At 63.5% G+C, this 56,668-nt stretch carries 53 protein-coding genes and 1 tRNA gene (1 of these 54 cut by a window edge); 27 read left to right on the top strand and 27 right to left on the bottom strand.

The genetic code is table 11. The annotated features are described in order from the left end of the window. Both aspS and AB6802_RS29455 read right to left on the bottom strand, forming a co-directional pair. Window positions 1–630 carry the 5' end (the start) of an aspartate--tRNA ligase gene (aspS, locus tag AB6802_RS29460; protein WP_371013738.1) on the bottom strand. Its footprint begins 1,161 nt before the window's first position, so only the first 630 of its 1,791 coding nucleotides appear in the window; the start codon lies at window positions 628–630; its stop codon lies off the left edge, out of view. Window positions 631–747: 117 nt separating this feature from the next. After that, window positions 748–1,506 (bottom strand): DeoR/GlpR family DNA-binding transcription regulator, encoded by a 759-nt coding sequence (locus AB6802_RS29455; RefSeq protein ID WP_371013733.1) that lies wholly within the window; start codon window positions 1,504–1,506, stop codon window positions 748–750. A gap of 110 nt (window positions 1,507–1,616) precedes the next feature. Between AB6802_RS29455 and AB6802_RS29450 the strand changes: the two genes are divergently transcribed. Both AB6802_RS29450 and rnd read left to right on the top strand, forming a co-directional pair. After that, entirely contained in the window at window positions 1,617–2,837 is a 1,221-nt protein-coding gene (locus AB6802_RS29450; RefSeq protein WP_371013732.1) for an MFS transporter, read from the top strand. Between the two features lie 123 nt (window positions 2,838–2,960). Beyond that, window positions 2,961–4,112 (top strand): ribonuclease D, encoded by a 1,152-nt coding sequence (gene rnd / locus AB6802_RS29445; RefSeq protein WP_371013731.1) that lies wholly within the window; start codon window positions 2,961–2,963, stop codon window positions 4,110–4,112. 3 nt (window positions 4,113–4,115) lie between these two features. On the opposite strand, the gene AB6802_RS29440 is transcribed toward rnd, so the two are convergent. The 5 genes from AB6802_RS29440 to AB6802_RS29420 form a co-directional block, all read right to left on the bottom strand. After that, window positions 4,116–4,535 (bottom strand): MAPEG family protein, encoded by a 420-nt coding sequence (locus tag AB6802_RS29440; RefSeq protein ID WP_371013730.1) that lies wholly within the window; start codon window positions 4,533–4,535, stop codon window positions 4,116–4,118. A gap of 27 nt (window positions 4,536–4,562) precedes the next feature. Continuing rightward, window positions 4,563–5,201 (bottom strand): hypothetical protein, encoded by a 639-nt coding sequence (locus tag AB6802_RS29435; protein WP_371013729.1) that lies wholly within the window; start codon window positions 5,199–5,201, stop codon window positions 4,563–4,565. Next, the gene (guaB, locus tag AB6802_RS29430; protein WP_371013728.1) at window positions 5,152–6,654 is read right to left on the bottom strand and encodes an IMP dehydrogenase; all 1,503 of its coding nucleotides are present in this window, start codon (window positions 6,652–6,654) and stop codon (window positions 5,152–5,154) included. The genes AB6802_RS29435 and guaB overlap by 50 nt, the downstream gene beginning before the upstream one ends. A 139-nt stretch (window positions 6,655–6,793) precedes the next feature. Then, entirely contained in the window at window positions 6,794–7,243 is a 450-nt protein-coding gene (locus AB6802_RS29425) for a PIN domain-containing protein (RefSeq protein ID WP_371013727.1), read from the bottom strand. After that, window positions 7,240–7,485 carry a type II toxin-antitoxin system Phd/YefM family antitoxin gene (locus AB6802_RS29420; protein ID WP_371013726.1) on the bottom strand — a complete coding sequence of 82 codons (246 nt, stop codon included), beginning with the start codon at window positions 7,483–7,485 and terminating at the stop codon, window positions 7,240–7,242. The genes AB6802_RS29425 and AB6802_RS29420 overlap by 4 nt, the downstream gene beginning before the upstream one ends. A gap of 212 nt (window positions 7,486–7,697) precedes the next feature. Here AB6802_RS29420 and AB6802_RS29415 point away from each other — a divergent pair, with 212 nt between their 5' ends. Further along, window positions 7,698–9,119: an MFS transporter gene (locus AB6802_RS29415; RefSeq protein ID WP_371013725.1), complete on the top strand. Its 1,422-nt coding sequence runs from the start codon at window positions 7,698–7,700 to the stop codon at window positions 9,117–9,119. A gap of 176 nt (window positions 9,120–9,295) precedes the next feature. After that, entirely contained in the window at window positions 9,296–9,715 is a 420-nt protein-coding gene (locus AB6802_RS29410) for a lipocalin-like domain-containing protein (RefSeq protein WP_371013724.1), read from the top strand. 34 nt (window positions 9,716–9,749) lie between these two features. Here the strand turns inward: AB6802_RS29410 and AB6802_RS29405 are convergent, their stop codons facing one another. Together AB6802_RS29405 and AB6802_RS29400 are read right to left on the bottom strand one after the other, a co-directional pair. Further along, window positions 9,750–10,574 carry an RlmE family RNA methyltransferase gene (locus AB6802_RS29405; RefSeq protein ID WP_371013723.1) on the bottom strand — a complete coding sequence of 275 codons (825 nt, stop codon included), beginning with the start codon at window positions 10,572–10,574 and terminating at the stop codon, window positions 9,750–9,752. A gap of 55 nt (window positions 10,575–10,629) precedes the next feature. Continuing rightward, on the bottom strand, window positions 10,630–11,994 hold the full coding sequence (locus AB6802_RS29400) for a Ppx/GppA phosphatase family protein (protein ID WP_371013722.1): 1,365 nt from the start codon (window positions 11,992–11,994) through the stop codon (window positions 10,630–10,632). Between the two features lie 257 nt (window positions 11,995–12,251). On the opposite strand from AB6802_RS29400, the gene AB6802_RS29395 reads away from it, so the two are divergent. The 3 genes from AB6802_RS29395 to AB6802_RS29385 all read left to right on the top strand — a co-directional run bounded on the left by AB6802_RS29395 (window position 12,252) and on the right by AB6802_RS29385 (window position 15,012). Further along, on the top strand, window positions 12,252–13,184 hold the full coding sequence (locus AB6802_RS29395) for a YbhN family protein (RefSeq protein ID WP_371013721.1): 933 nt from the start codon (window positions 12,252–12,254) through the stop codon (window positions 13,182–13,184). Window positions 13,185–13,381: 197 nt separating this feature from the next. Beyond that, a tRNA-Gln gene (locus AB6802_RS29390) sits at window positions 13,382–13,455 on the top strand. Between the two features lie 924 nt (window positions 13,456–14,379). Further along, window positions 14,380–15,012 (top strand): hypothetical protein, encoded by a 633-nt coding sequence (locus AB6802_RS29385; RefSeq protein ID WP_371013737.1) that lies wholly within the window; start codon window positions 14,380–14,382, stop codon window positions 15,010–15,012. Between the two features lie 37 nt (window positions 15,013–15,049). On the opposite strand, the gene maiA is transcribed toward AB6802_RS29385, so the two are convergent. Both maiA and AB6802_RS29375 read right to left on the bottom strand, forming a co-directional pair. Beyond that, on the bottom strand, window positions 15,050–15,688 hold the full coding sequence (gene maiA, locus AB6802_RS29380) for a maleylacetoacetate isomerase (protein ID WP_371013720.1): 639 nt from the start codon (window positions 15,686–15,688) through the stop codon (window positions 15,050–15,052). A gap of 243 nt (window positions 15,689–15,931) precedes the next feature. Next, a complete protein-coding gene (locus AB6802_RS29375) occupies window positions 15,932–16,336 on the bottom strand; it encodes a hypothetical protein (protein ID WP_371013719.1) in 405 nt (134 codons plus the stop codon). Window positions 16,337–16,399: 63 nt separating this feature from the next. Between AB6802_RS29375 and AB6802_RS29370 the strand changes: the two genes are divergently transcribed. Then, window positions 16,400–16,915: a hypothetical protein gene (locus AB6802_RS29370; protein WP_371013718.1), complete on the top strand. Its 516-nt coding sequence runs from the start codon at window positions 16,400–16,402 to the stop codon at window positions 16,913–16,915. 156 nt (window positions 16,916–17,071) lie between these two features. Here the strand turns inward: AB6802_RS29370 and AB6802_RS29365 are convergent, their stop codons facing one another. The 11 genes from AB6802_RS29365 to AB6802_RS29315 all read right to left on the bottom strand — a co-directional run bounded on the left by AB6802_RS29365 (window position 17,072) and on the right by AB6802_RS29315 (window position 29,397). Beyond that, window positions 17,072–17,347: an FCD domain-containing protein gene (locus AB6802_RS29365; RefSeq protein ID WP_371013717.1), complete on the bottom strand. Its 276-nt coding sequence runs from the start codon at window positions 17,345–17,347 to the stop codon at window positions 17,072–17,074. A 148-nt stretch (window positions 17,348–17,495) separates the two neighbouring features. Further along, window positions 17,496–18,998: a hypothetical protein gene (locus tag AB6802_RS29360; protein ID WP_371013716.1), complete on the bottom strand. Its 1,503-nt coding sequence runs from the start codon at window positions 18,996–18,998 to the stop codon at window positions 17,496–17,498. A gap of 251 nt (window positions 18,999–19,249) precedes the next feature. After that, on the bottom strand, window positions 19,250–20,683 hold the full coding sequence (locus AB6802_RS29355; protein ID WP_371013715.1) for an aldehyde dehydrogenase family protein: 1,434 nt from the start codon (window positions 20,681–20,683) through the stop codon (window positions 19,250–19,252). 157 nt (window positions 20,684–20,840) lie between these two features. Continuing rightward, the gene (locus tag AB6802_RS29350; protein WP_371013714.1) at window positions 20,841–21,224 is read right to left on the bottom strand and encodes an ACT domain-containing protein; all 384 of its coding nucleotides are present in this window, start codon (window positions 21,222–21,224) and stop codon (window positions 20,841–20,843) included. Continuing rightward, window positions 21,221–21,712: an N-acetyltransferase family protein gene (locus AB6802_RS29345; RefSeq protein ID WP_371013713.1), complete on the bottom strand. Its 492-nt coding sequence runs from the start codon at window positions 21,710–21,712 to the stop codon at window positions 21,221–21,223. Before AB6802_RS29345 ends, AB6802_RS29350 begins: the two co-directional genes overlap by 4 nt. Window positions 21,713–22,006: 294 nt before the next feature. After that, the gene (locus AB6802_RS29340; RefSeq protein ID WP_371013712.1) at window positions 22,007–22,768 is read right to left on the bottom strand and encodes an ABC transporter ATP-binding protein; all 762 of its coding nucleotides are present in this window, start codon (window positions 22,766–22,768) and stop codon (window positions 22,007–22,009) included. Then, window positions 22,765–23,754, bottom strand: a complete 990-nt coding sequence (locus AB6802_RS29335) for an ABC transporter ATP-binding protein (RefSeq protein WP_371013711.1) — start codon at window positions 23,752–23,754, stop codon at window positions 22,765–22,767. Before AB6802_RS29335 ends, AB6802_RS29340 begins: the two co-directional genes overlap by 4 nt. Beyond that, entirely contained in the window at window positions 23,754–24,596 is an 843-nt protein-coding gene (locus tag AB6802_RS29330; RefSeq protein WP_371013710.1) for an ABC transporter permease, read from the bottom strand. The genes AB6802_RS29335 and AB6802_RS29330 overlap by 1 nt, the downstream gene beginning before the upstream one ends. Beyond that, complete coding sequence (locus tag AB6802_RS29325) at window positions 24,593–25,558, bottom strand: ABC transporter permease (protein WP_371013709.1); 966 nt, start codon at window positions 25,556–25,558, stop codon at window positions 24,593–24,595. The genes AB6802_RS29330 and AB6802_RS29325 overlap by 4 nt, the downstream gene beginning before the upstream one ends. A gap of 242 nt (window positions 25,559–25,800) precedes the next feature. Next, window positions 25,801–27,342 (bottom strand): ABC transporter substrate-binding protein, encoded by a 1,542-nt coding sequence (locus AB6802_RS29320; RefSeq protein ID WP_371013708.1) that lies wholly within the window; start codon window positions 27,340–27,342, stop codon window positions 25,801–25,803. A 30-nt stretch (window positions 27,343–27,372) separates the two neighbouring features. Next, window positions 27,373–29,397: a CocE/NonD family hydrolase gene (locus AB6802_RS29315; RefSeq protein ID WP_371013707.1), complete on the bottom strand. Its 2,025-nt coding sequence runs from the start codon at window positions 29,395–29,397 to the stop codon at window positions 27,373–27,375. Window positions 29,398–29,474: 77 nt separating this feature from the next. Here AB6802_RS29315 and betI point away from each other — a divergent pair, with 77 nt between their 5' ends. The 3 genes from betI to AB6802_RS29300 all read left to right on the top strand — a co-directional run bounded on the left by betI (window position 29,475) and on the right by AB6802_RS29300 (window position 32,445). Continuing rightward, window positions 29,475–30,092 carry a transcriptional regulator BetI gene (betI, locus tag AB6802_RS29310; protein WP_371013706.1) on the top strand — a complete coding sequence of 206 codons (618 nt, stop codon included), beginning with the start codon at window positions 29,475–29,477 and terminating at the stop codon, window positions 30,090–30,092. A 183-nt stretch (window positions 30,093–30,275) separates the two neighbouring features. Continuing rightward, window positions 30,276–31,250, top strand: a complete 975-nt coding sequence (locus tag AB6802_RS29305) for a YeiH family protein (RefSeq protein ID WP_371013705.1) — start codon at window positions 30,276–30,278, stop codon at window positions 31,248–31,250. 145 nt (window positions 31,251–31,395) lie between these two features. After that, window positions 31,396–32,445 (top strand): alpha/beta hydrolase family protein, encoded by a 1,050-nt coding sequence (locus tag AB6802_RS29300; RefSeq protein WP_371013704.1) that lies wholly within the window; start codon window positions 31,396–31,398, stop codon window positions 32,443–32,445. A 12-nt stretch (window positions 32,446–32,457) separates the two neighbouring features. Here the strand turns inward: AB6802_RS29300 and AB6802_RS29295 are convergent, their stop codons facing one another. Next, complete coding sequence (locus AB6802_RS29295) at window positions 32,458–32,955, bottom strand: GAF domain-containing protein (protein WP_371013703.1); 498 nt, start codon at window positions 32,953–32,955, stop codon at window positions 32,458–32,460. Between the two features lie 188 nt (window positions 32,956–33,143). On the opposite strand from AB6802_RS29295, the gene AB6802_RS29290 reads away from it, so the two are divergent. The 5 genes from AB6802_RS29290 to AB6802_RS29270 all read left to right on the top strand — a co-directional run bounded on the left by AB6802_RS29290 (window position 33,144) and on the right by AB6802_RS29270 (window position 39,552). Further along, the gene (locus AB6802_RS29290; protein ID WP_371013736.1) at window positions 33,144–34,040 is read left to right on the top strand and encodes a GlxA family transcriptional regulator; all 897 of its coding nucleotides are present in this window, start codon (window positions 33,144–33,146) and stop codon (window positions 34,038–34,040) included. 301 nt (window positions 34,041–34,341) lie between these two features. Beyond that, a complete protein-coding gene (locus tag AB6802_RS29285; RefSeq protein ID WP_371013702.1) occupies window positions 34,342–35,640 on the top strand; it encodes a M24 family metallopeptidase in 1,299 nt (432 codons plus the stop codon). Between the two features lie 27 nt (window positions 35,641–35,667). Further along, window positions 35,668–36,345 carry an isochorismatase family protein gene (locus AB6802_RS29280; RefSeq protein ID WP_371013701.1) on the top strand — a complete coding sequence of 226 codons (678 nt, stop codon included), beginning with the start codon at window positions 35,668–35,670 and terminating at the stop codon, window positions 36,343–36,345. A gap of 14 nt (window positions 36,346–36,359) precedes the next feature. Further along, complete coding sequence (locus tag AB6802_RS29275; protein ID WP_371013700.1) at window positions 36,360–37,412, top strand: alpha/beta hydrolase; 1,053 nt, start codon at window positions 36,360–36,362, stop codon at window positions 37,410–37,412. A gap of 499 nt (window positions 37,413–37,911) precedes the next feature. Continuing rightward, the gene (locus tag AB6802_RS29270; RefSeq protein ID WP_371013699.1) at window positions 37,912–39,552 is read left to right on the top strand and encodes an ABC transporter substrate-binding protein; all 1,641 of its coding nucleotides are present in this window, start codon (window positions 37,912–37,914) and stop codon (window positions 39,550–39,552) included. Window positions 39,553–39,604: 52 nt separating this feature from the next. Here AB6802_RS29270 and AB6802_RS29265 read toward each other — a convergent pair whose 3' ends face one another. Continuing rightward, window positions 39,605–40,696: a LacI family DNA-binding transcriptional regulator gene (locus tag AB6802_RS29265; RefSeq protein WP_371013698.1), complete on the bottom strand. Its 1,092-nt coding sequence runs from the start codon at window positions 40,694–40,696 to the stop codon at window positions 39,605–39,607. Window positions 40,697–40,898: 202 nt separating this feature from the next. Between AB6802_RS29265 and AB6802_RS29260 the strand changes: the two genes are divergently transcribed. The 4 genes from AB6802_RS29260 to AB6802_RS29245 all read left to right on the top strand — a co-directional run bounded on the left by AB6802_RS29260 (window position 40,899) and on the right by AB6802_RS29245 (window position 46,297). Beyond that, a complete protein-coding gene (locus AB6802_RS29260) occupies window positions 40,899–41,735 on the top strand; it encodes an ABC transporter substrate-binding protein (protein WP_371013697.1) in 837 nt (278 codons plus the stop codon). Window positions 41,736–41,833: 98 nt separating this feature from the next. Beyond that, a complete protein-coding gene (locus tag AB6802_RS29255; protein ID WP_371013696.1) occupies window positions 41,834–43,345 on the top strand; it encodes an amino acid ABC transporter permease/ATP-binding protein in 1,512 nt (503 codons plus the stop codon). A 56-nt stretch (window positions 43,346–43,401) separates the two neighbouring features. Next, entirely contained in the window at window positions 43,402–44,526 is a 1,125-nt protein-coding gene (locus tag AB6802_RS29250) for an NAD(P)/FAD-dependent oxidoreductase (protein ID WP_371013695.1), read from the top strand. Between the two features lie 85 nt (window positions 44,527–44,611). Then, entirely contained in the window at window positions 44,612–46,297 is a 1,686-nt protein-coding gene (locus AB6802_RS29245) for a tetratricopeptide repeat protein (protein ID WP_371013694.1), read from the top strand. A gap of 37 nt (window positions 46,298–46,334) precedes the next feature. On the opposite strand, the gene AB6802_RS29240 is transcribed toward AB6802_RS29245, so the two are convergent. Beyond that, a complete protein-coding gene (locus AB6802_RS29240) occupies window positions 46,335–47,093 on the bottom strand; it encodes a hypothetical protein (protein WP_371013693.1) in 759 nt (252 codons plus the stop codon). A gap of 28 nt (window positions 47,094–47,121) precedes the next feature. Continuing rightward, window positions 47,122–47,985, bottom strand: a complete 864-nt coding sequence (locus AB6802_RS29235) for a hypothetical protein (protein ID WP_371013692.1) — start codon at window positions 47,983–47,985, stop codon at window positions 47,122–47,124. 144 nt (window positions 47,986–48,129) lie between these two features. On the opposite strand from AB6802_RS29235, the gene AB6802_RS29230 reads away from it, so the two are divergent. The 7 genes from AB6802_RS29230 to AB6802_RS29200 all read left to right on the top strand — a co-directional run bounded on the left by AB6802_RS29230 (window position 48,130) and on the right by AB6802_RS29200 (window position 55,529). Then, window positions 48,130–48,756, top strand: coding sequence for a hypothetical protein (locus AB6802_RS29230; protein WP_371013691.1), 627 nt, complete (start codon window positions 48,130–48,132; stop codon window positions 48,754–48,756). Next, entirely contained in the window at window positions 48,753–49,967 is a 1,215-nt protein-coding gene (locus AB6802_RS29225; protein WP_371013690.1) for a DUF4350 domain-containing protein, read from the top strand. Before AB6802_RS29230 ends, AB6802_RS29225 begins: the two co-directional genes overlap by 4 nt. Continuing rightward, window positions 49,954–50,910, top strand: a complete 957-nt coding sequence (locus AB6802_RS29220) for an AAA family ATPase (protein WP_371013689.1) — start codon at window positions 49,954–49,956, stop codon at window positions 50,908–50,910. The genes AB6802_RS29225 and AB6802_RS29220 overlap by 14 nt, the downstream gene beginning before the upstream one ends. 35 nt (window positions 50,911–50,945) lie before the next feature. Continuing rightward, a complete protein-coding gene (locus tag AB6802_RS29215; RefSeq protein ID WP_371013688.1) occupies window positions 50,946–52,211 on the top strand; it encodes a DUF58 domain-containing protein in 1,266 nt (421 codons plus the stop codon). Continuing rightward, window positions 52,208–53,224, top strand: a complete 1,017-nt coding sequence (locus tag AB6802_RS29210) for a stage II sporulation protein M (protein ID WP_371013687.1) — start codon at window positions 52,208–52,210, stop codon at window positions 53,222–53,224. The genes AB6802_RS29215 and AB6802_RS29210 overlap by 4 nt, the downstream gene beginning before the upstream one ends. Continuing rightward, window positions 53,211–54,089: an RDD family protein gene (locus tag AB6802_RS29205; protein WP_371013686.1), complete on the top strand. Its 879-nt coding sequence runs from the start codon at window positions 53,211–53,213 to the stop codon at window positions 54,087–54,089. Before AB6802_RS29210 ends, AB6802_RS29205 begins: the two co-directional genes overlap by 14 nt. 381 nt (window positions 54,090–54,470) lie before the next feature. After that, window positions 54,471–55,529 (top strand): D-TA family PLP-dependent enzyme, encoded by a 1,059-nt coding sequence (locus AB6802_RS29200; RefSeq protein ID WP_371013685.1) that lies wholly within the window; start codon window positions 54,471–54,473, stop codon window positions 55,527–55,529. Between the two features lie 160 nt (window positions 55,530–55,689). Here AB6802_RS29200 and AB6802_RS29195 read toward each other — a convergent pair whose 3' ends face one another. Beyond that, window positions 55,690–56,448, bottom strand: a complete 759-nt coding sequence (locus tag AB6802_RS29195) for a heme ABC transporter permease (protein WP_371013684.1) — start codon at window positions 56,446–56,448, stop codon at window positions 55,690–55,692. Window positions 56,449–56,668: the final 220 nt, after the last annotated feature.

Here is a 56,668-nt window from a genome sequence, read left to right as displayed (position 1 = left end):
GAAGCCCGACACCATGATCAGCTGCTTGTACTGCTGCGGCGCCTGCGGCAGCGCGTAGAAGGTGCCGGGATGGATGCGCGACGGCACCAGGAAGTCGCGCGCGCCTTCCGGCGAGGAGGCCGTCAGGATCGGCGTCGAGAATTCGGTGAAGCCGACATCGGTCATGCGCTTGCGCATTTCGGCGATGATCTTCGTCCGCGCAATGATGTTCTTGTGCAGCGTCTCGCGGCGCAGGTCCAGGAAACGGTATTTCAGCCGGATGTCCTCAGGATAATCCGGCTCGCCGAACACCGGCAACGGCAATTCCTTGGCCGCCGACAGCACCTCGATCTCGCGGGCGAATATCTCGATCTCGCCGGTCGGCAGGTTGGCGTTCGTGGTCTCCGGCAAGCGCGCCTTGACCTCGCCGTCGACACGAATGACCCACTCGCCACGCACGGTCTCGGCAACCTTGAAGGCGGGGGAATCCGGATCGGCGACGATCTGGGTCAGGCCATAATTGTCGCGCAGGTCGATGAAGAGCAGCCCGCCATGATCGCGCACCCGATGCACCCAGCCCGACAAGCGAACGGAATTGCCGACGTCGCTCTTGCGCAACTGGGCACAGGTATGGCTGCGGTAACGATGCATGGTCATGATGGAAGTCCGGAAATTGCGGGCCAAGCCCGGTCGAAAATTGGCGCGAAAAGCGCATGGGAGACCGGCTTTGTCAAGGCAAGCGGACAGGTCGGGGTGTCGTGTCCGCAATCAGGCGAAGCGTATTTCGGCGCCCTGGCGTTCGAAATCGGCGAGGATGGCGGCGGGCGCGGTCTTTTCCACCACCAGATGACGGATTGCCTCGGAACCGGCGATCCGGTACGGCGCCGCCGTCGCGAGCTTGTCGTTGGTAACAGTGATGACGATGCCGGCGCTGTTCCTGGCCATGGCGCGCTTCACTTCGGCTTCGGCCGAATCGAAAGCCGTGATGCCGCGCGCAATATCCAGGCCGCAGGAGCCGAGAAAGAACAGATCGGCGCCAAGCTGCGCCACAGCGGCAAGCGTATCGCCGCCGACACAGGTGCCGAGATCGGGCCTATAGCATCCGCCGAGCACGATCAGCTCGACCCGCGGCAAGCCGGCAAGAGCCGATGCGACGCCCAGCGAATTGGTGGCCACGGTCAGCTCGATATCGCGCGGGATGGCGCGGGCGATCGCCTCGTTGGTCGTGCCGCCATCGATGAACAGCGATTGGCCCTTCTCAAGCAGTCCCACCGACGCCTTTGCCAGGCGCAGCTTCTCCTCGACCGCATACCCGCTGCGCTGATTGAGCGTCGCCGCGGCAAAAGGCGCCGAGGCCACCGCGCCGCCATAGACGCGGCGCAGTTGCCCGGCCTTGGCAAGCTCGCGCAGGTCGCGGCGCACGGTGTCTTCCGAGACGCCGAAGCGGCTGGCCAGATCGCCGGCCAAAACCCTTCCGTCTGCTGCCAGCTGGTCGCGAATAAGTTGCTGCCGTTCTTCCGTTAACATGCATGATCCTATTTCTTTGTGCATGTTCTTGCATGTTTTGCACGTTCATGCAAGAAACGGAATCGTGAACGATCGGCTATGACGCCGTCGGCCTGTTATGGAAATGCGCAATGACCTTTGGCCTCGATCTCGCTCCTCAGCACCGCGTCTATGCCGGCTTCGCGATCTATGCCTTCGCCTTGGGCAACATCTTCCCTCGCCTGCCCGACATCAAACACGCCATGGAGATCGAGGACGGCACGCTTGGGCTGGCGCTGATCGGCACGCCGATCGGGACCTTGATCGCGCTGACGCTGGCGACGCCGATCCTGGAACGCGTCGGCTTCCGCCGCGCGCTGCTATGGCTCGTTCCCTTGCTGGCCTTGGCCTATGCGATCGCGGTGCACGCGACAGGGCCGGCAGCACTTTTCCTGATGCTGCTTCCGGTCGGGCTGATGATCGGCAGCATCGAGATCATCTTGAATGTCGAGGCCGACAGGACCGAGTTCCTGCTGCAGCGCCGCATCATGAACCGCGCGCATTCGTTCTGGAGCATCGGCTTTTTCGGCGCCGGGGTGTTCGGCGGCGCCGTGGCGCATCTCGGCCTGTCGCCACAGCTGCATCTGGCGCTGGTCGCGCCGGTAGTGGCGATCGCGATGGCGCTGTTTCTCGGCGACTTCCAGCCGGCGCCCGCCCGCTTCGCGGCCGCGAGCGAGAAGCAGCCGAAGTTCGCGCGGCCGACGCTGCCGATCCTCATCCTCGTCGCGGTGACGCTTTCAGCCATGCTGATGGAAGGCGCCAGCATGGACTGGTCGGCGATCTACATGCGCACCGTCTTCGAATCCGGCCCGCTCGTCGCCGGCTTCACGGTGGCGCTGTTTGCCTTCTCGCAAGCGGCGATGCGCTTCTTCGCCGACAGCTTTGTCGACCGCCATTCGCCGGCCGGCGTGGCGCGCGTGCTTCTGGTGACGATGGCGGCCGGCGTCTTCATCGTCTTCTTCTCGCCGCTGCCGATCCTATCGATGCTGGGCTTTGCCCTGATGGGCATCGGCTGCAGCGCCATCTTCCCGCTGGCGATCTCGGCCGCGGCGCAGCGGACGGACCGCGCGGCGGCGATCAACGTCGCCGCCCTGTCGCAGATCTCCTTCGTCGCCTTCCTGCTCGGGCCGCCGCTGCTCGGCTTCGTGTCCGACCACTGGGGCATCCGCTCGGCCTTTGGCATCGGCATCCCGTTCATCGTGCTGAGCCTCGCCGCCGCCGGCGCGCTTGGTCGACGCGTGCCGGCTGCGGCGCCTGGCGGCACACCGGCCCCTTTCAAGCCGAAAGCAGCGGCATCGGCCGGTGAAGTCTGAGCGACTTTATCCGAATTGTCGCAATCTTGCGGACGTAGCAGTGCGTGACGGCGCTACGGCGCTTGACGAAAGTGCGCGCGGCTGAAATTGAAAGGGACCTAATAGTGTGCCAAAAGCGATTTGATGCAGGTCATCACCACCCAAGAAGAACTTGAGCGCGTCATCGCGGCGTTCGAAAAGTCGGAATTCGTCACCGTCGACACCGAATTCATTCGTGAGACGACCTTCTGGCCGATCCTTTGCCTGATCCAGATCGCCGCGCCCGGGATCGAGGCGCTCATCGATCCGCTGTCGCCGGGCATCGACCTGAAGCCGTTCTTCCGCCTGATGGCCAATGAAGCGGTGCTGAAGGTCTTCCACGCCGCGCGCCAAGACATCGAAATCATCGTCCATCTCGGCAATCTGGTGCCGCACCCGGTCTTCGACACCCAAGTGGCGGCGATGGTCTGCGGCTTCGGCGACAGCGTGTCCTATGACCAGCTCGTCCAGAAAGTCACCGGTGCCCGGCTCGACAAATCATCACGCTTCACCGACTGGCGGCATCGGCCGCTTTCCGACAAGCAGCTTGAATACGCGCTTGCCGACGTCACCCATCTGATCGAGGTCTACGAGCACCTCAGCGCCGAGTTGAAGCGCGAGGACCGCGCGCATTGGCTGAACGAGGAGATGGATGTCCTCACCTCCCGCGAGACTTACGATCCACATCCCGAGGATGCCTGGAAGCGGTTGAAGATGCGGCTGCGCAAGCCGCAGGAACTGGCGATCGTGCAGGCGGTGGCCGCCTGGCGCGAACGCGAGGCGCGCGAACGCGACGTGCCGCGCGGCCGTGTGCTGAAGGACGACGCGATCTACGAGATCGCCCAGCAGGCGCCGCGCGACACGGCGGCGCTCGGCAAATTGCGCACCACGCCGAAAGGCTGGGAACGCTCGGCGACCGCGACGGCTTTGCTTGGCGCCGTCAACGCAGCCCTTGCCTTGCCGAAGGACGAGATGCCGAAGCTGCCGAAAAGCGTGCAGCCGCCCGAAGGCTCGAGCGCAGCGGCGGAATTGCTCAAGGTGCTGCTCAGGATCGTCGCCGAGAACGAAGGCGTCGCCACAAAGGTGCTCGCCTCCAGCGACGATATCGACCGCATCGCGGCCGAGGGCGAGGAAGCCGACGTGCCGGCGCTGCAAGGCTGGCGGCGCGCCGTGTTCGGCGAAAGGGCGCTGAAGCTCGTGCGCGGTGAAATCGGCATCAAGTTCGACAAGCGCAAGATCGCCGTGTTCGAACTGTAGCGCTCACACCACCGCGAGCAGGTGGAACGCGAACCAGATCCAAGCAATAAGCAATATGCCCGCGCCGAGGAAAAACATGCGGCTGCGATGCAGCACATAGTTTCTGCTGAGGTGCACCCATGCGTGCACATAGCGTGTCACTATGAAGAGCCACATCAGCAGCAGCGTCAGATAGTTGACGCCGTTGGTGACGAACAGCGCCAGGCATAGAATGTGAAACAGAACCGGCAGCTCGAACTGGTTGATCAGATTGTTGGCGACGGTAACGCTGGACGCCGGTTCGGTGGAGCGCACCTTGTAGGCGCTGACCTTGGCCTCGCCCGACTTTATGGCGCCGTAGCGCCGATGAAACATCACCAGATAAACGATATAGACCAGCAGCACATGGGCGAGCATCGGCCAGAAGATTGCGGTCTGATGCATAGCTCCCCCTGCCGCCCGCTGCCCGGTTCAGCGCCGCCGCTGCGCGGCCAGCGCGAACGCGGCGACGACGAAGATCGGGATCGCCAGCAGCGCGAATTTGATCACGATCAGGGTCGAGGCAAAGGCGAGTGAATCGGGATTGGCCGACTGGAAGTCGGACAGCAGCCGCGCCACGGCGAGGTTCTGCGCATAGTCGGCGATCGTATAGGGCAGCACCAGCACCAGCGAAAACAGCGCCTGCACCTCCACCGGCCAGGCGCGGAAGGTGCTGAGCCGGCGACCGAGCGCGAGGATCAAGCTGGCCAAAGTCAGCGACAGCAGCGCCGGAAACAAAAGGTCGAAGGTCAGATAGTGCCAGACGATGATGATCTCGCCGCCGCGCCGGCCGAGCGCGTTGAGCCACTCCATGCCTTCATCCGGCGTGAAACCGGTAATGCGCATGTCGAGCGAAGCCAATCCGCCGCTCAAATGGCGGAAATAGAAGAACTCCAGCGCGTTCATGGCCAGGAAAACGGCGAACGACGCAAAGGAAAGCGCTGCCGCATGCCGCGACAGGCGCAGCACCGCAAAACTCAGGCCGCGCCACAGCCCCTGACGGTCGGGCGCGGTGTCCTGATCAAAGTCCGCCCGGATAGTTCGGGCTTTCGCGGGTGATCGTGACGTCATGGGCGTGGCTTTCACGAAGTCCGGCGTTGGATATGCGCACAAAGGTGGCGCGTTCGCGGAAATCGGCAAGGTCGCGACCACCGACATAACCCATAGCGGCTTTCAGCCCGCCCGCAAGCTGGTGCAGCACTCCAGACACAGGTCCTTTGTAAGGAACCTGCCCCTCAATGCCTTCCGGGACCAGTTTCAGCGTGTCGCGGACCTCGGCCTGGAAGTAACGGTCGGCCGAGCCGCGCGCCATGGCGCCGACCGAGCCCATCCCCCGATAAGCCTTGAAGGAGCGGCCCTGATGCAGATAGACCTCTCCCGGGCTTTCGTCGGTGCCGGCAAGCAGCGAACCGATCATGGCGGCGCTCGCGCCGGCGGCAAGCGCCTTGGCGAGATCGCCCGAATATTTGATGCCGCCGTCGGCGATGACGCTGACGCCGACCTTATGCGCGGTCTCCACTGCCGACATGATAGCCGAAAGCTGCGGCACGCCGACGCCGGCGACGATGCGCGTGGTGCAGATCGAGCCCGGGCCGATGCCAACCTTGACGGCATCCGCGCCGGCATCGATCAGCGCCTTCGTGCCGTCGGCGGTGGCGACGTTGCCAGCCAGGATACGCACCGAATTGGACAGTTTCTTTGCCCGCGCCACGGCATCCAGCACGCGCTGCGAATGGCCGTGCGCGGTGTCGATGACGAGAAGGTCGACGCCGGCGTCGATCAGGCGCTCGGCTCGCTCGAAACCGTCATCGCCGACGCTGGTGGCGGCGGCGGCGCGCAACCGCCCTTGCGCGTCCTTGGTGGCATGCGGGTTGAGCTGCGACTTCTCGATGTCCTTGACGGTGATCAGGCCGACGCAATTGCCCCTCTTGTCGACCACCACCAGCTTCTCGATGCGGTGCTGATGCAGCAGCCGCTTGGCCTCGTCCTGGTCGACATTCTCCTTGACCGTGATCAGGTTCTCACGCGTCATCAGCTCGTAGACTTTTTGAGACGGATCGGAGGCGAAGCGCACGTCGCGGTTGGTGAGGATGCCGACGAGACGGCCGGCCGTGTGGCCGCCGGCGCCGCCATTCTCGACTACCGGAATGCCCGAGATCGAATAGGTGCGCATCAGCGACAGAGCGTCGGCGAGCGTGGCATCCGGACCGATGGTGACCGGGTTCACCACCATGCCGGATTCGAATTTCTTCACCTGCCGAACCTGCTCGGCCTGCTCGACCGGCGTGAGGTTGCGGTGGATGACGCCGATGCCGCCGGCCTGCGCCATGGCGATCGCCAGCCGCGCCTCGGTGACGGTATCCATGGCGGCCGACAGGATCGGGACGTTGAGGTCGATATCGCCGGCGATGCGCGTGCGGATGTCGGTTTCGCCTGGCATGACCTCGGAATGGCCGGGCTGCAACAGCACGTCGTCAAAGGTCAGCGCCAGCGCGCCGGTGGACGTTTCGATGATTTTTGACATGGCCAGCCCTCGGAATACAAAAAAGCGCTGGACCGCGATGGACAGCGCCGACTCGTTTCTTCCCTTTCAGGATTGGCGCTGGCTGGTACCACGTCCGGCGGCGGATGAAAAGCCGATCGTTGCGTGGGGCTTCAGCTTCTCATTCCGCACCCAGGAGGTCGTCGAGCAACTCATGGCGCGGTGAAGCAAAAGGATTGACGACAGTGACGCCGCCCCAGGTGAAGCCGTGTTGCAAATCCTCCGACAGGAGCAAACGGCAACCCGATCGCGAGGCCGTCGAGAGGATGACCGCGTCCCAAATACCAAGACGGTGGTCCGCGGCCAGATCTACCGCCATCATCATCACTTCGGGCGTCGTTCCAATGACCGGAAATGCGTCGCGCCAACTCAGGAGCGCTTCCCGGGCATCCCCAGGCGATCGTCCGGCCTTGCGCACAAGCACATTGAACAACTCACCCAAAACCTGAACCGGAACGATTGCCGCCTCTGGTGGAATATTGCGCAGAAGATCGAAAACGGCGTCGCGTTTTTCCGCGCTATTCACACCCTCCGCATAGACAAGGATATTGGTATCGAGCGCGACCTTCACCGGTCGTCCTCATAGAGTTCGTCGCGGGTCCAACGTTCGGCGTCGATAAGCGGCTGCCGTTCGAGACGAGCCAGCAATGTTGCTCGTGAGCGAGAAGCCACGCCTTCGTTCTTTTCGGCAGGGACGATCCGCGCTACCGGCCGGCCGTGGCTGGTCACGACATAGCTCTGCCCTTCGCGTACACCGCGAAGAATCGAAGAAAACTTGCGATTGGCATCGGCGGCGGAAACAGCTTCGTCCATGACACCGCTCTCCATTAGTAGTAATTTTCACTACAATAGTGATCGTCATGGCTTTTGGCAAGCTGTTGCAAATCGTGACGACCACCAGTGGTTGCGGTCGCACAAAAGTGACAGCAATTTAATGCGACTCCCGGGCGAAGGCATGATAACCGCCCGGACGTGCCCGATCGCTCCCAAACCGGACACCAGATTCGCGAACACAGGGCGTTCCGTTGAACCGCATCATCCCGCTCATACTGGCGGTCGCACTTTTCATGGAGAACATGGATTCGACCGTGATCGCGACCTCGCTGCCGGCGATCGCTGTCGATATCCACACCAGCCCGATCGCGCTGAAGCTGGCGCTGACCGCCTATCTGGTGTCGCTGGCGATCTTCATTCCGATCAGCGGCTGGATGGCGGACCGGTTCGGCGCCAAGAACGTGTTTCGCGCCGCGATCGCCGTCTTCATCGCCGGCTCGGTCGCCTGTGCCTTATCCAATTCGTTGCCGGCCTTCGTCGTGTCGCGCTTCCTTCAAGGCATGGGTGGCGCGATGATGACGCCGGTCGGGCGCCTGGTGCTGGTTCGCGCCACGCCCAAGAGCGAGCTTGTTGCGGCGATGTCGTGGCTGACCGTGCCGGCGCTGGTCGGCCCGCTGGTCGGCCCGCCGATCGGCGGCTTCATCACCACCTATTTCACCTGGCACTGGATCTTCCTGATCAACGTGCCGATCGGGCTGGTCGGCATCTGGCTCGCAACCCGCTTCCTGCCGCAAACCGACCCCGCCGAAACGCCGCCGCTCGACTTTCCGGGGTTCGTGCTCAGCGGCCTTGCGGCTTCCGGCGTCGTCTTCGGCCTTTCGGTCGTGAGCCTGCCCGCCTTGCCGCCGATGGTCGGTTTCCTCACCGTGGCGGTCGGCGTGATCTCCGGCGTGCTCTATCTGCTGCATGCCCGCCGGGCCAAGAACCCGTTGCTGGCGCTGGAGCTGTTCAGCAATCCGGTGTTTCGCGCCTCCGTGCTCGGCGGCTCGCTGTTTCGCATCGGCATCGGCGCGGTGCCGTTCCTTTTGCCGCTGATGTTCCAGATCGGTTTCGGCCTGACGCCGTTCCAGTCCGGCATGATCACCTTCGTCTCGGCAATCGGCGCCATCGGCATGAAATTCGTGACCGCGCTGCTGTTCCGGCTCGCCGGGTTCCGCCGGGTGCTGATCTGGGGCTCGCTGATCGCCGCCGCCTCGATCGCCATCTACGGCCTGTTCACCCCCGAAACACCCTATGCGCTGATGCTGGCCATATTGCTGGTCGGCGGCTTCATCCGTTCGATGTTCTTCACCGGCGTCAACGCGCTGTCCTATGCCGACATCACGGCCGCCGACACCAGCAAGGCGACGCCGATCACGGCGGTGTTCCAGCAATTGTCGATCGCGCTCGGCGTGGCGCTGGCCGGCGGCATCCTCGAAGTCTCGACGTCGATCCATGGCGGAGGGCTGACGCTCGGCGATTTCCACATCGCCTTCTTCATCGTCGCGGCAGTGTCGGCGGCGGCATCGTTCAGCTTCATGCGGCTGGCGCCGGATGCCGGCAACGCAGTGTCCGGCCACGGCAAGCTGACCACGCCGAAGACGCTGGAGTCGATGGGAACGGCGGGGAAATAGGGCGGCCGCCTGATCGGGCGCTTTGCTATGACCGAAAATCAAGGATTTCGACGAAGCGTTTTTAGCCGGAAATTCTCGGATTTTTGAGACATAGCGAGCGACGTGCCGACGCCCCACTGTACAACATCGGCGCCACGGATATCGGATAATGTCCGCTGCGATAGGGGAGATACATCATGTCGGCTTCGGCATTGGGGCGCGGCGCATTGCTGGGATGGTGGAATATCACGTCTTTTCATGCCGAGTTGGAGGACACCGGCGAATGCGTGGACGCTTTCGGCGTCGACCCTCTCGGCCACCTGGTAATCAGCGATGACCGCATGATGTCGATCCTCACATCCAGGGAGCGCGCCGACAACGACCCCGCAGCGCTCTTCGAAACGATGATAGCCTACTCAGGCTCGTGCCGTATCGAGGACGATGTCAGGCTCGTCATAAAGGTAGACACAGCGTGGCATCCGGCTTGGGTCGGCTCTGAGCAAGTTCGATTCTTCGATGTTGACGGCGACACTCTGTCGATGACCACGGCTTGGCAAGCTCATCCGAAGTTCCCCGGGCGAACGGCGCGCGGCGTGCTGACGGCGCAAAGGTTATAAGTGTCGATCGGGGGTCTGGGCGCGGGTCGGCTGGCTAGCTGCGAGATTTGGGGAGGTCGTCCATTCGGTCAGCGTCCCGCGGCCCCTCGCTATGGCTTCGGTCGCTTGAGTCCTCCGGAGCGTCCACTGGGCGTGCCAAGCCGCTTGGCGTCGAACCGGCCTCTCGCCCTTTGAAGTCTTTTGCCAGCAGATAAAGCTCCACCGACTCATCGCGCGACGCCGGCGGCTTGACGTGGTGGACAGAGCGGAAGTTCTTCTTGAGCATGGAGAGCAGCTCGTTTTCGGCGCCGCCCTGAAACGTCTTGGCCAAAAAATGGCCGCCCGGCTTCAGCACCGATAGCGCGAAATCGGCGGCCACCTCGCACAGATGCATGGTTCTGATATGATCGGTTCGCTTGTGGCCAGTCGTCGGCGCGGCCATGTCCGACAGCACGACATCAGGGTTTCCACCCAGAGCCTCGGCCAGCTTTTGCGGCGCTTGCGGATCGAGGAAATCCATCAGCAGCACCGGCGCGCCGGGCACCGCATCCATTTCGAGATAGTCGATGCCGACGACATGCGGGTTTTCCGCGGTCGACTTGGTCCGGGCGGCCGCCACCTGGCACCATCCGCCGGGAGCAGCACCGAGGTCGATGACTTTCATGCCGGGCTTCAAGAGATGATGCTTGTCGTCGATCTCGATCAGCTTGTAGGCCGCGCGCGAGCGATAGCCGTCGGCCTTCGACCTCTGGACATAGGGATCGTTGATATGGCGCTGCAGCCAGCGGCGTGACGATTCCTTGAGGCCGCTTTTCTTCTTGATCCGCGTCTTCAGCACGCGAATGCCGGCCGAGCCCGGCTTATCCGGTTTTTTGGTCATCGGCGTTCTCTTTGGCGCATGATCTTATCCAAAAACCGGTCTCCACTTTTTGGGATCATGCGCGGCGACCTTCGTTTCGCCAGACGCCGTCATCGGCCATCAGCTCGCTCAAAATCCCCTCGCGCAGGCCGCGGTCGGCGACACGCAGCCGCTCGGACGGCCACACCGCGCGGATCGCTTCCAGGATGGCGCAGCCGGCAAGCACCAGGTCGGCACGGTCGGCGCCGATGCAGGGGTTGGCGCAGCGCTGCTGGAAATCCCAGCCGATCAGCCGCTCGATCATGCGATCGACGCTGTCGCGGTCCATCCACAGCCCATCGACCCGGCGGCGGTCGTAGCGTTCGAGGTCGAGATGCACCCCGGCCAGCGTCGTCACCGTGCCGGAGGTACCGAGCAGATGGAAATTGGGGCTGGCCAGCACATGCGCGAGCCGGTCGCGGCCATCGAAAGTCCTCAGCCGCACCGCCACGTCCTCGACCATGGCGGCAAAGGTTTCGCGCGTCACCGTGCGACCGCCGAAACGCTCGGCGAGAGAAACGACGCCGACCGGAAGCGATGTCCAGGAGACGATGTGGTTGGCAAGCCGCGGCGAACGCCGCCCGGTGAGGTCGATCAGCGCGATCTCCGAAGAGCCGCCGCCAATGTCGAACAGCACCACGCCTTGCGTGTCGCGCTCGACCAGCGAGCCGCAGCCCGAGACCGCAAGGCGGGCCTCGGTCTGGCGATCGATGATCTCCAGCTTCAGGCCAGCCTCGCGCTCGACGCGTTCGAGAAACTCGACGCCGTTGGCGGCCGAGCGGCAGGCCTCGGTGGCGATCAGCCTGGCCTTGCGAATTCGGCGGTTGCGCAGTTTCTCGCCGCAGATTTTCAGCGCTTCGACCGCGCGGTCCATCGCCGCGTCGCCGAGCCGGCCGCTAGCCGTCAGCCCCTCGCCCAGCCTGACGATGCGCGAGAAAGCGTCGATGACGCGGAACTGACCGTGACGGCCGGGAACGGCGACCAGCAACCGGCAATTGTTGGTGCCGAGGTCGAGCGCGGCAAAAACCGGCAGTTCCTGGTAAGGCGGTCGCGAGCCGCGCGGAGCGGGCGGCCTAGGCTGCGCCTGCGGCGGCTCGGGTTGAGGCTGGCTTGCGGGGCTGATGACGGGCGCCGACAGCGCGGCGCCGTTCTCGTCGCGGGCGAACACCTTGCGGCCGCGCCTGCGCTTGCGGCGCTTGCGCGACTTGCCCTTTTGCTCGCCGTGATGGTCAGCCTGCTTTTGGCCGGGATGCTTTTGGTCGGCATGCCTTTGGTCGGCATGTCTGGCATGCGCGCCCGCATGGCGGCTGAACCGCCCAACGGGCGGGCCCGCCGCACCTGTCGGCGTTGCCCCGGACACACCCACTGCCGACGCGCCTGCGCCGGTGTCGTGGTCTTCCACTTCAGTTCCTTCCGGCGCCGCGCGAACCGGAGACGGACGCAGCAGGCACCTCGATTTGTTTCTAAGTTGACGACAGAGTAACAGCGCGACGCGCAATCACCAAGAGCGCCGGATCCGTTTTTTGCCGCCGTCATGCCGGGGCAATGTCTTGCCGGTTGAATAGCCGGCTTCAATCAGGCATGTCTGAAATGAAGCTGGACACGCAAAACCCAAGGGGCAACATCCACGCATGAGCCGCAAAGCATGACGATCTCGCGATGAACTGGAAGCGTTATTTCTGGCCGGTCATCGGCTTGGCTGCGGTTGCGTTCTCGCTGTGGCTGCTCATTCATGAACTGCGCGGCATTTCGTTCAACGACGTCTGGGCCGGTATTGCCGCCATACCGCCGCGCGGCTGGGTGCTGGCGGCGCTGAGCTCGATCATCGCCTATGCCTCGCTTGCCGGTTACGACCACATCGCTTTACTGCATATCGGCAGACGAGTGTCGTGGCTGTTCGTCACGCTCTGTTCCTTCACCACTTACGCGGTATCGCACAATATCGGCGGCTCAGTGTTTTCAGGCGCCGTGATCCGCTACCGCGCCTATGGCACGAGAGGGCTGACTGGCCAGGAGGTCGGCGTTCTGGTGGCGATCTGCTGGTTCACCTTCATCCTTTCCAGCGTTTTCCTGGGCGGCCTGGTGCTGTTGCTGGAGCCGCAAATCATCGACCGTTTCACCGGCGCGCCGCATCATAGCGCCGCATTCGCCGCCGGGCTCGCCATGCTGGTGCTTGTCGGCGCCTATGTTTTTGGCAGCTGGCTCAGGCTCAGGCCGCTGAAGATCGGCTCTTTCCAGCTGCATTATCCGGCGCTGCCGATCGTAGCCAGGCAATTGCTGATCGGCCCGCTCGAACTGCTGGCGGCAGCGGCGATCATCTATTTTGCCCTGCCTGAGGCCGGCAACCCTGGTTACTTCGTCATACTCGGCGTGTTCATGGTGTCGTTCTCGATCGGGCTGTTGTCGCATGCGCCCGGCGCGCTCGGCGTGTTCGAGGTCGTCTTCCTCACCGGACTCTCGGACATGGATCCGGCGGGCGTGCTTGCCGCCCTTCTGGTGTTCCGGCTGTTCTACCTTATCATTCCGCTGGTGATCGGGCTCTGCGTGGTGCTGTTCTTCGAGCACTCGCAATACAGCAAGAGCGAAAGCTGAGGCCTTTGCCGGCCCTCTCGGCGAGCCCAATGCATGTCGCGCAAAAGTGCGCAGCGGTTTTGGGGGAAGCGTCGGACAAAGGCCTAAAAAGCCTGCGGTTGAAGTGAGCTGCGGGCTTGACTATTTTTCGATGGCGGCTACAAGGCAGCGCTCGCGGCACATAGCCGTCCGCTTCGCGCGTTGCCAGACGCGCCTGCTGGGGAATAGGTTAACGGTAGACCCACGGACTCTGACTCCGTTAGTCCTGGTTCGAATCCAGGTTCCCCAGCCAAGCAAAATCAAGCACTTAGCCTGCTTCAGATCATGCAGGATGGCGACCATGTTGTGTGTACGGGGCGCTGTGACGGCTTAGGAGAGATCGTCCAAGATCGTGTCCATGGCGCGATTCCAGATCGAACCGGATTCGATGTGAAGCCCCTGATTAAAATGAACCAGGCTTCATCAAAATGGACGGTGACAATAGCCCACGAAGGTGTGGAATCGATAGACTGAGAAAACTTTTAAAAGGTTGCGGGCATCTGTTGGTTGGAAGATCGCCGAATGCGCGGTCCGCGCAATCGATCATTGAGCTTGAATGTGCCGAGCGTGCCGCCAAGACGGCCAGATTGAAATCGCTTCGCATGGTCCGGATTTTGCAAGAGGCTGACACGCACGTTTCGTTCAACGAGGAACTCGACTGCTCGGTGCTTGTCGCGGCACTTGTTCGGGAGCCTGTACGGGTCCTGCAAACAATCGCTAATTCGAACAAAAAAGCCCGCCGTGCACCCGCAGTTGCCATCCCAACGCCAACGGCCAGGCCGATTGCGAAGCCTAGATCGGAACATTAGCGTCCTCTCATGGTTCTACCTTTTGAGGCGATGTTTTCGAACCCATGATTGGTAGAGCGATGGCTCTGGTGTTGGCATTTGATTTCGTCCATTTTCTCGGATTGACCGCTGCCGAACTACTAGTCGGGGCCTTGTCGGTTGCAGCTTGTTTGCTGTTTTTCAATATCATGGCGACCGACCGCCCAGATCGATAGGCCGCGCGCCCCACCGCGGCGGGTGCCGGATCAGGTTGGCTCATCTATCCGGAATGGAACTGTCACCCATCTCGGGAAGGCCACACAACAAATATACGACCTGGCAGGGCATTTTTGCCCGCTCTCGAGTCTGCATCGTTATGCTTGTCCGAAAGGTCCCGCCCAATGCCGCGCATGCCCACCGATAGCCGGTACATTCTCGAAAGCCTCGCCCGAGGATGCGTGACGCTTTCCGAGGACGAGTTCGTCATCGACAGGCTGGTGAAATATGTCGGCAACGGGAGGATCCGGTGGCACGTCGAGTTCCGTGGGCATCGCATCGAGTTGACGACAGGCCAGATCAAGAGGCAGCCGACGTTCCGCAGGAAGATACTCGAACAGGCCGGCGTGCTGCCGCCCCAGCGCTTCGGGGCCGACTATCGGCGATGGGCGCTCGACCTGCGAAAGAATGCCATCGAGCTGCCCTGGCGCGATCGGCCGGTCGATGCCGGTTTTGCCATCGACAGGCTGGCCAGCCATGGAGATGGGCGCTGGACGGTTGAATACCAAGGCAAGGCCGTCAAGTTCACGACGACCAAGCTGCGCAGGCAAGTCAGTTTCCGCAAACGCATGCTGGCCAAGGCCAAGGTATTGCCGCCCGAGCTGGCCCCGCCTGCCTATCGCAAATGGATGGACTGGCTCATGCAAAACGCGACCGAGGCTGAGCCGCAGGCCGGCGAAGCTTCGATGACGGAAAAAAGCTGGCTCGACGACCTGCAGGAGCTGGCCGGCTGGCAAGACGAAGTGCGGCCGCACGAGACCGATTAGGACGTGGCGGCGGCGATCGTCAGGTCGAAGCCACCGTTCAGGCTCCGGGATAATCCGGCTGCATCGCCGGCGCGGCCAGCGTAAACGCCTCCAGTTTGCGGCACTCGGCATCAACGGCAACCAGCCGGGGATAGTGCGCCAGGTCGCAGTCGAACCGGCGCGCATTGTCCATCTGCGGAACCAGGCAGGCATCGGCCAATCCCGGCCGGTCGCCGAAGCAGTACGGAAACCGCGCCGGCTGCCGCTCAAGTTGCGTCTCCAGGCCGGAAAACGCCTGCTTCACCCAGTGATGATACCATGCACGGACCTGCCGCTCGTCGACCCCGACCACATCGGCGAGATATCGTCGCACCCGGTTGTTGTTGATGGGATGCAGATCGGCTGCGATCAGTTGCGCGAACGATCTGGCTTCGGCGCGCAGAAACGGATCGCTGGGAAAAATGCCGGGCTCGGGGAAGAGCTCCTCGAGCAGTTCAATGATTGCCATCGACTGGGCCACCACACGCCCGCCGATCTCTAGGGCGGGCATCAGGCCCTGCGGATTGAGCTTGCGGTAGGCCTCGGACGACAGCGAAGGGATCGCCACATACTCATATGGCAGCCGCTTCAGGTTGAGCACGATGCGCACGCGTTGACCGGCCGAGTTCTGGTATCGCGTATGCAGGCGCAGCTTCATGCGGCGACTGTAGCTTGCGGCCAGGCACAAGGCCATTCGCCCGCTCGCCGCACGAAAACATCAGGTCCGTAACCGGAACAAGAGCCTCTAAAACATTTGCATGCGAACGGTTTTATCCTCGTTTGCAAGGCTTCCGTCCGGTTTGGCTTTCCGTTTCCACAGTTCGAAACAAAAACGCGCTCAACCGGCATCAAACCGAAACACAAACGCAGGAAAACCGCTTTCGACCGGCGTGACCGGAATTTAAGCAGAGGAAAAATTAAAATGTCCAAGATTCTTCGCAATACATTTCTCGCAGTTGTTGCCGTGGCCGGCCTGACCGCTTCGGCTTACGCTCAGACGGCGGCCGTCAATTCGTGCAGCAATCATGACGATTACTGGGCCCAGTGCCTGGGCGCCGCGAACAATGGCCACAATGATCGTGGAAGCGATCGCCGCTAATCGACTAGGTCCGTTGGGTAAGAGCCTCGTCGGCATCTGGCCGGCGAGGCTCTTTTGCGTTTCGAAGTGGGCGTGGCGGCTGACGCTCGCCTTCAGGCAGGCTCTTCGGCCAAAACATTCAAGCGACTTGATTTGTTTTCCATCCGGCGCCGCGACCGGTCCCTCCGCGATCCCATCGAAAACAAGCATTTCAGCAATTTTTCCCAAGCTCTGAACCCCCAGCGCTGCGACGGTTCCGTTCGCGCTTGCCTTGTCCCTTGGGAGAAAATCATGACGATCACGATGTCGCCGTTTCTTGCCGCCCTTGCATCCGAAGGCCCTCCAGCCGAGCGGGCGCAAGACATGGCCCTTTATGGCTGGCTGATCGGCAGTTGGAACATGGACACGCTCCACCACCGCGACGACGGCGCCATCGAGAAATGGGATGGAGAATGCCATTTCGGCTGGGTGCTCGAAGGCCGCGCCATTCAGGACCTCTGGATCAGGCCGAGGCGCCCTGCCCCATCCACCATGTATGGCACGACCTTGCGCGTCTTCGATCCCGCGATCGATGGCTGGCACATCATCTGGAGCGATCCGCTCAACCAGGACTATTCGCGCCAGATCGGGCGCGGCGAGGGCAAGGACATCGTCCAGATCGGCGCAGACTCGCGCGGCCTGCAGGCCCGATGGCGGTTCACCGAGATCACCGTCGACAGCTTTCATTGGATCGGCGAGGAAAGGCAGACGACGAGCGATCCCTGGCGCGTGACGTGGGAGCATTTCGCCCGCCGGGCGGGTTCCTGACACCGCCTTTTTCACCGTAAGTTTCAGGATTCAGCCTGGCGCCTAGCGCCCGCTCAAGCTGGCTCGTCTTCCACCTCCGCGACGCAGCTGATGTGACTGCCGGTTTTACGCAATGCCGGGCGGAAAACCGCAAAACACTTTTCCTGGGATTGCATTTTACGCGGCGGCGCCCGTCAGCCGGTCGCCGCCGCGCACGCGGTCGAGATCCTGGTCCATATGAGCGAAGGTCTCATCCTTCGAGATGCGCAGATGGATGCGCATCAAGGCTGCCGCCGCCTGCCGCTCGCCGGCAAGCAGCGCGGCAATGACGCCGCGATGCTCGATCATCGACTGCCGCAGCCTCTCCAGCCGCACGAAAGCGAGATATTCGGCGACGCGGCGCTTTTGTCCACGCCTTTGGCGGATTTGGAGGACCGCAGTCCTTCCGAGCATCGCGCGAGCAATGCTCGGCGGTATCGACCCGACCAGCGCGCAACGGTGTTACCCCAATCAAATATCGTGAACGGCGGCTTGGCCACTGAGGTAGCAACGCCACCGTTGTATTCTCTCGAATATATTGAAAGAAGCCAAGGGCACCCGGCTACCGGAACTCGCTCAGGGACAAATTGACGTCATTGCACAGATTGCTGCAGAAGGCCTGAAGGGAATCGGGGTCGATGCCTATCTGGCGGGCGCGCGCGAACGCCTCCTTCGCCTCTTTGGGTTTGTTGGCTTTTATGTAATCGGAGGATTTCACCAACCAAGCGGTCGTCACCAGCGAACGGCTCCAGCCGGATGGATAGAGCGAATACGCCTTCTCGCCATATTTGATAGCGCCGTCGATATCGCGAAAGCGGAACAGCCTTAAAGCAGCGTAAGTGGCATTGACGGGTCCAGAGGTCGCATCCGCCTCCAATTCACGCAGGTAGATCCGATCGGCGACGTTGCGATCGCCGCCCATGTAATAGGCCAGCGCCAGCAAGGCGTCGTCAGGAAGACGCCGCCTCTGGTAGAGCTCCATCACGTCGACATATTTGCCCTGCGCCAACAGCAATTGGGTTTCGCGATAGCCGACTGAAGTGGCGGCGTAGCCTTTGAGGCCGGCCTCGTCGAGAAGCTGGGTCATGGCCGCGATGTCACCTAGGCCGAGGGCCAGATCAAATCGGGTATTCCATATCTTCTCCGCCAGTTGCGGATCATCGCGTATCTTGTCGAGGATGTCTATGGCGGCCGCGACCATGTCCGGCTGGTACCGGGGCGTGACGCCGATGTTGCCCAAATAGCCACGGGTCAGATCGAGGCTTGCGATCTCGTACCAGAGAGCGTTCGATGGCGTCTGCCTGGCTTGAACGTTTTGCGTGACCCGCGTCAGCACATCCAGCAGGCCCGGCTGGTAACTGTAGCCGGACAGACAGCCGTGGATGACCGCTGCGAGTTTATCCATGTCGGGTTCGAGCGCGACGATCTGATCGGCCATCGCAACCGCGGCGTCGTGATAGGTGACGCCGCGCAGATTGGTGATCGCAAGGATCGCTCCGACCATCGCCTTGGTATTTCCGGCCGTCTTGGGCAGCGCCGTCTTCGCCCAGACCAGTGCCTCCTTGCGATGATCCAAATGTTCGAACATCAGCGACCAGGTGATATCGACCCAGGGGTTCGTGGCATCGAGAGCCTGTGCTTTCTCAAGCTGGTTGCGCGCGCCGGCGGGATAGCCGGAATAAATATAGGTTCGCGCCCCATAGACGTAGGCCGGCGGATAGGACGGATCGAGGCGCTCCAGTTCCTCGAAGACGATGAAGAAGGATTTGCTCGACAAGGCAAATCCCATGCCACTGGCGACGTTCAGCCATTGTGCCCGCGTCGCCTCGACCCGCGCGGGAACGAAATCCGGATGCGCGGTTACGAAGGCTTGAAGTTCGGCCTTGATCTTGTCGGCCCTGTCCGCGGTCCAGCCGTCGACCGTAGCGACCAGCCGAGTGAACTCCTGCCTGTCCGGTTCGCTGAGCTTTTCCAGCCATGGTTGCCCTGCCCGCGCGACGCCCAACTGGGCGCCCGACATCAGAACAAACGCCAGAAATGCAGCAGTCTTGAATGCTGAGCGCATGTCGTTCCCACCGGTCGCAATGCGGCAAGAATGCAATCCGGCCCGTTAATGTCGGCGCAAATTGATTGTTCGATTTTTACTGAGTTTGTCCCGGTGACTATTCTGCCGACACAGCAACAGAAATCCACTGCACTTTTCAGTATGCAGGGGCATCGCCCGCGCTGCCGTCACTGTGCCTCAAAGCCAAGGGCCGCTCCCCCCGATGGAAAGAGCGGCCCTTGCATCGTCGATGACCGGGTTTTGACAGCCGCCTATTCAGCCGCCTCGTACCCCGCAATGCCTTTGATCTCGAGGAAATCCTCAAGCCCGTATTCGGCGTATTCGCGGCCGTTGCCCGACTGCTTGTAGCCGCCGAAGGGCAGGCCGGCATCCCAGGTCGGGTAGTTGATGTAGACGCTGCCCGAGCGCATCCGGGCAGCCGCCTGGCGCGCTTTCTCGATGTCCTTGGCCTGGATGTAGGAGGCAAGGCCGAAGACGGTGTCGTTGGCCTGCTCGATCGCCTGCTCGACCGTGTCATAGGGCATGATCGCCAGCACCGGCCCGAAGATTTCTTCCTTGGCGATGCGCATGTCGTGCGTCACGTTGGCGAACACGGTCGGGCGAATGTAGTAGCCGCGGTTGAGTTCGGCCGGACGACCCGGGCCGCCGGCGACCAGGGTGGCGCCCTCGTCGATGCCGCTCTTGATCAGATCCTGAATCTTGTCGAACTGGATCTGGCTGACCACCGGGCCAAGCTTGGTGTTGGCGCCATCGGCCGGGCCGACGGTGAATTTCTCCGCCGCTGCCTTCGCATAGCCGGCCGCCTCGTCGTGACGGTCGCGCGACACGAACATGCGGGTCGGCGCGTTGCAGGACTGGCCCGAGTTGCCGAAGCAGCCGGCGACGCCCTTGGTGACGGCCCGTTCCAGATCGACATCGGGGAACAGAATGTTGGCCGACTTGCCGCCGAGTTCCTGGTGCACGCGCTTGACCGTATCGGCCGCCGCCTTGGCGACCAGGATGCCGGCGCGGGTCGAACCGGTGAACGACATCATGTCGATATCGGGATGGCTGGACAGCGCCTGGCCGACGCCAGGGCCATCGCCGTTGACGAGGTTGAAGACGCCCTTCGGCACGCCGGCCTCGTCGATGATCTCGGCGAAGATGATGGCGTCGAGCGGCGCGATTTCGGACGGCTTCAGCACCATGGTGCAGCCGGCGGCCAATGCCGGGCCGACCTTGCATGTGATCTGGTTCAGCGGCCAGTTCCACGGCGTGATCAGGCCGACGACGCCGATGGGCTCCTTGACGATGAGCGACGAGCCTTTGACATGGCGGAATTGGAAGCTCTTCAGCACTTGCGCCATCTTCTCCAGATGCGCCTGGCCGACGCCGACCTGGCTGTCCAGAGCCATCTGGCGCGGCGCGCCCATCTCACGCGAGACTGCAAGGGCAAGATCCTTGCTGCGCTTCTTGTAGATTTCGATGACCCGGTTGAGGATATCGAGGCGTTCCTCGACCGAAGTGAAGCCGAAGCTGTTGAAGGCGCGCTTGGCGGCGGCAACCGCCTTGTCGACATCGGCCTTGGTTCCAAGCGAAATCTGCGCGAAAGCGTCTTCGTTGGACGGGTCGATGACGTCGAAACTGTTCGGCACCACCGGATCGACCCAGGCGCCGTCGATATAGAACTGCAGATTATGGGACATGGAATTCATCCTCGGTCAGCCGTGGGCTCTCGAATTGTGATGGGGTTGGTCGTCGTATCCTGTCAGAGATAGCGATGCACAAATAACGCTGTCAAATACAACCCCCGAACTGATTTAGCCAGCAATCCGTCTTTGAGCCAAAGGTTTGGCCAGCGCTTTAGACAATCGTATGTCCCGCCTCGCCCAAGAACCGTCTCGCCGCAGCCTCATCCGTAGCCTTCACGAGCAGATGGTCGCCATCGAAGGTGGACACCAGGAAGATCCCCAACCTGTTTTCCGACAATGGCCTGATCACTGAAAGGACAATGCCGGTTTCGTCAAAGGCAAAGGGTCCCTGCAATTTGAACGCGACCCAGTCGCGATCCTGCTTGACGGCATCCGGCACCCTATCCTGAAGACAGACGACCGACAATTCGTCGTCGGTCCGGGAGATGCTGACAAAGCCCTGCCCGTCGGCCCACGCCGGAATGGCATCGCCGGCTCCAAGTCGTAAAACAGCGTAACGCCCGGAGAGTTGCTTCAGCTTGACCTTAATGGTCATTCCCCGGCCTCCTTATCGAAATCCCGCGTCAGTTTCTTGCTCATATAGACCGTCACGCCGTTCATGAATGGCTCTTCCCGATCGACCACATAGCCATGCCGCTTGTAAAGCGAGACATTGGCTTCGAAGGCGGCATTGGTCAGCAGACGAAGCTCCGACCGGCCGGCCTCAAGCGCCTTCGCCTCGGCGCGCTCGAGAAGCAGCCGGCCGATGCCCCTTTCTTGCGCGGTTGGCGCCACGCAGACATTCTCGATCCAAAGATGGTCGTCGGCGAGCATGGTCTCGATCATACCGACAACACGGCCGTCGGCGATGACAAGATCGAGTGGATGCTCGGCAATTGCCTTCTCGTAGTCGGCGCGCATCGGCAGCGGCTCGCGGCCGATCACCGGCACCCATTTGGCATAGGCCGCGCGCACGATATTGCGAATGACGGCAGCGTCCGACGGTTCGGCCGGCCGGAAACGGATAGAAGAACCGATGGTCATCACAGTGCTCCAGACATGAAAAACCCCGCCGGCTGCTAGCGCGGGCGGGGCTGGAAACGAACGAACCGGATCTATCCTGCCGGCCTTTTTCGTCGCGCGATCAGCTTGCCGCCTCGCACTGGGCGGGAGCGGCGTCGCTTGGTGTTGACAGGCGCGAAAGCGTACATGGCGGAACGCTGGAACAGGCGCGGCGGCAGGTCAACACGCTGCGCCGTCAGGCCCACACGATCAGGCGCGCCTGGCCGATTATGGGCGCCACGAACATCGAAGCCCGGCTCCAACGCTCCTTTGGTCTCAAGGGCCGGAATGCGTGATACTCGGCCACGCCGCCAGCAATTCCCTGGTGTAGGCCTCGCGCGGCGCGCCGAACAGCGCGCCGACCTCGCCGCCCTCGACCACCTTGCCCGCCCGCATGACGACGGCGTTCTCGGCGATCAGGCGCACGACCGCCAGATTGTGGCTGATGACGACCAGCGTGATGTTGTCGGAGCGCCTTATGTCCTGCAGCAAATTGAGCAGGTCCCCCTGTACCGAGACGTCGAGCCCGGCGGTCGGCTCGTCGGCGATCAGGATCGACGGCTTCATCAAGAGCGCGCGGGCGATCGCAACCCGCCTCGCCTGCCCGCCGCTGATCTCATGCGGATATTTGTCGACGACGCTTGCCGGCAGGCCGAGCCGCTTGAGGATGACGGCCAGGCGCTCGTAGGTCGCCGCATGCGGCTCCTTCAGCACCGTGCCAACCTCGTTCATCAAGGTGCGGATGCGGCTCCTCGGCGACAGCGAGGCGGCCGGGTCCTGGAAGATCGGCTGGATGAAACTGGCGCGGCGTTTCAGCGCCGCGCGGCCATGACCCAGCGGATTGCCAAGGATGCGGATGTCGCCGGCGTCCAGCCGCTGCAGCCCAAGCACGGCGCGCATCAGTGTCGTCTTGCCGGAGCCGGATTCGCCGACGATGCCGAAGCATGTGCCTTGCGGGATCGAAAGCGAGACGCCGTCCAGCGCCACGGTGTGGCCGAAGCGCAGCTGCGCGTTGCTGACCGAGATCGCATCGGTCATGGCGTCGCCAACCGCAGGCAGCGCGCGCCATGCGAGGCGCTTCCAGCGACGGCGTAGTCGCCGGGAACGACTTTTGCACAATCCTCGAATGAGACATCGCAGCGGCCGTTGAAGATGCAGCCCGGCGGACGCCGGCGCGGGTCAGGCAATTCTCCGGCGATGACGGTGAAGCGGTTTTGCGCCGCATCGGGATCGCGTGCTCGGTCGATCGGCACCTCGCAATCGAACAGCATGCGCGTGTAGGGGTGGCCGGGCTGGCGCTGGACGTCGCGCACCGTGCCGCTTTCCAGCCGCTCGCCGGCATAGAGCACCGAGATCCGGTCGCAATGCTCGGTGACCAGCCCCAGGCTGTGGGTGATCAACAGCACGGCGCAGCCGATGCGGTCGCGCAGGCCGATGATCTCGCGCATGATCTGCGCCTCGACGGTGACATCGAGCGCGGTGGTCGGCTCGTCGGCGATCAGCAGCGCCGGCTCCGACAGCAGCGCCATGGCGATGACGACACGCTGGCGCATGCCGCCGGACAATTCGTGCGGATACTGCTGCATCCGCTGCTTCGGATTGCTGAGCTTGACCTTGGCCAGCGCATCCTCGGCCTGTGCTGCCCGGGTCTTGCGATCACTGCCGGGCGAGCGCCGGCGCAGCACTTCGATGAGCTGCGCGCCGATGGTGAAGACCGGATTGAGCGACAGCATCGGATCCTGAAAAATCATCGCCATGCCGCGACCGCGCAACGATGCGGTGGCATTGGGCCTCGTCAGGTCGAACTGCCTGCCCTCGATGGTGGCGGTGCCCGACGTCACCCGGGCATTGGCCGCGAGCAGGCCCATCAGCGCGAAGGCGACGGTGGATTTGCCGCTGCCGGATTCGCCGACCAATCCCAGCATCTCGCCCTTCTGGATATCCAGCGAGACATCGCGCAAGGCGTGCGCGGCGCCGATCGGCAAATTGTAGTCGACCGAGAGATTGCGCAGCGAGATCGCCATCAGCGCGTGCCCGCCGACTTGGGGTCGATGACACGGCGCAGCGCCTCGCCAAGCAGCGTGGCGCCGAGCGTGGCGACGGCCAGCACAAGGGCAGCCGTGACCGTCGGCCACCAGGATTGGTTGATCGACACGAAGCCGTCCTTGATCAGCGTGCCGAGCGAGGATTTCGGTGGCTGCACGCCGAAGCCGAGGAACGACAAGGACGCCTCGAAGGCGATGACGACCGGCAGGTTCATGCTGGCCAGAACGATGATCGGCCCGGCGACATTGGGCAGATAGTGGCGCACGACGATGGTCGCCGGATGGACCGCCAGCATGCGCTCGGCCTCGATGAAGCTCAGATTGCGCAAGGTGCGCGCCCTGGCGCGGGCCATGCGGCCGAATTGCGGGATGAAGACGACGGTGACCAGGAGGACGAAGGTGGCCGAGCCCTTGCCGTAAAGCGCGATCAGCGCGAAGGCCAGGATCAGCGGTGGGAAGGCGTTGACGATGTCGAACACCGCCGTCACCGCACGGTCGACCCAGCCGCCGGCGATGCCGGCGACGATACCGATCAGCGAGCCGATGATCGAGGAGATGACGACGATCGTCACGGCAAGCGTCAGCGCGTAGCGGGTGCCGGCCGAGGTGCGTGCGAAGAGATCACGGCCGAGATTGTCGGTGCCGAACAGATGCGCGATGCCGGGTGCCGCAAAGCGCGCCTTGATGTCGAGCACATTCGGGTCCGGGCTGACCAAAGGTCCGACGAGCGCAAACACGAGGATGATAGTGGTGAAGGCAAGGCCAAGGCGGCCGTCGCGTTCCGAACAGATGCGCCGCAGCGCCCACATCGCCTCGCTCATCCGCGGCCCGCCGCGACGCGCGGGTCGAGCAGCGCGTTGACCATGTCGACCACCAAATTGGCGAGGATATAGAAGGCGACGATGAAGACGACGCAGGCCTGCACGACCGGATAGTTGCGCTGTGCGATCGAGTTGAAGATCAAGCTGCCGATGCCGGTCCGCGCGAAAATGATCTCGACCACGACCGAACTGCCGATCAGGTCGCCAAGGCCGATGCCGAGGATCGATACCACCGGCACCAGCGCCAGCTTGAGCGCGAACAGGCCGACGATGCGATACTCCGAGACGCCATAGGCGCGCAGCGTGCGCACATGCAGCTCGGCCAATGTGTCGAGCAGTGCAGCCCGCACCAGCCGCGAGATGTAGCCGATCCAACCCAGCGCCAGCGCCACCGAGGGCAGCACCAGATGCTGCAGGCGGTCGACGATATCGCCGGGATTGCCGGCGCCCGCCACCGGCAGCCAGTGCAGGCCGATGGCGAAGATCAGGAACAGCACGACAGAGACAACCAGCGTCGGCGTGGTGATGAAGGAAATCGACAACAGCGCCAGGCCGCTGTCGAGCCAGGATCCGGGCTTGAGCGCCGCGATGACGCCGATCGGAATGCCAACCAGCAGCGCCAGCGCCAGCGCGCTGAAGGCGAGCGCCAGCGTGTTGGGGATGACCTCGAGCACGAGGTCGAGGATCGGCCGATGCGAGACGACGTCCTCGCCGAAATTGCCGGTCGCGGCGCGACTGACGAACAGCCAGAGCTGTTCGACAAAACTGCGGTCGAGGCCCATGTCATGCACGATCTGCGCGCGCAGCTCGGGTGTGGCGCGCGGGCCGAGCATCACCGAGGCGAAGTCGCCCGGCACTAGCCGCACCATGAGGAACAGGAGCAGTGTGGCGCCGACGATGGTCAGCGCCATGGAGCCAAGCCGCGTCGCGATGAAGGCGGCGGTCCGTTGCGTTCTGGTCATGAGCGGTCGAACTTGGTCAATGGCTTCAACCTGTTCTGGAGATGGCCAATTGTCGAGGTTAGCGCCAGCCCCCTCATCCGGCCGCTTCGCGTCCACCTTCTCCCCGAGGGGAGAAGAGGAAGGGGCCAGCGCTGGCCATCTCCTCTCCCCTCGGGGAGAGGTCGGATTGCCCCGAATTGCCCTTTGCAATTCGGTCTTGGCAATCCGGGTGAGGGGGAGAGTTTGGCAACACCCCTGCCCGCTCAAGCCTTGTCGAAGAATTCGAACTGCCAGTCCTTGCCGTTGGGCAGGAACACCGGCTTCAGCCAGGCCGCGTCGACGAAGAAGTTGCGGCCATGCGTGATCCAGATGCAGGATGCCGATTCATCGAGCAGTTTCTGCATCTTGATGTAGATCTCCTCGCGCTTGGCTTTATCCAGCGTCTCCAGACCGTCCTGGTGCAACTTGTCGAATTCCGGGCTGTTCCAGCGCTGCCAGTTCCAAAGGCCGATCTGGCTGGCCAGGAACCATTGCGTCTGGAAGCTCGGGTCGAATTTCGACGTGTAGGGAATGAGCGTCAGCTCGAGGTCCTTGCTGGCATTGTCGGCGCCGAGCGCCCAATAGGCGCCCGAATCCATGGCGTTGATGTTGATGGTGATGCCGATTTCGGCGAGATTGGCCTGGACGATCTGGGCGACCGCCAGCGAGGTGGCGTCGTTGAGGCAGGTGAAGGTGAAGGCAAGGTTGGATTTGCCGGCCTCGCTCAGCAATTGCTGCGCCTTGGCGACATCGCGATTGTAGAGCGGCGCGTCGGCCCAGTTGCCGAGCAGTCCCGGCGCCAGCAGGGTCTTGGCGCGCGAGGTGGCGCCGGAATAGGCGCCCTGGATGATGGCGTCGACATCGACCGCCCAGCGGATCGCCTGGCGCACCTTGAGATCGGCCAGATCGCCCTTTTCGACATTGATGCCGATCCAGGTGTAGTCGATGCCCGGGATGTCGATGACCTTGGTGTCGGGCAGGCCCTTGGCGGTGTCGAGCTGGTCGGCATCGAAGGCGGTAAAATCGAGTTCCTTGGCCTGATAGGACAGGAATGCGGTCTTGTGCTCGGGGATGATCTTGCCGGTAATCTCCTCGAAATGCGCCTTGTACGGGCCTTTGTAGTCTGGGTTGGCGGCGAGCACGAACTGCTCCTTCGGCCGCCATTCCTTGAGCAGCATCGGACCGGAGCCGATCAGCGTCGTCGAGATCTTGTCGCCGAGCTGCTGGGTGGCCTTCTTCGACAGGATCGCGCCGGAGGCGTCGCAGATGCCGATCAGCCAAAGTGCCGCCGACGGATGCTTGAGGATCAGCTTTCCGGTGTATTTGCCGGTGACCTCGACCGACTTCAGCGCTTCCAGATCGTCGGCATAAGTGAGCTTCTTGCCGTTCGCGTCGCCGTTGATGTAGCGGTCATAGGTGAACTTGACGTCATCGGCGGTCATCTCGCCGAAACCGCCGGTGAACATCTGGCCGGGATTGAGCTCGAACTCGAACTCGGTGTCGGAGATCTGCTTGATGTCCTTGGCCGCGTCGTTGGTCCAGCTGGTCTTGCCCGGCTCGAAACGCACGAGCGTCTGGCAGACGGCGCGGATGATGTTGCCTTCCGTGGTGCCGACGCGGTTACCGGGGTCGAGGTTGCCGATATCGGTGTCGAGCGCGATGACCGGATTGGTCCTGTCCGCGGCGAAGGCGAAGCGAGCATAAGGCAGCAGCGCCAATGCCGACGAACCGGCCAGGAAGGTTCTGCGATCGATTTTCATGCGCATTTTTTTCCCCTTTTATTTGATTGTAGGCGGTTACATGCAATCGCGTGGAATGACCTCGTCATAGTCTCGTTGGGCGAAGATCGCTCCTCGCTCGTAGGCCTTGACCCAGCCGCGGGCGTAGAAATTGTGGCGGTCGCAACTGAAGCTGATCTCGCAGTCGACGCGCGCATTCCAGTCGGGCCTGATGAATTCCTCGTGGCAGGTCACGGTGGTGGCGCAGCTTGCCGGATCGTTGTCGGTTATGCCGTAGATTTTGCGGCGCCAGGAGGTGATCTCGGTGCCTGTCTCCTCGATCACGAAGCGCCCGTCATCCGACATCGCCGTCAATTCCGTGCGCTCGGTTGGCAGATCAGTCGTCAACGAACGCAATTGCCGCGCCGGCTCCTTGACCGTCACCGGGCGAGGCTCGGCCCATAGCGGTTCCCCGAAGGTGACCGGGACAAGCCCCTCCTCGCTCGCCAGCACCGCCAGGTCGAGCCGGCAACCAGCCGGATCGAAGGTCAGCATCGTACGTTCCGGCGACGGCCAGGCCATCGGCCAGTAGGAGGAAGAAATCGCCACGCGCAACCTGTGTCCTGCGGGGACGATTTGCGCCACCGGCTTCAACGACAGTTCCACGTCCTCGAGCTGTCCCGGCGTCAGCGGCGTCGGGAATTCATGGCTTTCGCGATGCGTAAGATTGAGCAGCGCGAAGGTGATGAGGGCCGAGGTGCCGTCGGGCGCTAAATCGGTCAGCCTGACGCAGATTTGCGCCTGCGGCTTGTCGGCGGCGACACGCAGTCTGATCTTGGAAATGCCGGTCAGCGAAAGGTCGCTCGCCATGACGGCGCTGTCGAAGCACAGCGAGCCGCCATCGTCGGCGCGTTGGTCGCGAGCGCCTTCGGCCGAGATGCGGCCCTGGCCATAGGGGCACCATTCCTGCCCCTGCACGCCGGTGGTCAATGGCGATGAGATCGTTGGCTGGATGCCGCCGGCACCCTGCGCCTCGCCAAGCTTGCCGTCGCCATTCAGCCAGAAGGTCTTGGCGCCAACCTGTTTTGCAGGCCATTGCGGCAGGCCAATCCACCGTCCCGGTCTGAAATCCATATGCGAATGTGGACTGGCGTGGTCCATCAAGTAAAGCCGCATATCCGGATCGCGGTCGACACCGTTGTCGATGCCTTTCAGCCAATGATCGTACCAGCGGATGCATTCCTGCAGATAGCCGACCGCTGGTCCGGGCACGCCATAATTCGGCTCCTTATGGCCCCAGGGGCCGCAAATGCCCTTGGCCGGCGCCTTGAGGTTCTCGACCAGGCTGAAGATCGTCTGCGTGTAGCCGTCGAGATAGCCGCCGACCGTCAGCACTGCGCATTCGATGGCCGAGAAATCCTCGCAGACCGAGCCCTGCTTCCAGAACGCATCGCGGCGCTGATGCTTCAGCCATTCGGCGGCGTGGTTCTTGTGATCGTCCAGCCTTCCCTTCCACATCTCGCGCCAGCGATCCTCGCCGACCACGGCCGGATCCGGCGGCAGCGCCGAATAGCCGAACAGCGCCCCGCCCCAGCCGAAATTGTCGTTGATCAACAGGCCGCCATTATAATGCGCGTCGCAGGCATAGCGGTCGTCGGTCGAGCAGGAGGTGACGATCGCCTTCAGTTGCGGCGGCCGGCGCGAAGCCACCTGCAGGCCGGAAAAGCCGCCCCAGCTGTTGCCGATCATGCCGGCGACGCCGCTGCACCAGGGCTGCGAGCAGAGATTGTCGAGGATTTCGAGTGCGTCGTCCTGCTCGCGCCTGACATATTCATCGCCGAGCAGGCCGTCGGAATCGCCCATGCCGGCGATGTCGACGCGGGCGCCGGCATATCCATGGCCGGCAAAGAAAAGATGCATCTCCTCGTCGCCGCTGCGCGTGCCGTCGCGGCGGCGATAAGGTATGTATTCCAGGATCACGGGGACGGGATTTTCCTCGGCGTCTTCCGGCAGGAACAGGCGGGCGGCCAGCTTGCGGCCGTCGCGAAGCGGAATCCAGTGGGTTTCGACTGTTCTAACCCCGGAAATAACGACGCTGGGCATGAGAACTCCGGCTTGGATTGAATGATTATATAATATATTGAATGATCAATCAATATTACCAATGCGAAGGCAATGCAATGGCGAAACGATCGATCAAGGCGATGCGGCGCGACGAGTTGATGGACGCTGCGATCGCCGTTATTGGCGAGGAAGGCATGGCGAACGCGACCATGGCCATTATCGCACGGCGCGCCGGCATGTCGGCCGGGCTCGTCAACCATTATTTCGACAGCAAGGAAGAGCTGATCGCGCTCGCCATGCGCAATGTCTCGAACCTGTTTCGCCAGGACATCATGCGGCTGGCGCCCGCCAATCCGACGCCGGCGCAACGGCTGAAGGCCATCGTCGACGGCTCCTTCGTGCCGCAGCATCTGGGCGCGCCCAAGCGCGCCCAGACATGGATGCAGTTCATGATCGCCGCGCAGACCGAACCGCGCATCAAGCATCTCTATCATCTGACCGGCGCGCGCTTCGTCTCCAATATCCGTTACGCCGTCAGGCAACTGGTGCCGGCTGACCAGGTGGCTGACATTGTCGACGGCATCGCGGCGCTGATCGACGGCTTCTTCTGGCAGAGCGCGGGCGAATATGAGGAAGAGGACACCGAGCGGGCGCGCAGGATCTGCTGGCGTTATGTCTGCCTGCAGATCCCTGGCATCGAACGACCGCCGGCCGAGCTGGCAGCGCACGATTGATCGTTCGTAAAAATCGATCATTATGACTTAAATAATTCGTTGGAAAGATTGGTTCTGGAATGGCATTTCACGCGTGAACGTGTCCGGAGAATTCAATTGTCTTTCCTGCCCGCCACCGCGAACGATCTTCCAAATAGCCTGAATTCGGCCAATTCCGGAGGCAAGCGCCCTGCACTCGCATCCATGTCGACCGGCGTCGTGCCGGGCCTCGTTCTGGTGGCCATGATCACCAGCGTCGCCTATTCGGCGCGCAGCTTCTCCGGCCTGACTTTGTTCAGCCCGATGATCCTCGCCGTCGTTGCCGGCATGATCTATTCCAACGTGCTTGGTCTGCCTGCCCATGCCAAGGCCGGCATCGCCTTCTCGCAAAAGCGCCTTTTGCGCTTCGCCATCGTGCTGCTCGGCTTCCAGCTCACGCTCGGCCAGGTGGCAGGCATCGGGCTCAGCGGCGTCGGCATCGTTGCCGCCACGCTCGGCGCCACCTTCCTGTTCACCGTCACGCTTGGACGGCTCATCGGCGTCGACCGCAAGCTGGCGCAGCTGATCGCGGCGGGCACGTCGATCTGCGGCGCTTCGGCGATCGTGGCCACCAACATCGTCACCGACGCGCGGGATGAGGATGTGACTTACGCCGTCGCTTCGATCACGCTGTTCGGCACCGTCGCCATGCTCGGCTTCCCGCTGCTGGCGCCCGTCCTTGGCCTCGACCAGCACGCCTTCGGCCTGTGGGCCGGCGCTTCGATCCATGAAGTGGCGCAGGTGATCGGCGCCGGTTTCCAGAACGGCACGCTCTCCGGCGAGACCGCCACGGTCGCCAAGCTGACGCGCGTTGCGATGTTGGCGCCGATGGTCATCGCGCTCGGCCTGATGGCGCGCCGCGGCAGCACCGATGCTTCCGCCGCCAAGCCGCCGATGCCGTGGTTCGTCGCGGCCTTCGTGGCGATCGTGGCGCTGAACAGCCTGGCCGACATTCCGGCGCCGATCCACTCGGCGGTCGCCCTGGCGGCGCAGATCATGCTGACCATGGGTCTCGCCGCGATGGGACTTCAGGCCGACATCTCGCAGTTGCGCTCGCGCGGCCTGCGCCCGCTGCTGCTCGCTTTCTCGGCCTTCCTCTTCATCGGCTGCTTCAGCCTGATGCTGGTCAAGTTCGCCTAGCACAGCAGCCGGTGACCCGATCACGATCAAGCACGTCCTCGATCGCGATCGAGGTCGCGCGGCTTATCCCGATCCACTGATCTCCCGTCGAAACTGCAACCGAGCGTACCAGCCGCAGCGCAAGCGTTCGACAACGGAGATTTCGATGAAATTGATCATCCAGCTATGCGCCATCCTTGCATCCATGGCGCTGGCCCAGCATCCGGCATACGCCGATGACCATGTCGGTGTTCGTCAGCTGCTGGCGCCATCGAAGGAACGTGGCGCCGATCTCGACGTGACGGTCTGGTATCCAGCACAGGCGGGCGGTGAGCCGGCCGTGCTTGGTGACAGCCCGCTGTTTGTGGGAACGTCGGCAATGCGCGACGCGCCGATCGCCGACGGAAAGTACCCGCTGATCCTGCTTTCGCACGGCGCCGGTCTGGCCGGTACGCCGCAAGCGTTGAGCTGGATCGCGACGCCCTTGGCCGAACACGGCTTCATCGTTGCCGCTCCCACCCATCCGGGCAATGGCGGCAAAAACCGGTCGGCGACCGAGACGATGAAGCTTTGGCTACGACCCGCCGATCTCACGGCAGCGCTTGATGCAATGGGCAGGCAAGCGTTCTTCCAGGATCATCTGGAGCAAGGCCGGATCGGCGTTCTTGGGCTGTCGATGGGCGGCAACACCGCGCTGGCGATCGCCGGCGGACGCGTCGACCCGAAGCTGCTTGCGGCCTATTGCGACAACGACACGCTCAACGCTTCGCTGTGCGGATGGGTCAGGCAGAGTGGCGTCGACCTTCATACGGTGGACATGCGATCGGCCGGCCGCAACAACAGCGACAAGCGCATCCGCTTCGCGATGGCGATCGATCCGGCGCCATCCGATGTCTTCGACGTCAAAAGCTTCGCTACGATCAAGATTCCGGTCGACATCGTCAATCTCGGCCGTCCAGGAAAAATCCCCGCGACGGTCGATGCTTCCAGCATCGCAAGAGCAATCCCCAAATCAGGCTACGCGACGATCGAGGATGCCAGCCACTACAGCATGTTCGGCGAATGCAAGCCGGGCGCCGCCGCCCTCATCGTCTCCGAGGAGATCGGCGACCCGGTTTGCGACGATGGCGGCGGACGGTCCCGCGCGGCGATCCACGCGCAACTGATCGGCACGGTGACAGTGGCCTTCGACCGTGCGCTGAAAGCCTGGCAGTAAAAACTCGCGGCGTCAGTCCTCGAAGGAGGTCGCCGCGACATAGATGGCGGCCAGTTTCTCGATGCCGGCCTGGTCTTCCTTGTCGAAGCGGCCGGGCGTCGGGCTGTCGAGGTCGAGCACGCCGAAGGCGCCTTCCGCATCGCGCAGAAGCACCACCAGCTCCGAGCGCGAGTCGGCATCGCAGGCAATGTGCCCGGCGAATTCGTGCACATCCTTGACCAGCATAGACATGTCGAGGTCGATCGCCGTGCCGCACACGCCCTTGCCGACCGCGATGCGCACGCAGGCCGGCTTGCCCTGGAAGGGCCCGAGCACCAGTTCATCGTCGGAGGCAAGGAAATAAAAACCGGCCCAGTTGAGGTCGGGCACCATCTGGTAGATCAGCGCCGTGGTGTTGGCGGCGTTGGCGATGGAGTCGCTCTCGCCCTCCAGCAGCGCTTTAAGCTGCACGGCCAACTCTTTGTAGAAGGCCGGCTTGTCCTTGGTGTCGATCGCGGTTGCCGCAAACATCCTGGTGTCTCCGTTGCAAGCCGGCCGGCTGGCCAGCTACAGTTTGCGTTCTCTCTGCCACCAATGCTGCGCCCGGGAAATACACAATCGTGATTGCCACCCTCGCCACCCGAAAACGCGACCACGCACAGCCGGCCGCCAGCGAGGCGCCCCTCACCTTCGCCGTGCTGGTTTTCCCGGGCTTCCCGATGATGGCGTTTTCGTCCGTTATCGAGCCGCTGCGCGGGGCCAATGTGCTGGCCAGGCGCGGTTGCTATCGCTGGGTGATCGTCGGTGCCGACCAAGGCACGGTCGAGGCCTCCAACGGCGTCGTCATCCAGCCCGGCTTTTCAGCCGCCGACGCGCCGAAGGTCGACCGCATCGTCGTCTGCTCGGGCGGCGATGCCGATCATGTCGTGGCCGACGAGGCGATGAGCTGGATCCGCAAGAGCCTGCGCGGCGGCGCCCATATCGGCGCCGTGGCCGACGCGGCCTTCTTCCTCGCTCGCGCCGGCCTGCTCGACGGCCACGCCTGCACCTTGCACTGGACGAGCCAGGCCGCCTTCACCGAGGCCTTCCCGGACATCGAGCTTCGGCGCGACCTCTTCGTCATCGACCGGAAGCGTTTCACGTCGGCCGGCGGCGTCGGCAGCCTCGACATGATGCTGGAGATCATCACGCGCGATTACGGCGCGGAGCTCGCGGCGGGTGTCGCCGAATGGTTCGTGCACAGCCAATTGCGCTCCAGTGTCGATCGCAAGCTGATGCCGCTCAGGCTGCGTACCGGCGTGCAGAACGAACTGGTGCTGTCGGCCATTGCCATCATGGAGGACGCGGTCGAGGAGCGGCTCGGCATGGCGGAGCTTGCGACAAGGCTGGGTGTGTCACCGGACAAGCTCGAGCGCAATTTCCGCGCCGAGCTGGATATCTCGCCCAATGGCTATTACCGGCGGCTCAGGCTGAAACGCGCCGCCGACCTTTTGGCGCATTCGACACTGATGGTGCGCGACGTCGCGCTGGCCTGCGGGTTTGCCTCGATGTCGAGTTTTGCGCGGGCGTTTCGCGAGGAGCATGGGCACGCGCCCAAGGCGACGCGTCGGCATTAGGTGCGCACTGGCGCGCTGAGACGCTGGCGGGACAGCGCCCCTCTCTGTCCTGCCGGACATCTCCCCCACTTGGGGGGAGATTGGCAGCTTCAGAGCCCCGCACTTTCTGCAACGTTGGCAATTGGCGAAAGCCATTGCGGCAGGTGATCTCCCCCCTCGTGGGGGAGATGTCCGGCAGGACAGAGGGGGGCGCGAAGGAACGCGGCATGAATTTCCTAGCGGCATCTGGCACAACACCTGCGGAAATCCGCACGTACTTCGTGCGATGCGTAGCCCATGGTCTCCGCATCAGGAGAATCCCATGAGCATCGTCGTATTCGACCCCGACAGCACCGAGGATGTCGACTTCAAGGATCGCATGCGCCACCCGGCGGCGGCCGATCCCGCCGGCGGCATGTGGCTGTCCGACACCGAGCCGTCCTTCATCGATGCCGACGCGCTGCGCAAAGGCCGGCTGGCAAAACTGCGCGCCTGGATGCGTGAGACGGGCTATGGCGGCATCGTTTTGTTCGACCCTTACAATCAGCGCTACGCCACCGGCTCGCGCAACATGTTCGGCTATTTCCTGCGCAACTCGACGCGGTATTTCTTCATCCCGACCGAAGGGCCGGTCGTGCTGTTTGAATATCCGCAGAGCTACCATGTCTCGATGGTGCTCGACACAATCGACGAGGCGCGGCCGTCGAAGCTGGTCTGGTCATCCGTCTCCGGCCGTGACGACGAGACCGCCGGCCCCTTCGCCGACGAGATCACCGAACTGTTGAAGAAGCATGGCGGCGGCTCGATGAAGCTTGGCCTCGACCGCTGCAGCCATCTGCAGGCGCTGGCGCTCGAAAAGCGCGGTTGCGAGGTGAAGGACTGCCAGGGCGAGATTCTCGCCGTGCGCGCGGTGAAGACGCCGGAGGAAGTGAAATGCCTGCTGGCCTCGATGGCCGGCGCCGAAGCCGCGGTGGCCGCGGTGCGCGAGGCGATTAAGCCCGGCGTTTCCGAGAACGAGCTGTTCGCCATCATGTATGGCGAAGTGATCCGCCAGGGCGGCGAATTCATCGAGACAAGGCTGCTCACCTCCGGGCAGCGCACCAACCCCTGGTTCAACGAAGCCAGCGGCCGCAAGATCAGGCCAGGTGAATTGCTGGCGCTCGATACCGACACGATCGGCTGCTACGGCTATTATTCTGACTTCTCGCGCACCTTCCGCTGCGGTCCGGGCCGGCCGACGCCCTACCAGAAGTCGCTCTACCGCATGGCGCATGACCAGGTGCAGCACAACATTTCGATCGTGAAGCCCGGCATGGCTTTCCGCGAGATCGCCGAGAAGGCCTGGAAAATCCCTGACCGCTTTGTCGACCAGCGCTACACTTCGGTGATGCACGGCGTCGGCATGCATGGCGAGACGCCGTTTATCGCCCATGCGATGGACTACGAAACCTACGGCCGCGATGGCGTTATCGTGCCCGGCATGGTGGTCAGCGTCGAAAGCTATATCGGCGAGAAAGGCGGCCGCGAGGGCGTCAAGCTGGAGGACGAGATCCTGATCACCGAGACCGGCACCGAACTGCTGTCGCGTTTTCCTTATGAGGATGAATTTCTTGACAAGTAGCGCCCGACGCACCGACAGCACACCCGCATGAAAGCCCCTATCTCCATCCGGCGTGGCACGGTGGCCGCGGTGTTCATCGATCTCCAGGAGGAGCATCGCCAGGACAGACGCTATCTGGTCGAAGGCTTTGGCGACATCCTCGCCAACGTCCGGCGCCTGCAGGAGGCGGCGCGGCGCAATTTCGTGCCGCTCCATCACTGGGCCTATATCGTCGACCTTGCCGAGGCGCGGCCCTTTCATCCGTTGGACGACACCGGCAAGTCGGCCTTCTCCGACAAGGACGATCCGCTGACCGCGATCTGCCATGAGGTCGGCCCGAAGGACGGCGAAGCGATGTTGGTCAAGCAGGAAGCGAGCGCCTTCGGCAGGAACGATTTCGCCGAAAAACTCAAAGCGTCGGGCATCGAATGGCTGGTGATCGCCGGTGTGTGGACCGAGGCCTGCATCGACGCCACGGTGAAGGATGCGGTGGCGCAAGGGTTTCGCGTGCTTCTGGTGAAAGACGCCTGTGGCAGCGGCAGCGCGGCCATGCATCAGACCGGCATTCTCAACCTTGCCAACCGGCTTTATGGCGGCGCCGTCACCAACACGCTCGACGCCTGCCGGCTGATGGCGGGCGACACCGTCAATGCGTGGCAGGTCGAGGGCTCGGTGCCGCTACGCTTCACCTTCGACAACGCAGAGCGGCTCTACGACGAGCTCTGACCGAGGGCGGATTTATGGGCACGGTTCACAAGTTCAAGACAGCCGGACGCGGCAAATACGCCAGCCGGCTCGATCCTGGGCTGTGGGACTATATCGACCGGGTCAACAGCCTCTATCCGCCCGAAATCGGCGAGTTGCCGATTGCCGAGCAAAGGGCCGTCTACAATGCGATGTGCCGGACCTTCCATCTGCACCATCCCAAAGGGGTCACCGCCAGCGACGGCATATTCACCGCGCAAGGCCGCGCCATTCCGGTGCGCCACTACCGCATGGCGGGTAAGGTGGCGCGCGCGCTGGTCATTTATTATCACGGCGGCGGCTTCGTGCTCGGCGACCTCGACAGCCACGACGACATCTGCGCCGAAATCTGCGCCGGCGCCGGCTTCGACGTTGTATCGGGCGACTACCGGCTGGCGCCTGAACATTTGCATCCGGCTGCTTTCGACGATGCGCTTGCGATCTTCGAAAGCGCGGCGGCGGCCACGAACCTCCCGATCGTGCTGTGCGGCGAGAGCGCCGGGGGCAACCTGGCTGCCGGGGTGGCGCAGGCGACACGGCATCATCCTCGCCATGCGGTCGGCCAGATGCTGATCTATCCCGGCCTCGGCGGCGACGAGACCGGCCGCTCCTATGTCGAGCATGCGAACGCACCGCTGCTGACGCTTGCCGATATCGACTTCTACCGCAGCATCCGTTCAGCACCAGGACAGTCGCTCGACGACCCTGCGTTTTCACCGCTCGAGGACCGCGATTTCTCCGGCCTGCCGCCGACAGTGATCGTCACCGCCGAATGTGATCCGCTATCGTCAGACGGCGAAGCCTATCGCGACCGCATCCTGGCAGCCGGTGGAAGCGCCGTGTGGCGCGAAGAGCCACGGCTGGTGCACAGCTTTTTGCGCGCCCGCATGACAGTGCGCCGCGCGGCGGAGGCGTTTGCAGGGATTATCGGCGATATAGCGAGACTGGGCGCCGGCGATGAGGCGCTAGTCTCCCCCCTCGTGGGGAAGATGGTCGGCAGGCCAGAGGGAGGCGCGAAGGATCGCGATCCTTCGCCGTCGTCATCCTAGGGCGAAGCAAGGAGCGAAGCGGCGCGGCGCAGACCCTGGGATCCATTCCGTGACGCTAAGGCGTTGCAACGGTTACGGAATTCCGCACCGCTGCATTCCATCCCGAAGGTCACGGCATGGATCCTCGGGTTAAGCCCGAGGATGACGAAGCGCGATGGACCGGCGGGCCAGCGCCGCCCTCTGCCCTGCCGGGCTTTCATCGCTCGGAAAGCCAAGCAATTGGCTTCCCGTCCGCTACGCGGACCGCTCCTCAACCCCCACGAGGGCGGAGATTGGCTGGACCCCTGCGGAACAGAGCATAAGAATTGCGGAAATCCAAACATTTCGCCGCGGAAAGCGGACCTATCATCCGTCCGCAGGCAACGGCGCCTCGGCGGTCGTATCCGCCCCCGCGCCTGACGGCGGCCGGGGCGTTCGTTGTCCTTCGTGCCTGTCGCAGGCCTGGCGCATTGCGCCGGCAGGCCTTGAGCGACCGGCGCCAACAAAAAAGGGAACGACGATGAAATTCATGCTGACCGACAGAAAACTGCACCCGCGCGCCAGGCCGATCGCCGACGATTTCAAGAACGGCGCGATCAGCCGGCGCGAATATCTGGCCCTGATGGCCGGCTTCGGCGTCAGTGCCGCCGGCGCGCTGGCGTTGGGCGGGCTGGCGCCCTCGCCTGCACGCGCCGAAGAGCCGAAAAAGGGCGGCACGCTGCGCGTCGCCATGAACGTCAAGGGTTTCAAGGATCCACGCACCTTCGACGGCGTCGAGATGTCGAATGTGGCGCGCCACTGCAACGAATATCTGGTGCGCTGGAACACCGACTTTTCCTTCGAGCCGTGGCTGCTCGAAAGCTGGGAAACCAGCGACGATGCAAAAACCGTCACGCTCCATGTCCGCAAGGGCATCACCTGGTCGAATGGCGACGCCTTCAACGCCGACGACGTGATCCACAACCTCAACCGCTGGTGCGACGCCTCCGTCGCCGGCAATTCGGTCGCCGCGCGCATGGGCGCGCTGGTCAACGCCGACACCAAGAAAGCGGTCGATGGAGGTATCCAGAAAGTCGACGACCACACCATCAAGATCAACCTGCCCAAGCCCGACATCTCGCTGATCGCCGGCATGGCCGATTATCCGGCGCTGATCATGCACCGTTCCTATGACGGCGACGCCGACCCGAGGAAGGCGCTCGCCATCACCACCGGCCCTTGCGAGCTGGTCAGTTGGGACGCCGAGACCGGCGCGGAGGTGAAGCGCAAGGACAAGCCGTGGTGGAAGGGCGAGTTCCATCTCGACGGCATCAAATGGGTCGATTACGGCTCCGACCCAAACGCCATGCTGTCGGCCTTCGAATCCGGCGAGATCGACACCGACCACGAGACCGCTTCGGACGCCGTCTCGCAGACCGACAAGATGGGTTTGCAGAATTCCGAGATCGCCACCGGCTCGACGATCGTTGCCCGCTTCAACGTCGCCAACGCGCCCTATGACGACGTCAAGGTGCGGCGCGCCGCCCAGCTTGCCGTCGACAATGCGGCGGTGCTGAAGCTCGGCCTCGACGGCAGGGGAAAACCCGCCGACAACCACCATGTCGGCCCGATGCATCCCGAATTCGCCGATATCGGACCGGCCAAACGCGACGTCGAGCAGGCGAAGAAGCTGATCTCGGAAGCCGGCAAGGCCGACCACGAATTTGAGCTGATCTCGGTCGATATCGAATGGCAAAAGACCACGGCCGACGCGATCGCCGCGCAGATCCGCGAGGCCGGGTTGAAGATCAAGCGCACCGTGCTGCCGGCCGCCACCTTCTGGAACGACTGGGCGAAATTCCCCTATTCCTGCACTGAGTGGCTGGGTCGTCCGCTCGGCGTCCAGGTGCTGGCTCTCGCCTATAAATCGGGCGGCGCCTGGAACGAAAGCGCCTATGCGAACAAGGAGTTCGACGAGCTTCTTGACAAGGCGCTGGCGACACCCGATGCGGCACAGCGCAAGGAGATCATGGCCAAGATCGAGACGAATTTGCGCGATAGCGGCATCATCATCCAGCCCTACTGGCGCTCGGTCTACCGCACCTACCGCAAGGGCGTGCATGGCTGCGTGCAACACCAGGCGCTCGAACAGCATTTCGAGACGGTGTGGTTGGAGGCCTGATCCTCCCAGGGCGCCATCGGTCGGCGCGGTTCAAGTGAGCCGCGCCGGCCGACTATCGTTCTTGCCGCAAGGTTGAAGCCTCTCCAGCCAGTGGCGACGGACCGACCGACATCCGTTCGATGATCGTCGTCGGCAGCACGATCCTTTCGGGCGGGCGGTCGTCGCCTTTCAGCCGGCGTATCAACAGCTCCGCCACGGATTTTCCCAGCGCATAGACAGGCTGGTCGATGACGGTGATCGGCGGCGTGGTGACGCTCGTCCAGTCCGCATCGTGGAAGGTGATCAGCGATATGTCGCGCGGGATGCTGAGACCGCATTCGCGGATCGCCTTGAACAGGTCCAGCGCCACGACGCTATCCGACGCCAGGATCGCCGTCGGCCGGTCATGGCTGCGCAGCAAGTCCTGCATCAAGGCATGCGCGCCTGGCGACCGGCCGCTGCCGAAATGAATGTTGCGCTCGGCACCGTCCACGCCGGCTTCGCGGCAGGCGTCGAGGAAGCCCATGATGCGCTCGCGCACCGTTGAGGTATTGATCCTCGAGGCGGCGCCGCGAAAGTCTCCGGACAACACAGCGGCGGTGACATAGGCGATCCTTCGATGCCCTGCCTGAGTCAGGATGCGCGTGGCGCGCCGGGCGGCGTCGCGGTCGTCCACCGTGACGGTATCGACGTCCAGATCCGGCAACGCTCGGTCGAGCAGCGCGAGCGGACAGGCGATCTCCTTGAGATGGGCGATCTCGCCCGACTGTGCGGGCGTCACGATCAGTCCGTCGACCTGCTTTGCCATCAGAACGCGTATCGCATTCTTCTCCGCTTCGACGTCCTCGCCTGAATTGGCGAGGATGACATTGATGCCGGACAAGCGCGCTACGTCGCTGATGCCGCGCACGGCGAGCGAGAAGAACGGGTTCTCGATGTCGCCGACGACCACGCCGATACTGCCTGACCGCCCGGTGGTCATGCTGCGCGCCAGTTCGTTCGGCCGGTAATCGAGCGCCTTGGCCGCCTCCAGCACAGCCGCGCGGACTGTCTCGCTGACCGTACCGTAGCCGCCCAGCACGCGAGCCGCGGTTGCCTTGGAAACCTTGGCCTCGCGAGCGACGTCGCTGACAGTGATGGAGGGAACCTTGGGTGGACGCTTCATTCTTGCGAAAATCGCTTTCAAATTCGTTGACGGATGGTCGTTCCTATGCCTACAAATGTCAAGAGACCGGTCTCATTCGCGTTTGAGACCGGTCTCTTGAGAAAAAGAACGCCCGGAGGCGTCGCATCGGAAGCCATGTCGAATTGCCGCTGTGCAGTTTCAATGCCCAGCGCGCACCGATCTTCAGAGTGGAGAACAACCAATGAGCATCAGAGGTCTTTTCACAGCGAGCCGGCGGCCAAGCCTCGGCTCGCTCGTCTTCGCCATTGCGCTGACGGCGCTGTCCCTGCCCAAGGCCTGGGCAGCGGACAATCCCTATAATCTCATCGATCCCAAGGTGATCAGCGTCGGAACGATGGGCGATGCCAAGCCCTATGCCTTCACCACCGCCGACGGCAAATTCACCGGTTTCGATCTTGAATTCTTCCTCAACGTCGTCGGCCGGATGGGCTTCAAGCCGGACCAGGTGAACTTCACCGGCCAGGATTTCTCGGCGCTGATGCCATCGGTCGCCAATCAACGTTTCGATGTGGCCGTCGCGGCAATCGGAACGACGGAAAAGCGCAAGAAGACGGTCGATTTTTCCGACGGCTATCTCGCCGGCTACCTGTCGGTGCTGACGTCCGACCCCAAGATCACCGGCGCCGAAGGCCTCGCCGGCAAGCGCTTGGGCGTCGTGCAGGGCACGCTGCAGGAAATCTATGCCACCAAGACCTTCACGAGCACCGATCTGGTGAAGTTCCCCGACAACAACTCGGCCATCGCCGCGCTCAACAACGGCACGATCGATGGTCACTTCCTCGATTATGAGGCGGCGAAACAATATGGCGAGCGCTATCCGGGCCTGAAGATCGCCATCAACATCCCGTCCTTCGACGCGCCGGCCGGCTTTGTCATACGCAAGGGCAACGACGCCTTCCGCGAAGCGCTCAACAAGGGCATCCACGAAGCCATGCAGGACGGCACCTGGCGGGACCTCTACCAGAAATGGTTCCCCGGATCGCCGATGCCCGAGCAATATCTCCCCAAGAAGAACTGACCTGCATTGTTCCCGCCGGCGCGAATGCCGGCGGTTTTTTGACAGTATGATGAGATCCGCGCGGCCGTCCTTGCCGCCGCGCAAGGCAGGTTTGGCGGATGGACTGGTTAGAAAACCTTCAGCGCAGCTTTTTCGACTGGGACGCGATGGCCGAGGTGCTGCCGTCGTTGCTCACCGTCGGGCTGAAGAACACGCTGATCCTGGCCGCCGCCTCGACCGTGCTCGGCATCCTCATCGGCATGATCCTTGCGGTGATGGGCATCTCGCGTTCCGCCTGGCTGCGCATCCCGGCACGCGTCTACACTGACGTTTTTCGCGGACTGCCGGCGATCCTCACCATCTTGCTGATCGGCCAGGGCTTTGCCCGTATCGGCCGCGAGATATTCGGTCCCTCGCCCTACCCGCTTGGCATCCTGGCGCTCAGCCTGATCGCCGGCGCCTATATCGGCGAGATCTTCCGCTCGGGCATCCAGAGCGTCGAGAACGGCCAGATGGAAGCCTGCCGCGCGCTGTCCATGAGCTACGGCCAGGGCATGCGGCTGATCGTGATCCCGCAAGGCGTGCGCCGCGTGCTGCCTGCCCTGGTCAATCAGTTCATCGGCAACGTCAAGGATTCCAGCCTAGTCTACTTCCTCGGCCTGCTTGCCTCCGAACGCGAGATCTTCCGCATCGGTCAGGACCAGGCGGTGGTCACCGGCAATTTATCGCCACTGCTCATGGCCGGCATGTTCTACCTCATCATCACCGTGCCGCTGACGCATCTGGTCAACACCATCGACAACCGCCTGCGGCTCGGCAAGCAGAAGCCGGGCGGCGTGGTCAGCGGGCTCGTCGAGGTCGGCGAGTTGCAGGAAACCTCCGCCCTGGCCGCGCGGCCGGCGATCAAGGCCGCCGGCCTCGAAGTGCGCGATCTCGACATGGCTTATGGCGAGCTGCAGGTGCTGAGACAAATAAGGCTCAAGGTCGAGCCGGGAACCGTCACCTGCGTCATCGGCCCGTCGGGCTCGGGGAAATCAACGCTGCTGCGCTGCCTCAACCGGCTCGTCGAGCCCAAGGCGGGCGATGTCCTGCTCGACGGCGAAAGCATCCTGGCGATGAAGCCGGAAAAACTGCGCCGGCGCGTCGGCATGGTCTTCCAGCACTTCAACCTTTTCCCCAACCACACCGCGATCGAGAACGTCAGGCTGGCGCTGACCAGTATCAAAGGCATGGCGGGCAGCCAGGCCAGGCGCACCGCCGAAGCGCGGCTCGCCGAGGTCGGCCTGGAGGCGCGCGCCGACTACCGGCCGAGCCGGCTTTCGGGCGGCCAGCAGCAGCGCGTGGCGATCGCGCGCGCCCTCGCCATGGACCCTGAAGTCATCCTCTTCGACGAGGTAACCAGCGCGCTCGACCCCGAACTCGTCAAGGGCGTGCTCAACCTGATGGCCGATCTCGGCCGGCGCGGCATGACGATGATCGTCGTCACCCATGAAATGGGCTTTGCCCGCAAGGTGGCGGACCAGGTCGCGTTCATGGACGAAGGCCGCATCGTCGAGGTCGGCTCGCCGGCGGAAATCTTCGACAGGCCGAAGAGCCCGCGACTCCGGCAATTCCTCGCCGAGGTGCTGTGAGCGAAGCCGCGGCGCCAACTTCAAAACCAACGATCCGATCATCGAAAGCTGCATTCATGAGCAAGAACACCGCCCTCAAGGTCGCCGTCATCGGCGGCGGTATCTTCGGCGTCTCCACGGCCGTCCACCTCGCCAGGCTCGGCGTGAAAACGACGATCGTCAATGATGGTCCGCTTGCCAGGGGGGCGTCGTCACGCTCGCTGGCCTGGCTCAACTCGGCGCGAAAGCGCTCGACTGCCTATCACAACCTGCGCATGGCGGGCCTCGACCGCTACCGGACGCTCGCCGCGGCTCGGGGTTGCGGCGCCTGGCTGCGCCTGGATGGCGGCCTCACCTGGGACGCCGACAACGCCTCCAACCAGATCGCGGAAATCTTTCGCCACGAACAGGCGATCGGCTACCAGACCCGGTTGCTGGCACCTGGCGGCATCGCTGCCGTCACGCCGGGTGTCGACGCAAAGGCGGTGTCACCGCAAGGGGCGATCTTCAACGCCGGCGAAGGCTGGGTCGATCTGCCTTCGCTCATCGGCCTGCTGTTGCGGGAGTTCGGCGAACGCGACGGCCGGATCATCACCGATGGCGGCTCCGCCGAGGTCGTCCTGACCAACGGCCGTGCCAGCGGCGTGAGGACAGCCTCCGGCCAGGTCGTCGACGCCGACGCCGTGGTGGTCGCCACGGGCTCGACCGTGCCCGCCATGGCGGCGACAGCAGGCAGGCGCATAGGCGACGGCACGACACGCGCGCTTCTCGTCATCAGCAAACCGATGCCGCACCCGCTGCGCGCGGTGCTGAACACGCCGCGTGTCGCCATCCGCCCGACGCCGAACGGCGCCTTCGCGCTCGATTCCGCCTGGTCGGAGGATGAGGTCGTCGTGCACGACGACGGCACCTACGAGGCCCGGCCGTCAACGATCGCGGGCCTCCTCGAGGAAGCCTCAAAAGTGCTGGAGGGCAATCCGAAACTGGCGATGGAGAGCTCTCATATGGGGCCTAAGCCGATACCGGCGGACGGCGAGCCGGTGATCGGACAACTGACCGGCATTCCCGGCTACAACGTCGTCTTCAGCCACAGCGGCGCCACGCTTGGGCTGATCGCCGGCGAATTGCTGGCCGGCGAGATCGCCAGCGGCACGCCCAGCCCGCTGCTTCAACCATTTCGCCCCGCGCGGTTCGACAGCTGAGAAGCTGTTTGCCAAGCGACTGCCTTTCGGCACAGATTGCGCCTCGCCGCCTCGTGCCGGCTCGCAGTAAGAGAAGCAATCAGGCATGGATCACTTCGACCTCGGCACCTATCGCCGACCCATCTCCACCTCCTCGGCCGAGACGCAGCGCTGGTTCGATATCGGGCTGAACTGGTGTTATGGCTTCAACCACGAGGAAGGCATAAAATGCTTCGAGAAGGCGCTGGAGACCGATCCGGCTTGCGCCTTCGTGCATTGGGGCATCGCCTATGCCGCCGGGCCTTTTTACAATCTGACCTGGAAGGAGCATGGCAAGGCCGAGGCCGACCATGTCGCCAGGCGCTGCTTTGAGCATGTGCAGCTGGCGCGCGCCAATGCGGCGAGCGCCAGCCCTGTCGAGCAGCGGCTGATCGAGGCGCTGGCCGACCGTTTCCAGAAACCGCACGGCGTAAGCCCAGCCGAATTCGAGCAATGGGACAACGCCTACGCCGCCGCGATGCGGCGGGTTTATCGCGAGTTCCCCGACGACCATGATGTGATGGCGCTGACGGTCGAGGCGCTGATGATGCGCACGGTGCGGCGGCTGTGGAACCTCAAAACCGGCGAGCCGGCGCCGAATTCTGACGTGCTCGAGGCGCTGGAGATCTGCGAGCGCTCGATCCGGCTGTCGGACGAGGCTGGCGCGACGCCGCATCCGGCGGCCCTGCATCTCCACATCCATCTGCTCGAAATGTCGACGCAGCCGGAGCGCGGAATCCGCTCGGCGGAACGGCTGGGTACGATGTGTCCCGATGCCGGCCACATGAACCACATGCCGGGGCATATCCATGTGCTGTGCGGCGAGTATGACAAGGCAAAGCTCGCCAGCGAAAAGGCGGTGCGCGCCAACGACCTCTACCTCGCCTATGCCGGCGAGCCGACCTACTATTTGCTCGGCTGTTGCCACGACCTGCATCTGATGATGTTCACCTGCATGTTCCTAGGCCAGTACCAGCCGGCGCTCTGGGCCGCGGACAAGGTGCGCAGCCTGGTGACGCGCGACGTGGTCAGCATCGCCGAACGGCCGAAGCTGACCCAGACGGTCGAGGGCTACCATGCGATGCGATCGCATGTTCAGGTGCGCTTCGGGCGCTGGCGCGAGATCATCGACGAGCCGATGAATGGCGATCCCGGGCTCTATGTCTTGACGAGCGCCATGCAGCATTATGCCAAGGGCGTCGCCTATGCGACGCTGCGCGACTTCGCAGCGGCGGAGCGTGAACGCGACTTATTTAGCCGGCAAATCGAAATCATTTCCCCTGAGCGCCGCTTCCTCAGCAACCCGACGCGCGCCTCGCTTGGTGTCGGCGCGGCCCTGCTTGATGGCGAGCTTGCTTATCATCAGGGGCGCCACGACGAGGCCTACGATCACCTGCGCCGCGCGGTCGAGCTCGACGACAATCTCTCCTACACCGAGCCGTGGGCCTGGATGCACCCGCCGCGCCATGCGCTGGCGGCACTCCTGCTCGACCAGGGCCACGCGGCGGAGGCCGAGCAGGTCTATCGCGACGATCTGGGTCTCAGCGGCAAAGTGCAACGCTGCGCCCAGCATCCGGACAATGTCTGGGCGCTGCATGGGTTGGTCGAATGTTTGAAACGGCGCGGCGAGAAGGACGAGTTGCCGGGATTGCAGGCCAAGCTTGCAACGGCGGTGGCCAAGGCGGATGTGGCGATCACCTCGTCGTGCCTGTGCCGGACGAGCGTGCAATCTAGGGATAGTTGCTGTCACTGAGATCCCGGCCGCGCGACCAACAGAGGCGGCTTCGTCCTCAGGAGAAGATTTCCGCCAGATCCTCGACTCCGGTGCCTTCCTTGATCCGCAGCAATTCGATGTAGGTGACAGCCATCACTACGGACGAAAGCACCAGGAGAGCAGCCCTGACCACGGCGTCCGCCAACAACCCGAACGTGACGTTCAAGGGGATGGCGACACGATTGATCACCAGGCTCATCAAGGCGCTCACCACGGCGAGGATCACCCAAAGCCCCAGCATTGGCCAGCGACTTCCCGCGGTTAGATCGCGGCTGCGTGCCATGCTGTCGAGAATGCCTCGTCGTTCCTGAATGAGGACGGGCATCGTGACCGCCCAGCGAAGCAGAACGAGAATGCCGGGCACTATCAGTAGCACTAGGCCGATTATGATGCCGAGCGTCACCAGCAACGAGGCGCCCAGGATCGGCAAAAACAGGATGAGCGCGACGCCGAAGCAATTCGAAAAAGTAGGCTTTTCGCCTCGCAAATCCACCATCGCGGCTCGGATGAGCGATGTCTGAAGGACAGCGGTAATAACGAGATACACCACCGAGCCCAGAATCACGACGATCGCGTGCTGGGAAACAAATGCCCAGCCCGTCAAGCCGGCTGTGCTGCTGTTCACATACCAAAGCCATGCGCCGAACCTTGGCAGGGCGTGGAACGCCAAGCCCAGGCCAAGGCACAAGGCCAGATTGCGGCCGATCACCGCGAAGCTGTCGTTGAATACCCGGCCGATTCGAAATCGGTCGCCACTGTTTGCAATCGACGCCATGTTCGCCCTACCGGCCTACCGGTCATTCTTACGAGAAGATTTCGGCCAATTGGTCGACGCTGGTGCCTTCCTTGACCTGGCGCAGCTCGACATAGGTCACCGCGATCGCCACCGCGAACACTGTGGAGAAGATGCTGGAGACAAGGCTGCTCCCAACAGCTCCAACCACGGCTCCGACGGAGGAGAGGCCGCCGGCGGACGCGACCGTGAGGCCGAACAGCAAAGAGAAGCAGAGCTGGATGACCATCGCTATTATGCCGATGGCCAGGAACAATCCGAAAACCGGCCAACGGCTGCCCTTGGTCAGCGCCCGACTGCGTGCGATCGAGCCGAACACGCCCTGCCTCTCTTGCACCACGACTGGTATCGCGACCGAGATGCTGAGCACCCAGATCGCGGCGGCGATGAAGATCGCAAGTCCTATAAGCCAACCTACCAAGGAGATCAGCGCTCCGAGGAGACCCATTACACCGCCGGCCACCGCCATTGCGAGAACGGCGATGATACCGATCCCAACCGCCGGCAAGAAACTGCGCAGCGCCACCTGGATGCAATCGCCCACGGCCGGACGCTTGCCATTCAGGTCCTCGACAGTCGCTCGGACCACCGCCGCTTGCGCGAGAAAAGCCAGTACGAAAATGATGAAGGTGGCGATCAGCGAAATGGTCCCGTAGCTCGCCAAAGCCGATTGCTCCATACCGGCTAAGCCGGCCGTTCCGAGGCTGGCAAACCGGCTGAAGTTCCAATAGTTGTAGATCAACGCCGGCAACGCCGTAAAAAGCCCCACGATCACGGCAAGCGGGCCGAAATTGCGGCCGATAACCGAGAACGTGTTGCTGAACACCCGACCAATCCGGAATTTCTCCGATCTTTCGCTTGCGATCGATGCCATCTTACATTTCCCCCTGCTAATGAATATCGGAAATTGGAAAGTATAAATCTCCAAGATTGATACTTGCGGTTGGGGCGGCTTGCAATTGGCTTGGCATGTTGCCAGTGTCGGCGCCGAACCGCAGGTTGCAGGGGGAACGAGCGGGTGGCAGCCGCAGTGACGGAAGACGCCGGACGGCTGGCGCAGTTGCACAAGCAGCTGCTCGGCGATGATTCGATCCAGTTTGCCCTGCCCTCCTATGTGCGGTCCGAGCCGCCGGAATGGCTGAAGCCGCTGTTGGACGGCCTCGGCAAGCTCGGCCCCTATATGATCTATATGTTCTGGGGCGCCGTCATCGGCGCTGCCGCGATCATCATCCTCCTGCTCGTGCTCGAAGCCAAGGGCGTCGCCTGGCAACTGCCATGGTGGCGCAAACACAAGGAGGCCGAGGCGAAGGAGGAATGGCGCCCGGACGCCGAGGCCGCGCAGATCCTGCTCTCCGAAGCCGATGCGCTGGCCGCGCGCGGCGAATATGACGAGGCGGTGCATCTGCTGTTGCGCCGCAGCGTCGCCGATATCTCGTCGCGCCTGCCCGATTTCCTGCGGCCCTCGCTCACCGCGCGCGACATCGCCGCCGCCAATCCGATCCCGAGCCGGCCCCGCGTGGCCTTCAGCGAAATCGCGCGCATCGTCGAGGCCGCGCTGTTTGCCCGTCGCCCGGTCGGCGTCGAGGGCTGGCGGCAGGCGCGCGGCGCCTATGAGCGCTTCGCCTTCAGGGATGGCTGGGCATGAGCGCGCAACCGGCTGAGACAGCACAGGAGCCGTTCAACCGCAAAACACTGTTCTGGGGCATTTTCGCCAGCCTGCTGGCGGCGGCCGGGTTTTTCCTGCTGTCGACCTACGCGCCCGATTTCCGCCAGCCCGAAGGCGGCGCGACACCGCTTTCCAAAGGCGGCACCGGCTATGCCGGACTTGTCGAATGGCTGAGGCTCACCAACGGCCAGGCGCCGCCGATGGAGCGCGGCGAGAAGGACCTTGAGTCCCCACTGGCATCGACATTCCTCTTGGTCGTCACCATCGCGCCCGGCAGCGATCCGGCCGCGCTCGAGCGACTCATCAAGCTGCGCTCGGGCAAGGACACGCTGTTCGTGCTGCCGAAATGGCAGACCGTTCCGCTGTTCGGTCATGAAGGTTGGGAGGAAAAGGTCGAACGATTGCCCGTCAGCACCGTCAATGAGTGGCTCGGCCGCATCGCCAAGGCGAAACTTGGCGAAGCAAAGAGCACGCTGACGCAGATCAACATCAGCGGCCGCATGGTGGCCGCGCCGGATGAGTTGCAATGGGTGGCGGACGACCATCCGCTGATCGCGGCCGGCGACGGCCGGGCTATCCTCACCGAGCTTGACGACGAGCCGTTCTATATCCTGACCGATCCCGATTTCATCAACAATGCGGCTTTGGGCGACGAGCAGAAGGCCGCCGCAGCACTCGACATTATCGCCATGCTGGAACCCAGCAAGGGCGCGGTGATGTTCGACCTGAACCTACACGGCATCGGCCAGAACTACGATCTGGCCAAGCTGCTGATCGAACCGCCCTTCCTGGCGCTGACACTGTCGGTGCTGATCGCGGCAGCCCTTGCCTTCCTGCATGGGCTCGGCCGCTTCGGGCCGCCGCGAGCCGAAGGGCGCGCCATCGCCTTCGGCAAGCGCGCGCTGGTCGACACCACAGCGATGCTGTTGAAGCGCGCCGGGCGGCTCGACGGCCTCGGCGACCGCTATGCGGCGCTGATGCGCCAGCGCGCCGGCGCCCTGCTCGGCGCGCCGCAGGGGCTGCAAAGCGAGGCGCTCGACCGCTGGCTCGATTCCCGCGACAAGGGTGAGACGCACGGCTTCACGCAGCGCTACAAAGCGGTAAACGATTCCAATAATTTGGCCGCAATGCATGAAGCAGCCGAACAGCTGCATGACTGGACGGCAAGGAGGCTTGGTGAACGTCGATGAAGTGAAAGCCCTGGCGAACGCGATCAGGGAAGAAGTGGCCAAAGCGATCACCGGGCAGCGCGACACCGTCGACCTGATGCTGACGGCGCTGTTTGCCGGAGGCCATATCCTGCTCGAAGGACCGCCGGGCACCGCCAAGACCATGACGGCGCGCTGCTTCGCGCAGGCGCTCGGCGTCCTCTATGGGCGCATCCAGTTCACGCCCGACCTGATGCCTGGCGATATCGTCGGCTCCAACATCTACAATTTCCAGACCGGGCAGTTCACGCTGACGCGCGGTCCGATCTTCTGCGACCTTTTGCTCGCCGACGAAATCAACCGCACGCCGCCGAAGACGCAGGCAGCCCTGCTCGAAGCCATGCAGGAACATGCCGTCACCTTCGACGGCACGACCCATCCGCTCGGCCAGAATTTCATGGTGGTGGCGACGCAGAATCCGATCGAGCACCAGGGCGTCTATCCGCTGCCCGAAGCGCAGCTCGACCGTTTCCTGTTCAAGCACCGGGTGAGCTATCCCGACCTCAAGGAGGAGCGCGCCATCATCGTCAACCATGGCGGCGGCTCGGCTTCGCACGACATCGAGCAATACGGCATCAAGGCGCGAACCGACCGCGAGACGCTGCAAGCCGCCTTGGCGACGGTCGGCGAAGTCACGCTGGTCGACAATGTCGTCGGCTACATCGCCGCCCTGGTGCGCCGCACCCGCGAAAGCCCGGACCTCGAAGTCGGCGCCAGTCCGCGCGCGGGCGCGATGCTGGCGCGCGCCGCGCGCGCACGGGCGGCACTCGACGGCCGCAACTATGTCATCCCCGACGACGTCAAGGCGTTGGCCGTTCCCGCGCTGCGCCACCGCGTCGTGCTCTCGCCGGCAGCACAGATCGACGGGAGGCTGGTCGAGCAGATCGTCTCCGATCTCGTCGACCAGACGGAAGCGCCGCGTTGATCTATCCGAGCGGGCGAGCAGTGTGGGCAGCGGCGGTGGGAGCGATCCCCGCCTTCCTGATCGCGCTCGTTTTGCCGCATGTCTGGTATCTCGGCCTGTTGTGGATCTGCGCGCTGCTGGCTTTCCTGGCCGTCGATGCCGCGGCCGGGCGCGGCCGCGCTTCGCTCAACGCGACGCTGACGGCGCCGCCGGTCGTCGGCGTCGGCGGGCGCTTCACGCTGCATATCGCGGCCGGCGTCGGCGCCAAGCTGCGGCGCCTGCAAGCGCGTGTCGGCCATGACCAGCGGCTGGAGCCGGTCAAGGGCACGGGCGGCGCGCTGCCGGCCAATGGCGGCACGCTCGACCTCGAATTCGACGCGGTCAGGCGCGGCATCGCCAGCTTCGACCGCCTGTGGTTGCGCTGGCAAGGGCCGTTCGGGCTGGTCTGGAGCCAGGCCGTGCTGCCGGTGCAGCGCAAGGTGACGGTGCTGCCCAATGTCAACAGCGCCCGCGACGAGGCGATCACGCTCTTGCAGCGATCGACCCTTGCCGATGGCCATGCCCAGAAACGGGCCGGCCAGGGCCGCGAATTCGAATCGCTGAAGGACTACCAGCCCGGCATGGGCCGTCGCATGATCGACTGGAAGCGCAGCGCCCGCCACGGCAAGCTGCTCGCGCGCGAATTCCGCATCGAGGAGAACAACAACATCGTTTTGGCCATCGATAGCGGCCGCCTGATGTGCGAGCCGGTCGACGGCGTGCCGAAGGTCGACCGCGCGGTGACGGCGGCACTTCTGTCGGCCTTCATCGCGCTCAAGAGCGGCGACCTTGTCAGCCTGTTTTCCTTCGACGCCAGGCCGCGCGTGTCGAGCGGCGCGGTGCGCGGCTCGCCAAGCTTCGCCATGATCCAGAAGCGCGCCGCCGAGATCGACTATTCGACCGAGGAGACCAATTTCACGCTGGCGCTGACGACGCTGTCGGCGAAGCTCGACCGGCGCTCGCTGGTCATCGTCTTCACCGATTTCGTCGATCCGATCAGCGCCGAACTGATGCTGCGCACCGTCGGGCGGCTGACCGAGCGGCATCTGGTGCTGTTCATGCTGATGCGGGATGTCGAGCTGGAGACACTGGCCGACATGGCGCCGGCGACACCCGAGGACGTCGCCCGCTCCGTCACCGCCGGCGATCTGCTGCGGCAGCGGCAGGTGGTGATCGGCAGGCTGCGCCTGCTCGGCGCGCATGTCATCGAGGCCGACCACAGCCGGCTCGGTCCGGCGCTCGTCGAGCGCTATATCCAGCTCAAGGAGGAGGACCTCCTATGACGCTGTCTGTCGGCACCGATGCGGTGCGCCAGTCGCTGGCAAGCTTCCGCAAGGAGCGCGAGGCCGACTGGAAAGCGTTCGAGACATTGCTGGCGCGCGTCGAGAAACGCGCGCCGCGCGCGCTGTCGGAAGACGAATTGCTGTCGCTGCCGCTGCTCTACCGCTCGGCGTTGTCGTCGCTGTCGGTGGCGCGCGCGACCTCGCTCGACAATGCGCTGATCGCCTATCTGGAATCGCTGTGCCTGCGCGGCTATTTCTATCTCTATGGCGCGCGGCGAACCATGCGGGCGCGCATCGGCGACTTCTTCCTGCGCGACTGGCCGGGCGCGATCCGCGACCTGTGGCGCGAGGTGTGGACATCGGTCGGGCTCACCGTCATCGGCGCCATAGCCGGTTATTGGCTGGTCGCCACCGACAAGCGCTGGTATGACGCCATCATCCCGCCAAGCCTTGCCGGCGGGCGCAATCCGGACTCCTCGGCCGAGATGCTGCGCAGCGTGCTCTACGGCGGCGACCACCACTTCTTGTCGGGCTTTGCAGCACTTCTTTTCACCCACAACACGCAGGTGTCGATCCTGGCTTTCGCGCTCGGCTTCGCCTTTGCCGTGCCCAGCGTGCTGATCATCTTGATGAATGGCTGCATGCTCGGCGCGATTTTCCAGATCTATGCCGCCAAGGGGCTGGGCTTCGAACTTGGCGGCTGGCTGTCCATCCATGGCACGACGGAGCTGTTCGCCATCGCGATTGCCGGTGCGGCCGGCATGCGCATCGGCACGCGCATCGCCTTCCCGGGCGAGCTGACGCGCATGGCGGCCGCGGCACAGGCCGGCCGCGTGGCGGCGACCGCCATGGTCGGCGTCACCATCATGCTTCTGTTTGCCGGCCTGCTCGAAGGCATCGGCCGGCAGACGATCATCAGCGACATCGCCCGCTACTCGATCGGCGGCGGCATGCTGGCGTTCTGGATCTGCTATTTCTATCTCTTGCGGATGGTGCGGCATGGCGAAAGCTAAGCCAGCGAAGGCCAGGGATCCGGCAGCGCTGATCCGCCCGCTGGTCACGCCCGAAGGCGTGGACCTGCGCGTCAAGCTTGCGGATGCCGGGACGCGGGCGTCGGGCTTCCTGCTCGACGTGGTCATCATCGTCATCGCCGCCGTGGTCGTCTCCCTGGTCATAATCTTCGGCCTGGCCGGGCTTGGCCTGCAGGATGCACAGCCGCTGTTCATCGTCTGGATCATCTTCATCTTCTTCCTGCGCAACGTCTATTTCATCGCCTTCGAAGCCGGGCGACGGGCCGCGACGCCCGGCAAGCGCATGGTCGGCATCCGGGTGGCGTCGCGCAGCGGCGCCGGCCTCACCATCGATCAGGTCATCGCGCGCAATTTGATGCGCGAGATCGAGGTCTTCCTCCCGCTGTCGATCCTGGCGGCGAGGGGCAGCGCCGGCTTTGCCGACACGCTGTCGACCGTCTTCGGCCTGGTATGGGCGCTGCTTTTTTCGCTGTTCCCGCTTTTCAACCGCGACCGGTTGCGGATCGGTGACCTGCTCGCTGGCACCTGGGTGGTCGAAGCGCCGAAAGTGGCGCTGGTCGAGGATCTTTCGCAGCGCAAGGACCCGTTCGCAGCCCGCTTCCAGTTCAGTGCCGCGCAGCTGGACGCCTATGGCATCGCCGAGTTGCAGAAATTGGAGGAAGTGCTGCGCCGCGACGACTATCACGCGCTGAAAGCGGTGACGGAAACGATCGCCCGCAAGATCAACGCCAGGGTCGAGCCGATCGATTCAAAGGCATTTCTGACCGCCTATTACGGCGAGCTGCGCGCGCATCTCGAACGCAAGCTGCTGCTTGGCAACCGGAAGGCGGATAAATATGCGCGGTAGGAAGATTTCCGTATCTTGGAAGGGTCGGTGTTACCCCTCATCCGCCCTTCGGGCACCTTCTCCCCGTAAACGGGGAGAAGGCCAATCCGCGCCGCGCCGGCGATTGGCGAAACCCGACGCGACACGCCCTTTCTCCCTGTCACTATACGGGGAGAAATGCCCGGCAGGGCAATGAGGGGCGGCGCTGACGTACAAAGCCTGTTACGACGTTGTTGCCAGTCCTGTTTGACGATCGAGACCGACCGCTGTCGCCACGACCTGACCGTCGTGGCCCGTGACATCCAACCGGATCGAGGCCATAAACCCAAGCGATTTGATTTAACGCATGTCCTCATCTCGAAACGGCTGACCGTTCGGGAGGCGTGCCTGGACGGTGATTTCATGCCAAGCATAGACGACCTCGACACGCCGGCGGTTCTGATCGATGCGGCCCGCGCCGAAGCCAATATCAAAAAGGCGCAAGCCCATGCCGACGCGCATGGGCTGAAGCTTCGCCCGCATATCAAGACGCACAAGCTGCCTTACTGGGCAAAGAAACAGGTGGCGGCGGGCGCGGTTGGCATCACGTGCCAAAAAATCGGCGAGGCCGAGGTGATGGCCGATGCCGGCTTGAACGATATCTTCCTGCCCTACAACATCCTTGGCCGCGCCAAGCTGGAACGGTTGAAAGCGCTGCACGGACGCGTCACGCTGTCGGTGACGGCGGACAGCCATGAGACGCTGGAAGGGCTGGCCGCCACCTTCACCGACGCCGGCCATCCGCTGTCCGTGCTGGTCGAATGCGACACCGGCATGGGTCGCTGCGGCGTGCAGAGCCCGACCGAGGCGCTGGCGCTGGCCAAAGTGATCGACGGCGCAAAAGGCCTCGCCTTCGGTGGCCTGATGACCTATCCGGCGGCCGGCCGCGCCGCCGAGGCCGAAGCGTGGCTCAGAAGCGCGCGCGCTGCGCTTGCCGTGGCGGGCCTGGAATGCGCGCGCATCTCCAGCGGCGGCACGCCGGATATGTGGCGTTCGGGCGAAGATAGCGTCGTCACCGAATACCGGCCCGGCACCTATGTCTATATGGACCGCTACCAGGTCGCCAAAGGTGTCGGCACGCCGGACGACTGCGCGCTGACGGTGCTTGCCACGGTGGTCAGCCACCCGACGGCGACCCGTGCCATCCTCGATAGCGGCAGCAAGGCGCTGTCCTCCGACACATTGGGACTGCCCGAGTTCGGCGAGTTGCTTGGGCTGCCCGGCGCGCGGGTCACGGGCCTCAGCGAAGAACACGGCACGGTCACGCTTTCGGACGGCGCCGCCCTGCGCATCGGCGAACGCGTGCGGGTCGTGCCTGATCATTGCTGCGTGGTGACGAACTTGTTCGACCAGGTGCATCTGATCGACGGCGACACGGTGCTGGAAACGCTGCCTGTGGCAGCGCGGGGGCGGATGGGATGAGGAGCGCCTTTCCCGTCTCCCCTTGTGGGAGAAGGTGGCCTCGCGAAGCGAGGTCGGATGAGGGGCGCTCCAGGGAACGCCAACGTCTCACTCCGCTGGAACACCCCTCTTCCGTCTCGGCGCTGCGCGCCGATCCACCTTCTCCCACAAGGGGAGAAGGTTAAACCCGCTCCGCTTGCCGCGCCGCGACTCGGCGCATCGCGGTCACTCGACGCCTGAAAATCTCCGTGCGCATTGCCATCAGGTGCAGCGCGAAGAACAGCACAGTGAAGCCCAGCGCCATCACGGCGAGCGGCCACAGCATCGACGGGTCGATGGTCGGGCCGCCGAGCCGGAAGACCGAGGCCGGCTGATGCAGCGTGTTCCACCAGTCGACCGAGAATTTGATGATCGGGATGTTGATGAAGCCGACCAGCGTGATGATGGCTGCGGCCCAGGCGGCGCGGCCGGCATCGTCCAGCGCGCGGGTCAGCGCGATGATGCCGAGATACATCAGGAAGAGCACGAAGACCGAGGTCAGCCGCGCATCCCAAACCCACCAGGTGCCCCACATCGGCTTGCCCCAGATCGAGCCGGTGATCAGCGCAAGTGCTGTAAAAGTGGCACCGATCGGGGCGGCCGATTTCAACGCGACATCGGCCAGCGGATGGCGCCAGACCAGCGTGCCGAGCGCCGCAATCGCCATGATCGTGTAGCACATCATGGCGAGCCAGGCGAAAGGCACGTGGATGTACATGATGCGCACCGTGATGCCCTGCTGGAAATCCTCCGGCGCGGTGAAGCTCATATAGAGGCCGACGGCGAGCAGGATCGCGGCTATTGTCGCCAGCCACGGAACGACCTTGTCGGCCAGCCCGACGAAACGCGTCGGGTTGGCGAGATCGGTCCAGCCGGCGAGGCGTGAAGTGGTGTCGCTCATGCCGACCTAAATAGACCGGCGATGGGTCGGGGGCAATTCCCCTTCTCCCCTTGTGGGAGAAGGTGGATCGGCGCGTAGCGCCGAGACGGATGAGGGGTGTTCCAGCGGAGTGAGACGTTGGTGTTCCCTGGAGCACCCCTCATTCCGTCGCCTTCGGCGACACCTTGCATAAGCGATGTTGTATGAAGTGGTCGTCTCGTAAGAGACGCCAACGGCCGGG

It is taken from the genome of Mesorhizobium sp. RCC_202 (assembly GCF_041355295.1).
Classification (GTDB): Bacteria; Pseudomonadota; Alphaproteobacteria; order Rhizobiales; family Rhizobiaceae; genus Mesorhizobium.
The sequence above is the reverse complement of the archived record's forward strand: the minus strand, read 5'-3'. Positions and strand labels throughout refer to the sequence as shown.

Bases quoted from the DNA above. Each gene is read 5' to 3' on its own strand.
- AB6802_RS29395 (WP_371013721.1), top strand. From the start codon at position 12,252: ATGAACTGGAAGCGTTATTTCTGGCCGGTCATCGGCTTGGCTGCGGTT.
- AB6802_RS29240 (WP_371013693.1), bottom strand. From the start codon at position 47,093: ATGGCGTCGATTGCAAACAGTGGCGACCGATTTCGAATCGGCCGGGTA.
- AB6802_RS29210 (WP_371013687.1), top strand. From the start codon at position 52,208: ATGACGCTGTCTGTCGGCACCGATGCGGTGCGCCAGTCGCTGGCAAGC.
- AB6802_RS29270 (WP_371013699.1), top strand. From the start codon at position 37,912: ATGAAATTCATGCTGACCGACAGAAAACTGCACCCGCGCGCCAGGCCG.
- maiA (WP_371013720.1), bottom strand. From the start codon at position 15,688: ATGAAGCTGCGCCTGCATACGCGATACCAGAACTCGGCCGGTCAACGC.
- AB6802_RS29325 (WP_371013709.1), bottom strand. From the start codon at position 25,558: ATGACCAGAACGCAACGGACCGCCGCCTTCATCGCGACGCGGCTTGGC.
- AB6802_RS29410 (WP_371013724.1), top strand. From the start codon at position 9,296: ATGTCGGCTTCGGCATTGGGGCGCGGCGCATTGCTGGGATGGTGGAAT.
- AB6802_RS29315 (WP_371013707.1), bottom strand. From the start codon at position 29,397: ATGCCCAGCGTCGTTATTTCCGGGGTTAGAACAGTCGAAACCCACTGG.
- AB6802_RS29265 (WP_371013698.1), bottom strand. From the start codon at position 40,696: ATGAAGCGTCCACCCAAGGTTCCCTCCATCACTGTCAGCGACGTCGCT.
- guaB (WP_371013728.1), bottom strand. From the start codon at position 6,654: ATGTCAAAAATCATCGAAACGTCCACCGGCGCGCTGGCGCTGACCTTT.
- AB6802_RS29450 (WP_371013732.1), top strand. From the start codon at position 1,617: ATGACCTTTGGCCTCGATCTCGCTCCTCAGCACCGCGTCTATGCCGGC.
- AB6802_RS29405 (WP_371013723.1), bottom strand. From the start codon at position 10,574: ATGACCAAAAAACCGGATAAGCCGGGCTCGGCCGGCATTCGCGTGCTG.
- AB6802_RS29290 (WP_371013736.1), top strand. From the start codon at position 33,144: ATGATGGCGTTTTCGTCCGTTATCGAGCCGCTGCGCGGGGCCAATGTG.
- AB6802_RS29295 (WP_371013703.1), bottom strand. From the start codon at position 32,955: ATGTTTGCGGCAACCGCGATCGACACCAAGGACAAGCCGGCCTTCTAC.
- AB6802_RS29440 (WP_371013730.1), bottom strand. From the start codon at position 4,535: ATGCATCAGACCGCAATCTTCTGGCCGATGCTCGCCCATGTGCTGCTG.
- AB6802_RS29260 (WP_371013697.1), top strand. From the start codon at position 40,899: ATGAGCATCAGAGGTCTTTTCACAGCGAGCCGGCGGCCAAGCCTCGGC.
- AB6802_RS29280 (WP_371013701.1), top strand. From the start codon at position 35,668: ATGAAAGCCCCTATCTCCATCCGGCGTGGCACGGTGGCCGCGGTGTTC.
- AB6802_RS29300 (WP_371013704.1), top strand. From the start codon at position 31,396: ATGAAATTGATCATCCAGCTATGCGCCATCCTTGCATCCATGGCGCTG.
- rnd (WP_371013731.1), top strand. From the start codon at position 2,961: ATGCAGGTCATCACCACCCAAGAAGAACTTGAGCGCGTCATCGCGGCG.
- AB6802_RS29360 (WP_371013716.1), bottom strand. From the start codon at position 18,998: ATGCGCTCAGCATTCAAGACTGCTGCATTTCTGGCGTTTGTTCTGATG.
- AB6802_RS29275 (WP_371013700.1), top strand. From the start codon at position 36,360: ATGGGCACGGTTCACAAGTTCAAGACAGCCGGACGCGGCAAATACGCC.
- AB6802_RS29385 (WP_371013737.1), top strand. From the start codon at position 14,380: ATGCCCACCGATAGCCGGTACATTCTCGAAAGCCTCGCCCGAGGATGC.
- AB6802_RS29225 (WP_371013690.1), top strand. From the start codon at position 48,753: ATGAGCGCGCAACCGGCTGAGACAGCACAGGAGCCGTTCAACCGCAAA.
- AB6802_RS29420 (WP_371013726.1), bottom strand. From the start codon at position 7,485: ATGGACGAAGCTGTTTCCGCCGCCGATGCCAATCGCAAGTTTTCTTCG.
- AB6802_RS29250 (WP_371013695.1), top strand. From the start codon at position 43,402: ATGAGCAAGAACACCGCCCTCAAGGTCGCCGTCATCGGCGGCGGTATC.
- AB6802_RS29195 (WP_371013684.1), bottom strand. From the start codon at position 56,448: ATGAGCGACACCACTTCACGCCTCGCCGGCTGGACCGATCTCGCCAAC.
- AB6802_RS29320 (WP_371013708.1), bottom strand. From the start codon at position 27,342: ATGCGCATGAAAATCGATCGCAGAACCTTCCTGGCCGGTTCGTCGGCA.
- AB6802_RS29235 (WP_371013692.1), bottom strand. From the start codon at position 47,985: ATGGCATCGATCGCAAGCGAAAGATCGGAGAAATTCCGGATTGGTCGG.
- AB6802_RS29435 (WP_371013729.1), bottom strand. From the start codon at position 5,201: ATGACGTCACGATCACCCGCGAAAGCCCGAACTATCCGGGCGGACTTT.
- AB6802_RS29205 (WP_371013686.1), top strand. From the start codon at position 53,211: ATGGCGAAAGCTAAGCCAGCGAAGGCCAGGGATCCGGCAGCGCTGATC.
- AB6802_RS29370 (WP_371013718.1), top strand. From the start codon at position 16,400: ATGACGATCACGATGTCGCCGTTTCTTGCCGCCCTTGCATCCGAAGGC.
- AB6802_RS29345 (WP_371013713.1), bottom strand. From the start codon at position 21,712: ATGACCATCGGTTCTTCTATCCGTTTCCGGCCGGCCGAACCGTCGGAC.
- AB6802_RS29285 (WP_371013702.1), top strand. From the start codon at position 34,342: ATGAGCATCGTCGTATTCGACCCCGACAGCACCGAGGATGTCGACTTC.
- AB6802_RS29200 (WP_371013685.1), top strand. From the start codon at position 54,471: ATGCCAAGCATAGACGACCTCGACACGCCGGCGGTTCTGATCGATGCG.
- AB6802_RS29255 (WP_371013696.1), top strand. From the start codon at position 41,834: ATGGACTGGTTAGAAAACCTTCAGCGCAGCTTTTTCGACTGGGACGCG.
- AB6802_RS29365 (WP_371013717.1), bottom strand. From the start codon at position 17,347: ATGCTCGGAAGGACTGCGGTCCTCCAAATCCGCCAAAGGCGTGGACAA.
- AB6802_RS29330 (WP_371013710.1), bottom strand. From the start codon at position 24,596: ATGAGCGAGGCGATGTGGGCGCTGCGGCGCATCTGTTCGGAACGCGAC.
- betI (WP_371013706.1), top strand. From the start codon at position 29,475: ATGGCGAAACGATCGATCAAGGCGATGCGGCGCGACGAGTTGATGGAC.
- AB6802_RS29340 (WP_371013712.1), bottom strand. From the start codon at position 22,768: ATGACCGATGCGATCTCGGTCAGCAACGCGCAGCTGCGCTTCGGCCAC.
- AB6802_RS29245 (WP_371013694.1), top strand. From the start codon at position 44,612: ATGGATCACTTCGACCTCGGCACCTATCGCCGACCCATCTCCACCTCC.
- AB6802_RS29350 (WP_371013714.1), bottom strand. From the start codon at position 21,224: ATGACCATTAAGGTCAAGCTGAAGCAACTCTCCGGGCGTTACGCTGTT.
- AB6802_RS29305 (WP_371013705.1), top strand. From the start codon at position 30,276: ATGTCGACCGGCGTCGTGCCGGGCCTCGTTCTGGTGGCCATGATCACC.
- AB6802_RS29335 (WP_371013711.1), bottom strand. From the start codon at position 23,754: ATGGCGATCTCGCTGCGCAATCTCTCGGTCGACTACAATTTGCCGATC.
- AB6802_RS29455 (WP_371013733.1), bottom strand. From the start codon at position 1,506: ATGTTAACGGAAGAACGGCAGCAACTTATTCGCGACCAGCTGGCAGCA.
- AB6802_RS29355 (WP_371013715.1), bottom strand. From the start codon at position 20,683: ATGTCCCATAATCTGCAGTTCTATATCGACGGCGCCTGGGTCGATCCG.